The organism is Bartonella tribocorum CIP 105476 (assembly GCF_000196435.1).
Taxonomy (GTDB): domain Bacteria; phylum Pseudomonadota; class Alphaproteobacteria; order Rhizobiales; family Rhizobiaceae; genus Bartonella; species Bartonella tribocorum.
Genome location: NC_010161.1, coordinates 922,744 through 980,414 on the forward strand (window position 1 = coordinate 922,744; position 57,671 = coordinate 980,414).

46 protein-coding genes and 4 tRNA genes (2 of these 50 only partly in view) are annotated in these 57,671 nt (G+C 38.7%); 41 read left to right on the forward strand and 9 right to left on the reverse strand.

All coding sequences use genetic code 11. The features are described 5' to 3' along the window. The 3 genes from lpdA to BTR_RS04110 form a co-directional block, all read left to right on the forward strand. Positions 1 to 631, forward strand: partial view of a dihydrolipoyl dehydrogenase gene (gene lpdA, locus BTR_RS04100; RefSeq protein WP_012231418.1) — the 3' end only. 830 nt of this gene lie to the left of the window's left edge; only the last 631 of its 1,461 coding nucleotides appear in the window; its start codon lies beyond the left edge, outside the window; the stop codon is at positions 629 to 631. A gap of 69 nt (positions 632 to 700) precedes the next feature. Beyond that, positions 701 to 1,663, forward strand: coding sequence for a lipoyl synthase (gene lipA, locus BTR_RS04105; protein WP_012231419.1), 963 nt, complete (start codon positions 701 to 703; stop codon positions 1,661 to 1,663). A 2-nt stretch (positions 1,664 to 1,665) separates the two neighbouring features. Next, a complete protein-coding gene (locus tag BTR_RS04110; RefSeq protein WP_012231420.1) occupies positions 1,666 to 2,127 on the forward strand; it encodes a type II toxin-antitoxin system RatA family toxin in 462 nt (153 codons plus the stop codon). Between the two features lie 756 nt (positions 2,128 to 2,883). Here BTR_RS04110 and BTR_RS04115 read toward each other — a convergent pair. Genes BTR_RS04115 through rirA form a run of 3 tightly spaced genes read right to left on the reverse strand, consistent with a single transcriptional unit; the run spans position 2,884 to position 5,023 of the window. Further along, on the reverse strand, positions 2,884 to 3,372 hold the full coding sequence (locus tag BTR_RS04115) for a CinA family protein (RefSeq protein WP_012231422.1): 489 nt from the start codon (positions 3,370 to 3,372) through the stop codon (positions 2,884 to 2,886). Beyond that, the gene (locus BTR_RS04120) at positions 3,369 to 4,565 is read right to left on the reverse strand and encodes a bifunctional 2-C-methyl-D-erythritol 4-phosphate cytidylyltransferase/2-C-methyl-D-erythritol 2,4-cyclodiphosphate synthase (protein WP_012231424.1); all 1,197 of its coding nucleotides are present in this window, start codon (positions 4,563 to 4,565) and stop codon (positions 3,369 to 3,371) included. The genes BTR_RS04115 and BTR_RS04120 overlap by 4 nt, the downstream gene beginning before the upstream one ends. A 23-nt stretch (positions 4,566 to 4,588) precedes the next feature. Continuing rightward, a complete protein-coding gene (gene rirA / locus BTR_RS04125) occupies positions 4,589 to 5,023 on the reverse strand; it encodes an iron-responsive transcriptional regulator RirA (RefSeq protein WP_012231426.1) in 435 nt (144 codons plus the stop codon). A gap of 168 nt (positions 5,024 to 5,191) precedes the next feature. On the opposite strand from rirA, the gene BTR_RS04130 reads away from it, so the two are divergent. The 8 genes from BTR_RS04130 to BTR_RS04165 all read left to right on the forward strand — a co-directional run bounded on the left by BTR_RS04130 (position 5,192) and on the right by BTR_RS04165 (position 16,377). After that, positions 5,192 to 7,456, forward strand: coding sequence for a sensor histidine kinase NtrY-like (locus tag BTR_RS04130; protein ID WP_038473457.1), 2,265 nt, complete (start codon positions 5,192 to 5,194; stop codon positions 7,454 to 7,456). 1 nt (position 7,457) lies between these two features. After that, positions 7,458 to 8,816, forward strand: coding sequence for a nitrogen assimilation response regulator NtrX (ntrX, locus tag BTR_RS04135; RefSeq protein WP_012231430.1), 1,359 nt, complete (start codon positions 7,458 to 7,460; stop codon positions 8,814 to 8,816). Between the two features lie 4 nt (positions 8,817 to 8,820). Further along, positions 8,821 to 10,197, forward strand: coding sequence for a Trk system potassium transporter TrkA (trkA, locus tag BTR_RS04140; protein WP_012231433.1), 1,377 nt, complete (start codon positions 8,821 to 8,823; stop codon positions 10,195 to 10,197). A gap of 10 nt (positions 10,198 to 10,207) precedes the next feature. After that, the gene (locus tag BTR_RS04145; RefSeq protein WP_012231434.1) at positions 10,208 to 11,017 is read left to right on the forward strand and encodes a glycosyltransferase family 32 protein; all 810 of its coding nucleotides are present in this window, start codon (positions 10,208 to 10,210) and stop codon (positions 11,015 to 11,017) included. A 147-nt stretch (positions 11,018 to 11,164) separates the two neighbouring features. Continuing rightward, positions 11,165 to 11,797 carry an ATP-dependent Clp endopeptidase proteolytic subunit ClpP gene (clpP, locus tag BTR_RS04150; RefSeq protein WP_012231436.1) on the forward strand — a complete coding sequence of 211 codons (633 nt, stop codon included), beginning with the start codon at positions 11,165 to 11,167 and terminating at the stop codon, positions 11,795 to 11,797. A 184-nt stretch (positions 11,798 to 11,981) separates the two neighbouring features. After that, entirely contained in the window at positions 11,982 to 13,256 is a 1,275-nt protein-coding gene (clpX, locus tag BTR_RS04155) for an ATP-dependent Clp protease ATP-binding subunit ClpX (protein ID WP_012231439.1), read from the forward strand. Between the two features lie 184 nt (positions 13,257 to 13,440). After that, on the forward strand, positions 13,441 to 15,867 hold the full coding sequence (gene lon / locus BTR_RS04160) for an endopeptidase La (protein ID WP_012231441.1): 2,427 nt from the start codon (positions 13,441 to 13,443) through the stop codon (positions 15,865 to 15,867). A gap of 231 nt (positions 15,868 to 16,098) precedes the next feature. Next, on the forward strand, positions 16,099 to 16,377 hold the full coding sequence (locus BTR_RS04165) for an HU family DNA-binding protein (protein WP_012231443.1): 279 nt from the start codon (positions 16,099 to 16,101) through the stop codon (positions 16,375 to 16,377). Positions 16,378 to 17,375: 998 nt separating this feature from the next. On the opposite strand, the gene trmFO is transcribed toward BTR_RS04165, so the two are convergent. Beyond that, positions 17,376 to 18,800, reverse strand: a complete 1,425-nt coding sequence (gene trmFO, locus BTR_RS04170) for a methylenetetrahydrofolate--tRNA-(uracil(54)-C(5))-methyltransferase (FADH(2)-oxidizing) TrmFO (protein ID WP_012231445.1) — start codon at positions 18,798 to 18,800, stop codon at positions 17,376 to 17,378. A gap of 168 nt (positions 18,801 to 18,968) precedes the next feature. Between trmFO and BTR_RS04175 the strand changes: the two genes are divergently transcribed. The 6 genes from BTR_RS04175 to BTR_RS04200 all read left to right on the forward strand — a co-directional run bounded on the left by BTR_RS04175 (position 18,969) and on the right by BTR_RS04200 (position 25,275). Continuing rightward, positions 18,969 to 19,051, forward strand: a tRNA-Leu gene (locus tag BTR_RS04175). Positions 19,052 to 19,185: 134 nt separating this feature from the next. Next, complete coding sequence (gene tig / locus BTR_RS04180) at positions 19,186 to 20,613, forward strand: trigger factor (RefSeq protein WP_012231446.1); 1,428 nt, start codon at positions 19,186 to 19,188, stop codon at positions 20,611 to 20,613. 125 nt (positions 20,614 to 20,738) lie between these two features. Beyond that, a complete protein-coding gene (gene gatB, locus BTR_RS04185) occupies positions 20,739 to 22,238 on the forward strand; it encodes an Asp-tRNA(Asn)/Glu-tRNA(Gln) amidotransferase subunit GatB (RefSeq protein WP_012231448.1) in 1,500 nt (499 codons plus the stop codon). A gap of 180 nt (positions 22,239 to 22,418) precedes the next feature. Beyond that, complete coding sequence (locus BTR_RS04190; protein WP_012231450.1) at positions 22,419 to 22,817, forward strand: NADH:ubiquinone oxidoreductase subunit NDUFA12; 399 nt, start codon at positions 22,419 to 22,421, stop codon at positions 22,815 to 22,817. An 85-nt stretch (positions 22,818 to 22,902) separates the two neighbouring features. Continuing rightward, the gene (locus BTR_RS04195; RefSeq protein ID WP_012231452.1) at positions 22,903 to 23,319 is read left to right on the forward strand and encodes a DUF2155 domain-containing protein; all 417 of its coding nucleotides are present in this window, start codon (positions 22,903 to 22,905) and stop codon (positions 23,317 to 23,319) included. Positions 23,320 to 24,543: 1,224 nt separating this feature from the next. Further along, positions 24,544 to 25,275 carry a rhomboid family intramembrane serine protease gene (locus BTR_RS04200; RefSeq protein WP_012231454.1) on the forward strand — a complete coding sequence of 244 codons (732 nt, stop codon included), beginning with the start codon at positions 24,544 to 24,546 and terminating at the stop codon, positions 25,273 to 25,275. Here BTR_RS04200 and BTR_RS04205 read toward each other — a convergent pair. Beyond that, positions 25,272 to 26,102 carry a TrmH family RNA methyltransferase gene (locus BTR_RS04205; protein ID WP_012231456.1) on the reverse strand — a complete coding sequence of 277 codons (831 nt, stop codon included), beginning with the start codon at positions 26,100 to 26,102 and terminating at the stop codon, positions 25,272 to 25,274. The two genes, BTR_RS04200 and BTR_RS04205, sit on opposite strands and share 4 nt — an antisense overlap. Positions 26,103 to 26,307: 205 nt before the next feature. Here BTR_RS04205 and BTR_RS04210 point away from each other — a divergent pair. The 15 genes from BTR_RS04210 (at position 26,308) to BTR_RS04280 (ending at position 44,007) form a co-directional block, all read left to right on the forward strand. Then, positions 26,308 to 26,391 (forward strand) — tRNA-Tyr (locus BTR_RS04210). Positions 26,392 to 26,422: 31 nt separating this feature from the next. Further along, positions 26,423 to 26,496, forward strand: a tRNA-Gly gene (locus tag BTR_RS04215). Positions 26,497 to 26,677: 181 nt separating this feature from the next. After that, positions 26,678 to 27,853: an elongation factor Tu gene (gene tuf / locus BTR_RS04220; RefSeq protein WP_012231465.1), complete on the forward strand. Its 1,176-nt coding sequence runs from the start codon at positions 26,678 to 26,680 to the stop codon at positions 27,851 to 27,853. A gap of 47 nt (positions 27,854 to 27,900) precedes the next feature. Beyond that, positions 27,901 to 27,976: transfer RNA gene (locus tag BTR_RS04225), tRNA-Trp, on the forward strand. 233 nt (positions 27,977 to 28,209) lie between these two features. After that, positions 28,210 to 28,422, forward strand: coding sequence for a preprotein translocase subunit SecE (gene secE, locus BTR_RS04230; protein WP_012231467.1), 213 nt, complete (start codon positions 28,210 to 28,212; stop codon positions 28,420 to 28,422). Positions 28,423 to 28,442: 20 nt separating this feature from the next. Beyond that, positions 28,443 to 28,973: a transcription termination/antitermination protein NusG gene (nusG, locus tag BTR_RS04235; protein WP_012231469.1), complete on the forward strand. Its 531-nt coding sequence runs from the start codon at positions 28,443 to 28,445 to the stop codon at positions 28,971 to 28,973. A 149-nt stretch (positions 28,974 to 29,122) separates the two neighbouring features. Next, the gene (gene rplK, locus BTR_RS04240) at positions 29,123 to 29,551 is read left to right on the forward strand and encodes a 50S ribosomal protein L11 (RefSeq protein ID WP_012231471.1); all 429 of its coding nucleotides are present in this window, start codon (positions 29,123 to 29,125) and stop codon (positions 29,549 to 29,551) included. Positions 29,552 to 29,555: 4 nt separating this feature from the next. Continuing rightward, a complete protein-coding gene (gene rplA / locus BTR_RS04245; protein WP_012231473.1) occupies positions 29,556 to 30,260 on the forward strand; it encodes a 50S ribosomal protein L1 in 705 nt (234 codons plus the stop codon). A gap of 357 nt (positions 30,261 to 30,617) precedes the next feature. Further along, a complete protein-coding gene (rplJ, locus tag BTR_RS04250) occupies positions 30,618 to 31,136 on the forward strand; it encodes a 50S ribosomal protein L10 (protein WP_012231475.1) in 519 nt (172 codons plus the stop codon). 101 nt (positions 31,137 to 31,237) lie between these two features. Then, positions 31,238 to 31,609 (forward strand): 50S ribosomal protein L7/L12, encoded by a 372-nt coding sequence (rplL, locus tag BTR_RS04255; protein WP_012231477.1) that lies wholly within the window; start codon positions 31,238 to 31,240, stop codon positions 31,607 to 31,609. 286 nt (positions 31,610 to 31,895) lie between these two features. Next, the gene (gene rpoB, locus BTR_RS04260) at positions 31,896 to 36,047 is read left to right on the forward strand and encodes a DNA-directed RNA polymerase subunit beta (protein ID WP_012231479.1); all 4,152 of its coding nucleotides are present in this window, start codon (positions 31,896 to 31,898) and stop codon (positions 36,045 to 36,047) included. 170 nt (positions 36,048 to 36,217) lie between these two features. Continuing rightward, a complete protein-coding gene (rpoC, locus tag BTR_RS04265) occupies positions 36,218 to 40,429 on the forward strand; it encodes a DNA-directed RNA polymerase subunit beta' (RefSeq protein WP_012231481.1) in 4,212 nt (1,403 codons plus the stop codon). A 584-nt stretch (positions 40,430 to 41,013) separates the two neighbouring features. Beyond that, entirely contained in the window at positions 41,014 to 41,232 is a 219-nt protein-coding gene (locus BTR_RS04270) for a MerR family transcriptional regulator (protein WP_012231483.1), read from the forward strand. Between the two features lie 355 nt (positions 41,233 to 41,587). Further along, positions 41,588 to 42,277 (forward strand): nitroreductase, encoded by a 690-nt coding sequence (locus BTR_RS04275; RefSeq protein ID WP_012231485.1) that lies wholly within the window; start codon positions 41,588 to 41,590, stop codon positions 42,275 to 42,277. 338 nt (positions 42,278 to 42,615) lie between these two features. Beyond that, a complete protein-coding gene (locus tag BTR_RS04280) occupies positions 42,616 to 44,007 on the forward strand; it encodes an L-serine ammonia-lyase (RefSeq protein WP_012231486.1) in 1,392 nt (463 codons plus the stop codon). A 1,879-nt stretch (positions 44,008 to 45,886) separates the two neighbouring features. Here BTR_RS04280 and BTR_RS04285 read toward each other — a convergent pair. Further along, on the reverse strand, positions 45,887 to 46,165 hold the full coding sequence (locus tag BTR_RS04285) for a hypothetical protein (protein ID WP_012231487.1): 279 nt from the start codon (positions 46,163 to 46,165) through the stop codon (positions 45,887 to 45,889). Positions 46,166 to 46,197: 32 nt separating this feature from the next. Further along, on the reverse strand, positions 46,198 to 47,547 hold the full coding sequence (locus tag BTR_RS04290; protein WP_012231488.1) for a D-alanyl-D-alanine carboxypeptidase: 1,350 nt from the start codon (positions 47,545 to 47,547) through the stop codon (positions 46,198 to 46,200). Positions 47,548 to 47,780: 233 nt separating this feature from the next. On the opposite strand from BTR_RS04290, the gene clpS reads away from it, so the two are divergent. Both clpS and clpA read left to right on the forward strand, forming a co-directional pair. Continuing rightward, on the forward strand, positions 47,781 to 48,152 hold the full coding sequence (gene clpS, locus BTR_RS04295; RefSeq protein WP_012231489.1) for an ATP-dependent Clp protease adapter ClpS: 372 nt from the start codon (positions 47,781 to 47,783) through the stop codon (positions 48,150 to 48,152). A gap of 6 nt (positions 48,153 to 48,158) precedes the next feature. Continuing rightward, a complete protein-coding gene (gene clpA / locus BTR_RS04300; protein WP_012231491.1) occupies positions 48,159 to 50,510 on the forward strand; it encodes an ATP-dependent Clp protease ATP-binding subunit ClpA in 2,352 nt (783 codons plus the stop codon). Positions 50,511 to 50,535: 25 nt separating this feature from the next. Here the strand turns inward: clpA and BTR_RS04305 are convergent, their stop codons facing one another. Then, positions 50,536 to 50,958 (reverse strand): HIT family protein, encoded by a 423-nt coding sequence (locus BTR_RS04305; RefSeq protein WP_012231492.1) that lies wholly within the window; start codon positions 50,956 to 50,958, stop codon positions 50,536 to 50,538. A 133-nt stretch (positions 50,959 to 51,091) separates the two neighbouring features. Further along, positions 51,092 to 51,553, reverse strand: a complete 462-nt coding sequence (locus BTR_RS04310; protein WP_012231493.1) for a RidA family protein — start codon at positions 51,551 to 51,553, stop codon at positions 51,092 to 51,094. A 142-nt stretch (positions 51,554 to 51,695) separates the two neighbouring features. Between BTR_RS04310 and BTR_RS04315 the strand changes: the two genes are divergently transcribed. The 7 genes from BTR_RS04315 to rseP all read left to right on the forward strand — a co-directional run. Continuing rightward, positions 51,696 to 52,532 (forward strand): cell envelope integrity EipB family protein, encoded by an 837-nt coding sequence (locus BTR_RS04315; RefSeq protein WP_012231494.1) that lies wholly within the window; start codon positions 51,696 to 51,698, stop codon positions 52,530 to 52,532. Positions 52,533 to 52,700: 168 nt separating this feature from the next. Next, entirely contained in the window at positions 52,701 to 53,501 is an 801-nt protein-coding gene (rpsB, locus tag BTR_RS04320; protein WP_038473465.1) for a 30S ribosomal protein S2, read from the forward strand. 103 nt (positions 53,502 to 53,604) lie between these two features. Continuing rightward, complete coding sequence (tsf, locus tag BTR_RS04325; protein ID WP_012231496.1) at positions 53,605 to 54,528, forward strand: translation elongation factor Ts; 924 nt, start codon at positions 53,605 to 53,607, stop codon at positions 54,526 to 54,528. A gap of 156 nt (positions 54,529 to 54,684) precedes the next feature. Beyond that, on the forward strand, positions 54,685 to 55,404 hold the full coding sequence (gene pyrH / locus BTR_RS04330) for a UMP kinase (protein WP_012231497.1): 720 nt from the start codon (positions 54,685 to 54,687) through the stop codon (positions 55,402 to 55,404). Positions 55,405 to 55,441: 37 nt separating this feature from the next. Continuing rightward, a complete protein-coding gene (gene frr / locus BTR_RS04335; RefSeq protein WP_012231499.1) occupies positions 55,442 to 56,002 on the forward strand; it encodes a ribosome recycling factor in 561 nt (186 codons plus the stop codon). Between the two features lie 726 nt (positions 56,003 to 56,728). Further along, the gene (locus tag BTR_RS04340; protein ID WP_012231501.1) at positions 56,729 to 57,544 is read left to right on the forward strand and encodes a phosphatidate cytidylyltransferase; all 816 of its coding nucleotides are present in this window, start codon (positions 56,729 to 56,731) and stop codon (positions 57,542 to 57,544) included. A gap of 15 nt (positions 57,545 to 57,559) precedes the next feature. Continuing rightward, a protein-coding gene (gene rseP / locus BTR_RS04345; protein ID WP_038473468.1) for an RIP metalloprotease RseP crosses the window boundary here: on the forward strand, positions 57,560 to 57,671 show its beginning. It continues 1,037 nt past the right edge of the window; 112 of the gene's 1,149 nt are visible here — the first part of the coding sequence; the start codon lies at positions 57,560 to 57,562; the stop codon falls past the right edge of the window.

The window sequence follows — 57,671 nt, forward strand, 5'->3', positions numbered from 1 at the left end:
AACAGAAACAATGACTGTTGATCGTGTGATTTCCGCTGTTGGGGTGCAGGGTAATATTGAGAATATCGGCTTAGAAGCGTTGGGTATAAAGACCGATCGTGGGTGTATTGTAACCGATGAATGGAGTTGGACAGGGATTACAGGTATTTATGCTATCGGTGATGTGGCTGGTCCTCCTATGTTAGCCCATAAAGCAGAAGAAGAAGGCGTGATATGCATTGAACACCTTGCAGGTTTGAAAAATACGCATCCACTTGATAAAAGAAAAATTCCAGGGTGCACCTATTGCACACCGCAAGTTGCTTCTGTAGGTCTTTCAGAAGCAGCAGCAAAGGAAGCGGGTCATGATATACGTGTTGGTCGTTATTCTTTTTCCGCAAATGGCAAGGCAATTGCTTTGGGTGAAGATCAGGGGTTAGTAAAAACGATTTTTGATAAAAAAACAGGACAGCTTCTTGGCGCCCATATGGTAGGGGCGGAGGTAACAGAACTGATACAGGGTTTTGTTATTGCCATGAATCTGGAAACAACAGAGGAAGAATTAATGCATACTGTCTTTCCACATCCGACCTTATCGGAAATGATGAAAGAAAGTGTATTGGATGCTTATGGTCAAGTTTTAAACGCTTGATGATTTGGTTTTGAGTGAAAAATCTTATATTTTTCATTGCGACTTCGTATTTATAAGGCAAAGGCTTAAATGGTTACGGTTGTTGATAGAGTTACGAATAGACGTTTGCGTCATCCTGAAAAGGCACATCGTCCGGATACAAGCGTTCAGAAAAAGCCGGATTGGATTCGTGTAAAAGCACCGACATCACCAGTTTATAAAGAAACGCATGGTATTGTCCGCACACATAAGTTAGTGACTGTCTGTGAAGAAGCAGGTTGTCCTAATATTGGTGAATGTTGGAGCCAGCGGCATGCCAGCTTTATGATTTTAGGTGAGATATGTACACGTGCGTGTGCTTTTTGTAATGTTGCAACAGGTATTCCGCTTGCCGTTGATGATGATGAGCCAGAACGTGTAGCTGATGCTGTTGCACGGATGGAATTAAAGCATGTTGTCATTACATCTGTTGATCGTGATGATCTTGCTGATGGTGGCGCTGAGCATTTTGCAAAAGTTATTTATGCGATTCGTCGAAAAGCGCCTAAAACGACAATTGAAGTTTTGACACCTGACTTTCGTCATAAGGATGGTGCTTTAGAAGTTGTCGTTGCTGCTAAGCCTGATGTTTTTAATCATAACTTAGAAACAGTTCCTTCTAAATATTTGAAGGTTCGTCCAGGAGCGCGTTATTTCCATTCAATTCGACTGTTACAACGCGTTAAAGAACTTGATCCAACAATTTTCACAAAATCAGGAATTATGGTTGGCCTTGGAGAGGAACGAAATGAAATTCTGCAATTGATGGATGATTTACGTACTGCTGATGTGGACTTTATGACAATTGGACAATATTTGCAGCCTACGCGAAAACATCATCCAGTTATTCGTTTTGTGCCTCCTGAAGAGTTTGAATCTTTTGCCAAAATTGGTAAAGTAAAAGGGTTTTTACATATGGCTTCCAATCCTCTGACGCGTTCATCTCATCATGCAGGAGATGATTTTGCCATTTTGCAAAAAGCGCGTGATGAAAAATTTGCCTTACAGAGATAATTATGCCAACTTTTTCAACACATCGGCAAGTTGCCCATAGTGCTCGTGAGATGTTTGATCTTGTGTCAGATATTGAATGTTATCCTGAGTTTTTACCCATGTGTGAGGCTTTAAGAATACGTTCTCGCAAAGAATGTGAGGAAAAGACATTGCTTCTTGCAGATATGACCGTTGGTTATAAGGTTATTCGAGAGACATTTACGACCCAAGTTTTTCTTCAGCCCCAAAAAGGTTTGATAGAGGTTAACTATATTGACGGTCCATTTAAATATCTTGAAAATCGTTGGATTTTTCATAATATTAAAAATACTCATGCATGTAATGTAGAATTTTTCATTGATTATGAATTTAAAAGTAAAATACTTGGACGTGTAATGGGCTCAATGTTTGATATTGCGTTTCGTAAATTTACCGATGCTTTTGAAAAGCGTGCTCATCAGATTTATGGTTCTGCAATAACATAATCTATTCTGTTATTTTTTAACAAGACACATTGTTTATAAAGGCGTAAAGATGAAAACCGATTTCCATCTTTATAATTTCTTTCTTTTTTAGGGCACATCCTTTAAACAGAACATCACAATAGAATTAGAAAAGATGTTGATTTATAATGATAATCTAGCGTTATTGATGTTGAATTAAAACTCTTAATACCGTTTCTCTCGTTCCAAGTCTGTTTTTATGTTGAATCAATCAAAACCACTTTCTTGCACGTTACAAGTGGGGAGAGCCGTGTGGATAAAAAACTATTAAAGAAAGGAATGTTATGCCTTTTATGAACGGTCTCAAGTGCCTAGGGTTATCGTCATATTGGGAGCTGACAAAGTGTGTGATGATGTTGGCTTGTGTTACATATTCATGGGCTTTGCTTTAAAGAAATATCTCTCAGCACAAGTTATACCCATTTCACGGCAGCGCTTATAAATAGTATAAAACCCCTGTAAAAGTGTATAAAATCTATTGTGCACTCCATTGACACTTATGAAGAAGTGAGTCTGCACTAAATTGGTTATCTCTTAGATGTTGCAACAGTTTTCCCTGCTTGTAACGTGCAAGAGACGAGTGGTTTTGTTTGTTTCAACATAAACAGGACAGGAGATAATCTTATGATATTTAGATCTTTCATTTCTAAGTTGGGAGATAATAAATTATTTTTTTCAAGATACTGATGATTATGGACTCCTCTGAGGAACAGAGAGTTTTGAAATTGATATGGAAATTCAGTGAAGTCGTTCCAGAATCATTTGAAAAGCATTTTCAACAGTTGCATGGCGGATAGCCTTGCGATCAAGATGACCAAAGTGCATTTCTTTGTGCACGGGGGAGTGATTTTTGTAAGCAACTGCGCAATGCACAAGTCCTACAGGTTTGTTCAGACTTGCACCTCCTGGACCAGCAATTCCTGTTACAGAAACTGCAATGTCAGCTTGTGAATGTTTTAATCCGCCCTCAGCCATTGCAAGAGCAACTTCTTTTGAAACGGCACCATAGGTTTTTATAAGTTCAGCACACACGCTAACAAGGCGCATTTTGGATTCATTGGAATAAACAACAAATCCACAATCGAGGACATCTGACGATCCTGCAATATTTGTGAGGCTTGCAGCAATGAGTCCTCCTGTACAAGACTCGACAGTTGTTAACAATAAACTCTTTTGGCGACAGGCATTAAGAACTTCACGCGCTTGTTTTTCATAAAAATATGTCATTGGGGAATTTCTCCTGGATAAAGAACACTTGCTGTTGCCAAAGCTGCAATGCCTTCGCCACGACCAATAAATCCGAGCCTTTCATTTGTTGTTGCTTTGATAGAGATTCGGTCCGGTGTTATTGCAAGTATTGTCATAAGATTTTCTATCATAGCATGACGATAGGGACCAATTTTAGGGTTTTCTGCGATAACTGTGATATCAACATTGGCAATACGCCCTCCTGCTTGTTTTAGAAGGCTAAGAGCATGACGGAGAAAAATTTCTGATGAGACATTTTTCCATTGGGGATCAGAAGGAGGAAAATGTGTACCGATATCTCCTGCACCTCTGGTTGCAAGAAGAGCGTCTGTTAATGCATGAAGAGCGACATCCGCATCAGAGTGTCCATTTAATTTTTTATGAAAAGGGATTCTTATACCACATAATATAAGAAAATCCCCTTCTTCGAAAGAATGAACATCATAACCATTGCCAACACGGATATCAGGGAACATTTGCATTTTTTTCTGGAGATATAAATGGGCGGTATCAAAATCTTTGTGCCATGTGATTTTTATATTATGAGGATCACCTGGAATGGTGCGCATAGGGAGACCAAACCATTCGGCAATTGCACAATCATCAGTGAAATCTTCTTTACAAACTCTTTTTGCTTGTTTATGGGCCGCTAAGATAGGTTCAAAGGGAAAACACTGTGGCGTTTGTGCACTATAAAGATGGGTACGGGGAATTGTTTCTAAAACATACTGGTGATTGACGCGTTTAAGGGTATCAGAGATGGGCAGAACAGGAAGAACGCCTTCTTGAGGTGTGAGAGTGTTATGAATATTATCAAGGAGCTCATTTTCGATAAAGGGACGTGCACCATCATGAATATGCACATATTGGGGATTGAATTTTTTAAGTGCCTGAAGCCCATGTAAGGTAGAGATTTGACGCGTACTGCCTCCTTCAACGATAATAAAGCGCTCTTTAAATTCGGCGAGTGCTTGTTCACAGATTTGGCGATCTTCTGGATGAATAACAAGGATAATTGTTGTGATAGCGGGATGCCGCAAAAAACGGCACACGGTATGATAAATAATCGGCTTTTTTCCTAGAAGCCGATATTGTTTTGGAATTTTATGAGGAGATCCTGCTCTTTCACCACGTCCAGCGGCTAATATTATTGCTGCAATAGAAATACTCAATCTCCTTATTTTATAACTTTAGTTTATTGTTTATTAACTTTAAAATGATTGTGAAAGGACGGTCGTTGTAGATCAGCAAGGGATATCACGGATAACACATCAAAAAAAGCACTTAATGCTTTTTGAAGTGCGATATTTAAACTACAAAAATCGATCAATGGGCAAGTAGGTTCTGCATTATCGAAACATTCTGCGAGAGAAAAGTTATCTTCTGTTACTTTCAAAACATCAGCAACAGAAATCTCTGTTGCCGGTTTAGCCAATTTAACACCACCATTGCGTCCACGCACTGTTTGTATAAAGCCTGCTTGAACAAGCGGTTGAAGGATTTTAAATAAAAAAAGCTCTGAAACAGCATACGCTTTAGCAATTTCTGAAACACGACTGAGTGATCCCTGATTATCTGCGCAATACATGAGCATTCGAAGAGCATAATTTGTTTGTTTTGTTAATCGCATCGCATTTCCTTTGTAAAGTATCGTCGAGCGCAGTTTATTTTAAAGATATTTTGCGAAATGAAGAAGTCCTTTATTTATTTGCTCTATTTTAAATGGAGTATTATTATTGTCAATTTTTGTCACAAAAGGTTATATGAGAATAATGGGATAAGGATCTGTAAGCTTATGATGAATGCAACATCTGTGATGAAGCCTCAAGATAGTGATAAAAATACTTATAACGATGAGTTATATCGTTTAAGTAAGGTATATATCTTTTTAGGGATTGCAATTATTGTATTAGCTTTACTTACAGCTTCTGTTTCGTTTATTATTCTTATTGGATTAACCCCTGTTGTTCCTAGTAGAACAGTAACCCTTATTCTTATAGGGATTAATAGTTTTTGGGTTTTAGGGCTTGTTGTCATCGTTTTTTATGAGATGATCCCCATCATCCGTGCTTGGCGTTCAAGGCGTGCTGGCTCGCGTCTTCATGTGCGCCTTATTTCATTGTTTGCACTTGTTGCAACCATGCCAGCTGTTGCTGTCGCTCTTGTATCGGGTCCAGCACTCAATTTAGGACTTGACCGATGGTTTGATACAACAACGCGGCAAATTGTAGGTTCTTCTATTGATTTAGCAAATGCTTATGCAGATGAAATGCTTCAAAATTTAAAAAATTTATCCTACGCTATGGCATTTGCGCTTGATAACAAAAAACTTTTAGAACGTAATCCAGCTGAATATCGGATGCAATTGACGCGTCATGCTCTAGGACGCAATTTGCGTGGTGCATTTTTGTTAAGTTCTAGCGGAACTATTTTTGTATCGAGCGCTCTTGGTGATGAGGATAAACTCCCAATTCCTCCGTCCAATCTTATTGAACGTGCAACCAGTGCGCGGCCTTTTTCTTTTCAACCAGGCATTCATGATTATTTTGGTATTATTTTAAAATTTAACAATATTCCAAACACATTTTTATATTTGGTGCGTGACGTTGATAAAGGCGTTTTATCGGCTTTGCGTTTGACAGAAGTTAATACAGATCGTTATCGTGATTTAAATGAAAATCGCCTACTGACACAAATTGCATTTGGTATGCTTTATTTATGTCTTTTTTTTAGTTTATTCTTATCCGCTATTTGGGCAGCTATTGCGGTTGCTGATCGCTTAGTTCGTCCTATTCGTCTTCTCATTAGTGCTGCTGATGATGTTGCTTCTGGAAATATGGAAATTTTTGTGCCAGTACGAGCAAAAGATGGAGATATTGGGCAATTATCCAAAACTTTTAATTACATGGTCAGTGAATTGAAAAGTCGGCGCAATGAGTTGATTGCAGTGCGTGATCAAATTGATGAGAGGCGGCGTTTTTCTGAAGCTGTGTTATCGGGTGTAACAGCGGGAGTAGCAGGTATCGATGATAAGGGTGATATTACCATTATCAATCGGTCTATTGAAACGATGTTTGATATTCGTTCTGAACAGGTTGTTGGACAAAGTCTTTTATCTTTAAGTGCTGAAATTTGGCAGGTTTTTCAGTTTGCACGTTCATTGGGGCGTAAAAATCACCGTGAGCAAGTCACTTTAAACGTTGCAGGAAAAGAGCGCGTCTGTAATGTCCAAGTTACGATGGAAGAGGATGATGGGCAGGGACAATCTTGGGTTCTCACAATTGATGATATTACAGACCTGGTTGCAGCGCAACGTACAGCGGCATGGGCGGATATTGCACGGCGTATTGCACACGAAATTAAAAATCCCCTCACACCTATTCAATTATCCGCTGAACGTATTCGTAAACGTTATAACAAAGTTATAACACAAGATAGAGAGGTCTTTGAGCGGTGTATTGAAACAATTATTCGCCAAGTTGGAGATATTGGGCGTATGGTTGATGAGTTTTCTTCTTTTGCACGTATGCCCAAACCACAAATGCATGTTTTAGATATACGTGAATTGCTGCGTGAAGCATGTTTCTTGATAGAAGTGACGCGACATGATATTCAATTTGAGCAAGACTTAGGAAGTCTACCCCTTATGGGGGCATTTGATAACCGTCTCATTGTACAGGCTTTTTGCAACGTTATCAAAAATGCGAGCGAATCCATAGATTCGGTTATGCGAGAGGAAAGTATTCACGGTCATATTCTTGTCCGTTCTTACCGTCAAGAAGAATGGGTGGTTGTGGATGTTGTTGATAACGGGAAAGGACTTCCTAAAGAGCAAAGACAAAAGTTATTAGAACCCTATATAACAACGCGGGAGAAAGGGACAGGACTAGGCCTAGCCATTGTGCGCAAAGTTATTGAAGATCACGGTGGTTCCATGGAGCTTCATGATGCACCGAAGAGTTTTTATGAAGGTCGTGGTGCGATGATCCGTTTGATATTTCCCTCAGATGGGGGTAAGCAGGGTAGTATTATACAAGCCATAAATCATAAGATAGGGGAATAGTATGGTATCAGATATCTTGATTGTTGATGATGAAGCAGATATTCGGGAGCTTGTTGCTGGTATTTTAGATGATGAAGGTTATGAAACGCGTGTTGCTTGTAATTCTGATGAAGCATTAGCACAAATTAGTGAGCGTATTCCAAAGCTCATTTTTTTAGATATTTGGTTACAGGGGAGTCGCCTCGATGGTTTGGCACTGCTTGATGAAATTAAAACGCAATATCCAGCTCTTCCAGTCGTTATGATCTCAGGTCATGGTAATATTGAGACCGCTGTTTCTGCTATAAAGCGTGGGGCCTATGATTTTATTGAAAAACCTTTTAAAGCTGATAGACTTGTATTGGTTGCAGAGAGAACGCTTGAAAACTCAAATTTAAAACGTGAGCTTTTAGAATTGCGAAAACGTTCAAACGAGACATTGGAGCTGCTCGGAAAATCGACAGTTATAAGAAATTTGCGTCAAATCATAGAAAAAGTAGCGCCAACCAATAGTCGCGTCATGATAACAGGTCCTTCAGGGGCTGGAAAAGAGACTGTTGCACGAACTATTCATGCGCTCTCAACACGTTCGAATGGGCCCTTTGTTACAATAAATGCAGCAACGATTACACCGGAAAGAATGGAAATAGAGTTGTTTGGTAGCGAAATGGAGGGAAGAGAGCGCAAGATCGGTGCCTTAGAAGAAGCCCATGGTGGGATACTCTATCTTGATGAAATTGCTGATATGCCACGTGAGACTCAAGGTAAGATTCTTCGGGTGTTAACGGGACAGACATTTGAGAGAGTTGGCGGTACAAAACGTGTTAAGGTGGATGTTCGTATTATTTCTTCAACCGCGCAAAATCTTGAAAACCTCATTTCTGACGGGCGCTTTAGAGAAGATCTTTTCCACCGCCTTTCCGTTGTTCCTATTGCTGTTCCGCCTCTTTCAGCCCGCCGTGAAGATATTCCAGAACTTGTCCATCATTTTGTAAAAACAATATCACAGCAGGTTGGAATTAAACCGCGTGAAATCAGTGATGATGTGATCGCTATTTTGCAAACGCATGCTTGGCCGGGTAATGTACGGCAATTACGGAATAATATCGAGCGCCTTCTTATTCTTGTACGGGATGGTGATGGCCCTATAACAGCGGACTTTCTTCCCAGTGAAGTGAGTGATTCTTTACCGCGTCTTCAAATGGATTCGGATGAGAGTATAATGGATTTACCATTGCGTGAAGCACGGGAATTGTTTGAAAAGAGATATTTAGTGGCGCAGATTGGGCGTTTGGGGGGGAATATATCGCGTACTGCTGAATTTATAGGCATGGAGCGTTCAGCTTTGCACCGTAAACTTAAAGCGCTTGGAGTTTCTTAAAACAATGCGTGTTATTATTTGTGGTGCAGGACAGGTTGGTTATGGAATAGCAGAGCGTCTTGCTGCTGAAAATCATGATGTTACTGTTATTGATATTGAAACCAGATTAATTGAAAAAATTCGCGATACATTGGATGTGAGAGGTTTTGTTGGTCACGGTTCTCGTCCTGAAGTTCTTTTGGCTGCAGGTGCAGACAAGGCTGATATGTTGATTGCTGTTACTTTGTTTGATGAAGTGAATATGGTTACTTGTCAGGTCGCCCATTCGTTATTTGATGTTCCTACAAAAATTGCTCGTATTCGCTCACAATCTTATTTAGAACCACGCTATAAGACGCTTTTTTCCAGAGAAAATATTCCCATTGATGTGGTTATTTCACCAGAAGTTGAAGTCGGGGAAATGGTTTTACGTCGTATTGCTCTGCCTGGTGCAATAGATGTTCTTTATTTTTGTAATGATGATATTGTTGCGCTAGCCTTGGAATGTATGGAAGATTGTCCCGTTATTAATACACCTTTGCGTCAATTAACAGAGCTTTTTCCAGATCTTCAAACAACCGTTACCGCTATTAAACGTGGCACGGAATTATTGATTGCACATTCAGAAACGCAATTACGCGTTGGTGATATAACCTATCTTGTTGTTGCTCGTGAGCAGATGCGTCGTGCTGTCGGGCTTTTTGGTCATAAAGAACAAGATGCCCACCGCATGATTATTGCAGGGGGTGGTCACATTGGTCTTTATGTTGCTCAGGCTATTGAAAAGCGTCTCCATAAATTAAAATTGAAGATTATAGAAGCGCATAGAGAAAGAGCCCTCACAATTGCTGATCAGCTTGAAAAAACAACCGTTTTATATGGTAACGTGTTAGATCCAGTGATTCTTCAAGATGCGGGAATTGATCAGGCCGATTTAATGATTACATTGACCAATCAGGATCAGGTTAATCTTTTAAGCGCTATTATTGCTAAAAGATTAGGCTGCAAAGCTAATATGGTGTTGATTAATAATGTCGCTTACCAAGAATTTAGCCGTGCAGTTGGTGTGGATGCCTATCTGAATCCCCATAGCGTTACAATATCGAGAATTTTACAACAAATGCGCCGTGGGCGTATTCGTTCTGTTCATTCAGTTTTTAATGGTCGAGCAGAAATTATTGAAGCTGAAGTGATGCAAACATCTTCATTGGTTGGCAAGTCATTATCAGAGCTTAATTTATCAGATGGTTTGAGAATTGGGGCAATTTATCGTAATAAGACAATCATACAGCTTTCAGCAGAGGCGCGTATTTTGTCTGGTGATAGAATAGTGATTTTTGCCCTTGCTGATAGAGTTCGTGATGTTGAACAACTTTTTCGCGTAAGTTTGGAATATTTTTGATATATTATTTATGGATATTTGTACTTTTTGGTATAGTGGACAGTTAAGATTGGTGGATAGGCTTTGTTTGTCCTCAATGGTTAGAACGGGACAGCGCGTTAAGCTTTTTAGTTATGATAAAAAAATAGACAATTTACCTGTTGGTGTTGAGTTGCATGAAGCCGAATCAATTTTACCACGTTCAGCAATTTATCGCCTTGATCCCAATTTTTCTGATGATAAACCAGGATTTACAATTGTTCAGTTCTCGGATTTTTTTCGTGTTATGCTGATGAAATATCAACAAGGTGTTTGGTTAGATACAGATGTTTACCTCGTTAAACAATTTCATCCAGATGCGAATAAGGTTTGGTTGGCAAGAGAAAATAATATAAGGGTAGGCGTTTCTGCCCTTTATTTTCCTTCAGATAACCCTATTATAAAAGTGTTTGAAGATTATTGGGCAGGCACAGAAATGATTCCTCATTGGCTTGGATTTAAGCGTCGTGTTTGGAGACCATTCTGGTTAAAGAGAAAAAAAATGCCAATTTTACCGGGAAATCTTGGCGTTACAATATTTGGTAATGACGGTATTTCACGATTAGCAAAACAATATGGTTTTTTTCATGAGGCAAAGGAAAAGGAAACTTTTTATTATTGGACTGGGCGAAAAACTGAGTACATCTTTGAACCAGCTTTTGGCCTAAAACCGCTTACAGATTTACGCTTGATAGGATTCCATATTCACAGAAAGATCAAAACGACGCAAAGACCTCAGGAGGGAAGTTTTTACCATTGGGCAGTCTCTCGCATTCCTGAAATTCATGATTTGTTTAGGTAGAGTTATTATTGCTATTTTAATCATTGAGATTTTAATCTATCTGGGACAGCTCTTGATTGTCGCTTGCACAAGAGAGTAATGTTAACCTATGGATAAAAATATTGAATGTGTAAAGAGTGATTGTTATATGACAAGGAAAGTAAAAATATGAGTGATCCAATGAAAACAGCATTAAGCCTTGTTCCTATGGTTATTGAACAAACCAATCGTGGTGAACGGGCCTATGATATTTTTTCTCGTCTTTTAAAGGAGCGGATTATTTTTATTAATGGTCCTGTTGAAGATGGTATGGCGATGCTTGTTTGTGCACAATTACTTTTCTTGGAAGCGGAAAATCCTAAAAAAGAAATTAGTCTTTATATTAATTCTCCAGGTGGTGTCGTGACATCTGGTATGGCTATTTATGATACTATGCAGTTCATTCGTCCTCCTGTTTCTACACTTTGCATGGGACAGGCGGCATCTATGGGATCATTATTGCTAACAGCTGGAGCAAAAGGTCATCGTTTTGCATTGCCAAATGCACGTATTATGGTGCATCAACCATCGGGCGGTTTTCAAGGTCAGGCTTCAGATATTGAGCGACATGCACAAGATATTATAAAGATGAAAAGGCGTTTAAATGAAATTTATGTTCAACATACAGGTCAAGGTTACGAGGTTATTGAGAGAACGCTCGATCGCGATCATTTTATGACAGCAGAAGAAGCTAAAGCGTTTGGCTTAGTTGATGATGTTATACACTATCGTGCAGAAACTGAAAAAGAAGAAAAAGATTAAGAATTTTTATAGAAAAGACATCTACTTTAAATAAAGAGTTTTATAAAAGATATAGCAAAAATTAAGAAAAACACCTAAAAATATTGAGACATTCATGGTTTTCTATATGTCTTTTAGTTTTCATGATGAAAAGCTTTCTTTGAAAAGGCGAAGTATTCATATATCGTGGTGAAAGGAAAGAAAAATGAGCAAAATTAGCAATAGCGGGAACGAATCAAAAAATACTCTCTATTGCTCGTTCTGCGGCAAGAGTCAGCATGAGGTGCGTAAGCTTATTGCAGGGCCTACTGTATTTATCTGTGATGAATGTGTAGAGCTTTGCATGGATATTATTCGGGAGGAAAATAAGTCTTCTGGGGTTAAGGTGCGTGATGGTGTTCCTACTCCACAGGAAATTATAGCAGTTCTTGATGATTATGTTATTGGTCAGCAGCATGCAAAGCGTGTTCTTTCTGTTGCAGTGCATAATCATTATAAACGGTTAGCGCATCAGTCTAAAAGCAATGATATTGAGTTGGCTAAATCAAATATTCTTCTTGTTGGTCCAACAGGCTGTGGTAAAACTTATCTCGCACAAACATTGGCACGTATTATTGATGTCCCTTTTACGATGGCGGATGCCACCACTTTGACTGAAGCCGGTTATGTAGGGGAAGATGTTGAAAATATTATTTTAAAGCTTCTGCAAGCGGCAGATTATAATGTTGAACGTGCGCAGCGTGGTATTGTTTATATCGATGAGGTTGATAAGATTTCTCGTAAAGCTGACAATCCTTCTATTACAAGAGATGTTTCTGGAGAAGGGGTTCAGCAAGCATTATTAAAAATTATGGAAGGAACGATTGCTTCTGTTCCTCCACAAGGTGGACGCAAACATCCGCAACAGGAGTTTCTTCAGGTTGATACCACAAATATTCTATTCATTTGTGGGGGAGCTTTTGCAGGTTTAGAGCGGATTATTTCAGGGCGTGGTGAAAAAACTTCTATTGGTTTTTCTGCGACTGTTAAGGCCCCTGATGAACGTTGTGTTGGTGAAATTTTTCGTGATTTAGAACCTGAAGACCTTATAAAGTTTGGTTTAATACCAGAATTTATTGGGCGTCTTCCTATAGTGGCTACCTTAGAGGATTTAGACGTTAACGCTCTCATGCAAATTTTATCACAACCTAAAAATGCATTAGTAAAGCAATATCAGCGTCTTTTTGAAATGGAAAATGTTGAGTTAGCATTTCATGAAGATGCTTTACGTGCTATTGCGAAGAAAGCCATTGAACGTAAAACTGGTGCACGTGGTTTACGTTCTATTATGGAGAAGATTCTTCTTGAGACGATGTTTGAACTACCGGCTCTTGAAGGTGTTCAAAAAGTGGTTATTTCGAGCGATGTCGTTGATGAAAAAGCGCGTCCTCTTTATATTTACTCAGAACGTGCAGAAGATAAAGAAAATGTATCAGCATGACATTGTGCGATATACAATATAAAAAGTTGTTCATGAACGGTATTTAATGGGCGTTTCTAATAATATCGTTATAATGCTTGATTTATGTGTTAGCAATTACCACTTCATTTATTGTGGAGAGCTGAGGTTTTCTAAGGGTGGGTTTGGTGTTGTAGATAGCTCATAGGCTCCAGAAAGGAGAGTTATGCAATATATTGATGAAAAGACAGATGAAGTAAGAGATGGGGTTTATGCTGTTTTGCCTCTTCGTGATATTGTTGTCTTCCCCCATATGATTGTTCCACTTTTTGTGGGGCGTGAAAAATCGATTCGTGCTCTTGAAGAAACGATGGCGGTTGATAAGCAAATACTCTTGGTGACACAAAAAAACGCTTCTGATGATGATCCAAAATCAGAAGATATTTATCATATTGGTACATTTGCGAATATTCTCCAGCTTTTAAAACTTCCTGATGGCACTGTAAAGGTTTTGGTTGAAGGGACTGCACGTGCAAAAATTAGTCAATTTTCTTTAAGTGAAGATTATCATCAGGCTTTTGCGACTGTTACAGAAGAACTTAGAGAGAGTGATGTTGAGATTGAAGCTCTTTCAAGGTCGGTGATTGCTTATTTTGAAAATTATGTAAAGCTTAATAAAAAAATCTCTCCTGAAGTTGTCAATGCGATTAGCCAGATTGATAATCCTTCTAAGCTTGCTGATACAATTGCCTCTCATTTGATGATTAAACTTTCAGAAAAACAGGAAATATTAGAGCTCTTACCTGTACGTGCCCGTCTTGAACGTGTTCTTTCTTTCATGGAAGGAGAAATTTCTGTTTTGCAGGTTGAAAAACGCATTCGTTCCCATGTTAAACGGCAAATGGAAAAAAACCAACGGGAATATTATCTCAATGAGCAGATGAAGGCTATTCAAAAAGAGTTAGGATCAGGAGATGATAGTCGCGATGAGCTCTCTGAACTAGAAGACCGTATTAAGAGTACAAAACTTTCCAAGGAAGCACAGGAAAAAGCTGGAGCAGAATTGAGAAAATTACGGAATATGTCTCCTATGTCTGCAGAAGCGACAGTTGTGCGGAACTATCTTGATTGGTTATTAGCAATGCCTTGGGGTAAAAAATCTAAGATTAAAAATAATTTAGATTTTGCTGAAAAGATCATGAATAATGAACATTTCGGTCTTGAAAAAGTTAAGGAGAGAATTATTGAATATTTGGCGGTGCAAAGTCGCGCATCAAAGATAAAAGGTCCCATTATTTGTTTGTTAGGTCCTCCTGGTGTTGGAAAAACATCATTAGCGCGCTCTATTGCCAAGGCGACGGGGCGTGAATATGTTCGTATCTCGTTGGGAGGTGTACGGGATGAAGCAGAAATTCGCGGACATCGCCGAACATATATTGGTTCGATGCCTGGAAAAATTATTCAGTCTATGAAAAAAGCAAAAAAGTCTAATCCACTTTTTTTGCTTGATGAAATTGATAAAATGGGACAAGATTTTCGTGGAGATCCTTCCTCTGCTTTATTAGAAGTTCTTGATCCTGAACAAAATGGTACATTCATTGACCACTATTTGGAAGTTGAATATGATCTTTCTGATGTCATGTTTATCACAACTGCCAATACGCTTAATATTCCAAGTCCGTTAATGGATCGAATGGAAATTATTCGTATTGCTGGTTATACTGAATGTGAAAAAATGGAAATTGTTAAGCAGCATCTTTTACCAAAGGCACTCAAAGATCACTGTTTATCTAAAAAAGAACTTAGCATTTCTGATGGAGCACTAAGGTCGATTATTCAGTTTTACACACGTGAAGCAGGGGTTCGTAATCTTGAGCGTGAACTCATGAAAATTGCCCGTAAATCTGTTACAAAAATTCTCAAAACGCACCAAAAATCTGTAAAAGTCACAGAAAATAATCTCAATGATTTCTTGGGTGTTAAACGTTATCATTATAATCAGATTGAAGGAGAAAATCATATTGGTGTTGTGACAGGTCTTGCTTGGACAGAAGTTGGTGGAGAGCTATTGACTATTGAAGGTGTGATGATGCCCGGCAAAGGCAAGATGACTGTAACGGGAAATTTGCGCGATATTATGAAAGAGTCTATTTCCGCGGCAGCATCTTATGTACGTTCGCGTGCTGTTGATTTTGGTATTGAACCTCCACTTTTTGAAAAACGCGATATCCATGTTCATGTTCCAGAGGGGGCGACACCGAAAGATGGTCCATCTGCTGGAATTGCAATGGTGACAGCAATTGTTTCAGTTCTTACAGGGATAGCTGTGCATAAAGATATTGCAATGACGGGTGAAATTACTTTACGTGGACGTGTTTTACCAATTGGTGGATTAAAAGAAAAACTTCTAGCTGCTCTTCGAGGAGGAATAAAAAAAGTCCTTATTCCGGAAGAAAACGCAAAAGATTTGGTTGATATTCCTGATGATGTCAAAAATAACATGGAAATTATTCCGGTAAATCATGTGAGTGAAGTTTTGAAACACGCTTTGGTTCATTCTCCTGACACTATTGAGTGGAAAGAACCTTCTACAGTAGCTGTTCCTATCCGGTCAGAGAGCAGTGATAGTGAAGGAATACAGATTGCGCACTGATTCACTCATCTCATTTATTATCGGCATTTTTAGAGAGGAGAGGATGTTGTCGTGATTATTATTTTATTTTTTGTTGAAAAAAGTGAAAAATTCCGTGAATAACTGTGATTATTGCTAAAAAAACAATGTTTTGGATAAAAATAAGACTTCTGTTTGCTGTACTTTTCAATAAACTAACCAATAACATGATTAGGTCATGTTGTCAGGTAATATAGGAAAAGGAAATATTTCATGAATAAAAGTGAATTGGTTAGTTCCGTTGCTGAAAAGGCAGGTGTTTCGAAAGCGCAAGCTGGTGCTGTTGTTGACGCTTTTATGGCTTCTGTAACAGAAGCTTTAGCTTCAGGGGGCGATGTTCGTCTTCCAGGTTTTGGCTCTTTTGAAGTTTCTCATCGTGCTGCGACAAAGGGGCGTAATCCTTCAACTGGTGCTGAAATCGATATTCCAGCACGTTCTGTACCTAAATTTTCAGCAGGAAAAAGCCTTAAAGAAGCAGTTAATAAAAAATAATTTAAACAACATTAAAAAAAACCCGGTTTATTTATAAGCGGGTTTTTTTACAGGTATTTTTTAGACAGATATACAGACATTTTGTATACGTTTTTCATATAAAAAATTTTGAGTCTTTGTACTCTTTTTCTCAGTTCATGAATTGCTAATGCTTTTGCAAATGATTGTAAAAATTGCTTAAAATATCATAAGCTTGAAATGTATAATTTTTAGCCTTTTCAATAAATATTTCACTTTAATAATGGTGAGGCATTGTATGGTTTATAAAGTGCTGCATTAACTTTTATTATGCGGAAGAGCTAAAGTGTCTGTTCAGAACAGTATCTACCTATAAATGGTGTAAGGAAAAAACTCTGCGAAAAAATAAAATCTACATAAATCACCATTTTCTCGCTTAATAGAGGTGAACGTTGACACCATCATACTATTCTTCTTAGTTTCTATAATGCTGCGACTAACTTTCGTCATTTGAGGTAGAGCATCAAAAGAGATAAATTATTATTATAAATCAATGTATTGTAAGTTTACAAAGTGGTATCATCATTTCAATATTGTGATTTTTCTTAACACTTGAGTGGGAAAAGATATATTCAGCTCTGTCTTAAATATTTTGGGGTCCTATTTTTAGTCTCTTTGTGCTATGCAAGCGAATATTTTTTCTTCATTACACAAAAGTTAAAATCAGAGAGTCTTATTAATATTAAGAAATGAAATAAAAAGAGATAAAAATCCCTATTGAAATAATATATAGAGTATAAAAATATTAATAGTAATAAAAATACAGTATTATTTGTTTACTTTTGCCATTTATTTTTTAATATATTGAGATAATTATTTTATACATCTGAATTATATTTAAATTATTTCATATCTTTTACATTATTGAATAAATGATGAAATGTAGAACAGCGTCTATTGATTGAGATAGTAGTTTACAAGGTTTTAGAATGATTTTTTCACGAAAGTGATAGGAATCTATTCAGTAGATGAGAGGCGAATCATGTGTTTTTTGATAAACAGGAGCTCTTGGATTCTTTATCTGCTAACCACTGAATACAATCATTGAGAGCTCTCGCTGTTATAGCTTGTTTTTTTGCTAATTTTTTTTCTTTACTTGGCAAGCGCTTTCCCGAATATCTAATAGGAGAAATAGGGGGAAAGAGTCCAAAATTGATATTCATTGGTTGAAAAGACGGTCTTTCTGCTTCTTCATCTATAATATGCCCTCCTGTAATATGATTCAACAGAGCTCCGAATGCTGTGGTTTGTGGGGGGAGGCAAGGACAGTTATGATGATATTCGGCAGCGGCAAAACGTCCAGCAAGAAGCCCTATAGCCGCTGATTCTACATAACCTTCACATCCGGTAATTTGTCCTGCAAAGCGTAGTTGTTTTTTTTGTTTTAAACGAAGAGTCTGATCAAGAATGATTGGAGAGTTGAGATAGGTATTGCGGTGAAGTCCGCCAAGACGTGCAAATTCTGCTTTTTCAAGACCGGGAATCATTCTAAAAATGCGGACTTGTTCACCATATTTCAGTTTTGTTTGAAAGCCGACCATATTGTAAAGCGTTCCGAGTTTATTATCTTGGCGTAATTGAACAACAGCATAGGGTTTTACGGTGGGGTTATAGGCATTGGTTAAGCCCATAGGTTTCATCGGTCCATGTCTTAAAGTTTCAAGTCCGCGCTCAGCCATAATTTCAATGGGGAGGCATCCATCAAAATAGGGCGTTTTTTCAAAGTCACGAAACTCTGTTTTTTCTGCGTTTTTTAGTGCTTCAACGAATGTTTCATATTGTTCTTTGTTGAGAGGACAATTAAGATAATCTTTCCCTGTTCCCTCAGGACCAATTTTATCGTAGCGAGACTGATACCAACAAATATTCATATCAATACTATCAGTGTGGATAATAGGTGCAATAGCATCAAAAAAAGAAAGAGCTTTTATACCGGTTATTGCTTTTAATTCTTGAGCAAATGCAGGTGAGGTAAGGGGGCCCGTTGCAACGATAACATGTTTCCAATCTTTAGAAATCTCTTGAACTTCTTCGCGTTTAATCGTTATAAGCGAATGGTTTTCAAGTGCGGATGTCACGGTTTTTGAAAATCCATCACGATCAACAGCAAGAGCACTCCCAGCCGGAACTTTATTAGCATCAGCAGCTTTCATAATTAACGATTTTGCTAATCGCATTTCAGCATGTAAAAGTCCTACGGCATTTGTTGATGAATCATCACAGCGAAAGGAGTTTGAACAAACCAATTCTGCCAATTTATCGGTTTTATGGGCGTCTGATTTTTTTTGGGGACGCATTTCATGCAAAATAACAGGAATTCCTGATTGAGCGATTTGCCAGCTTGCTTCACACCCTGCAAGACCGCCACCGATAATATGAATTGGAGTATCAAATGTTTTTAACATAGTTGTCTTATTAGCGTAAGCCGCTGTGTATGAAAAGCATAGATTTTGTTTTTGTTCTTTGTAAGAATGACGTGTATTGCGTTTTTTTAATATATTTGTTTGCTTTTTTTCTATAATTAATGGTATAGAAACACCGCTTGTATAAGGTTATTAGCTTACTAAGTTTGAGCGGATGTGGCGAAATTGGTAGACGCACCAGATTTAGGTTCTGGCGGGAGACCGTGGGGGTTCGAGTCCCTCCATCCGCACCAAAGCAATCCCTTAAGTGCTACGGATTTCTACGTGTCTGGAATTCCGCTTCATGGTAATGTAACACTTGAAGTGTTAGAATGTAATGATGATTAGAGTGGGGTTATCCCTCTCCTTAGAAAAATGAAGGTGTTTAATGCAGGTTACCGAGACGCTTAATGAAGGACTGAAGCGCGAAATTAAGATCGTGGTTCCAGCGAAAGATTTAGAAGAAAAGTTGAATGAACGATTGGATGATACCAAGGGTAAGGTCAGACTTAATGGTTTTCGTCCCGGTAAAGTGCCGGGTGGGCATTTGCGAAAAATGTATGGTAAATCTTTTATGGCAGAGATTCTCAATGAGATACTTAATGATGCGCCACGTTCTATTTTAGCGGACCGGAATGAACGTCCAGCGATGCAGCCGAAAATTGATATCGATGAAGATGAAAAAATTCTAGATGGAAAAGCCGATTTTACTTTTAGTTTAAAGTATGAGGTCTTACCAAAAATTGAAATTAAAGCTTTTGAACATATTGAAGTTATTCGTGAAATTGCAGCTATTCCTGAAAAGGATATTGATGAGCAAGTCAATCGTGTTCTTTCTTCTACGCGTAATTATTCCCTAAAAGAGGGATCTTCTGAAGAAGGTGATCGTGTTACCATAGATTATCTGGGTAAGCTTGAGGGGGTTCCATTTGAAGGTGGGGCCGATAATGATGCGCAACTGATTCTTGGATCAAAACAATTTATTCCTGGTTTTGAAGAGCAATTGGTTGGTGTAAAAGCGGGAGATGCAAAAACGATTTCTGTTAAATTTCCTGATAATTATAGTGCGGTACATTTGGCAGGGCGGGAAGCAGAGTTTGACATTACTGTCAAAGCTGTCTTTAGACCAGATGAATTGAAAATTGATGATGAGGCGGCGAAAAAAGTCGGTTTAGAATCTCTAGATCGCTTGCGTGAGGTTGTTCGTGGGCAGATTGAAAGCCAATATGGTTCAATGACACGTCAAAAAGTTAAGCGTCAAATTCTTGATGCTTTAGATGCTGATTATAATTTTGAGATTCCTGAGGGACTTTTAGAAATTGAGTTCAATAATATATGGGCTCAGGTTAATGATGATTTGAAAAAGGCTGGACGTAGTTTTGAGGACGAGGGTGTTACAGAAGAAAAGGCACGGGAGGAATATCATGTCCTTGCGCAACGTCGTGTTCGTCTTGGTTTGGTGCTTTCTGAAATTGGAATGAAGGTTGGTGTTAAAGTTAATGAAGATGAGCTAAAAGCAGCCGTTTTTGAGCAAGTTCGTCAGTATCCTGGACAAGAAAAAGAGATTATGGATTTTTTCCGGAAGACACCGGAAGCTGTTGAAAATCTACGTGCTCCGATTTTTGAAGAAAAGGTCATTGATTATTTGTTAGCACAGATAAAAGTCACAGATAAAGAAGTGACGATTGAAGAGTTGATGAAAGAATATGACGAAACAGATGTCCCTGAAGAAAAGCCTGCAAAGAAAAAATCTGCAGTGAAAGAAAAGTCTGCAGAGAAAACATCAGCTAAGAAAAAGGCTCCTAAAAAAGCTTAATCTTTACACAAATAGAACAAGCCTGATTCTATCGGGCTTGTTGTGAGATTTATACCTTAGGCTTGCCGTGTGAATGGTTTTAGATAAACCATGAGTATATTTGAAATTTTTGTAGTGGATTGGCAATGAGCATCATTGATACGCGTACTCCTGATTCTAAGCATTTTATTTCTGGCGTTACAGGTGATTGGGAAGTCATCATTGGCATGGAGGTTCATGCGCAAATCATATCAAATTCGAAACTTTTTTCAGGAGCATCAGCCAAATTCGGTGCAGAACCGAACAATCATGTATCACTTATTGATGCGGCTATGCCAGGGATGTTGCCCGTTCTGAATGAAGAATGTGTTCGTCAAGCAGTTCGAACAGGTTTGGGATTAAAAGCGCGTATTAATTTAAAATCTGTTTTTGATCGTAAAAATTATTTTTATCCAGATTTACCGCAGGGATATCAAATTTCTCAGTTTCACTATCCCATTGTAGGAGAGGGGAAGATTATCATATCTGTTGGTCCAGATTCGAATGGTCAATTTGAAGATATCGAAGTAGGAATTGAAAGATTACATCTTGAACAAGATGCTGGAAAATCGATGCATGATCAACATCCAACAATGTCTTTCGTGGATCTTAATCGCTCTGGTGTTGCTCTTATGGAAATTGTTTCCAAACCTGATATGCGCTCATCAGATGAAGCCAAAGCTTACATGACAAAATTGCGTACGATTGTTCGTTATTTAGGGACCTGCGATGGCAATATGGATGAAGGTTCTATGCGTGCAGATGTCAATGTGTCTGTTCGTCGTCCTGGCGAAGATTTTGGAACGCGTTGTGAAATCAAAAATGTTAATTCTATTCGTTTTATTGGTCAAGCGATTGAATATGAAGCGCGCCGTCAGATTGCAATTTTAGAAGATGGCGGCGTCATAGAGCAAGAAACTCGGCTTTTTGATGCCACTAAAGGAGAAACCCGCTCTATGCGCTCAAAGGAGGAAGCGCATGACTATCGTTATTTCCCTGATCCTGATCTTTTACCATTAGAATTTGATCAAGCATTTGTGGATTCTTTGGCGGCGGATTTACCAGAATTGCCTGATGCGATAAAAGCACGTTTTGTTAAGGAAATGGGATTGACAGTGTATGATGCTTCCATTCTTGTGACAGAAAAAGCTATTGCTGATTATTTTGAAGAAGTAGCGTATGGGCGTGATGGAAAAATAGTTGCCAATTGGGTGATTAATGATCTCTTAGGGGCTTTAAATAAAGATAATCGTGAAATTGAAGAGTCACCAGTCTCTCCAAATCAGTTGGGAAGCATTATTGATCTTATAAAAGAGGGAACAATTTCTGGAAAAATTGCCAAAGATCTTTTTGAGATTGTTTGGAATGAGGGGGGAGATCCGCGTCAAATTGTAGAAGAGCGCAGTATGAAACAGGTAACAGATACAAAGGCTATTGAAAGAGCTGTTGATGAGATTGTTGCCAATAATGCTGATAAAGTTGCGCAGGCAAAGCAAAAACCTGCTTTAGCAGGTTGGTTTGTTGGGCAGGTCATGAAAGCAACAGGTGGTAAAGCAAATCCTCAAACTGTTAATGAATTAGTTAAGATGAAACTTGGCATAGATTAAACTTTATGGGGTGGAGAACAATCCATAAATATGATATTTTCTTGAAATTAAGAGGGAGCAAGTTATCCTATAAATTGGATTTGTAGATGAGTTTACCAGTTGCTTTTTCTGTATTTTACGCATTAACAATTGTATACCGACGATTGGTTTCATCAACATACTGAAGAAATGGAATAGAGAATGGCGCGTTTTTTAAAGCAAATCTTTACTTGGTGGAGTGGTAATACTATCGGTACACGTTTTTTTACATGGCGCAAAGGTAAGCGAATAGGGGAAGATCAATTTGGAAATATATATTATGAGGGGGGGCTTCATAAGGATGGTTATCCGCACCGTTGGGTTATTTATAAAGATTATTCTGAAGCATCTACTATTCCACCAGGTTGGCATGGCTGGATTCATCATCGTTTTGAGTGTCCACCAACCCAGGAAGATTATCATCCCTATGAATGGGAAAAGCCTCATGTCGCAAATATGACAGGAACAAGTAAGGCTTATCGACCAAAGGGGGCTATTCCTTACAATGATGAGCCTCCTTGTGTGCATGAAGATTATGATGCGTGGTCACCTAAAAAATAAAATGTTTTAATGGGCGCGTGTATTTTTGTTTTGTTTGGCTCTACGTTGTAACAAAAGTTATTTTTAAGGTGCGATTGGTTTTGATATGGTGAGGTTTTTTTTATTGTTAAGGATACATATTTTTTTAATAGGAATTTTAGTGTTTTTATCCTTAAATAGTGGGGGGCGGGCAGAGCGTATTAGCAATGGAATTGCTGTTTTTGCAGGTCTTGATAAAATTACGGGGCGGACGACACGTTTTGAGGTTTCTCTTGGTGAAGTTTATCAGTACGGTGCATTACAGGTAACACCCCGTGCTTGTTATACGAGCTCTAAAGATGAACCAACGCGTACAACAGGTTTTGTTGAAGTCAACGAAGTAACATTAGATAAAAAAATACGGCGTATTTTTACAGGATGGATGTTTGCAGATAGTCCTGGTTTGAACGCTGTTGAGCATCCTATTTATGATGTGTGGTTAAAAGATTGCAAGCAGAATTCTCAAAATCTACCTCTTCAGTAATAGTGTGTTATTATTTGTAATACATCGATTTATAATGAGGATTTATCATTTTATAATTTGAATGAGAGGTTCGGATTTCTATGATTTTTTCATTTCAAACCTTCTTATATTGAAAGATTAAAACTATTTTCTTGCACGTTACAAATGGAGGACGTGTGGATATTACTGTTTAAGAAAGGAATGAAAGTTTCTCTCATGAGCCGTTTAAATCCAAGGATGCACTATGCAAATCAACGTATTATTTTTTTCGAGTGTTCCATAGGAGACAATTCTTAAGTATATCTGTTAGAGGTAGAAATGAAAGGCATATTTACGGGTGTATTTTAAAGAGGTCTCTCTTAGGACTCATTATATTCATTCCGCAATGATGCCCAAGAATGGTATAATGATAAATCCATTGAGTATTCTCTACCTTTACACTTGTGAAGGAGGAAGCAAACACCAGCACATACTCTGCCAACTCCCAATATTGCTAACCTGTCCTGAGCACTTAAAAACTTTTCATAAGAGACATTCTTATTCCTCTTTTGTGCAGCTTTTCTCGTTCGTAGCGTACAAGTGAATGGTTTTGATTGCTTCAATATAAATAGGCTTGAGATGAGAGAATCTTACGATATTTAAAGCTCTAACGCAGTAGGAATAAAACTAAGTTACCATTATAAATCAAAAAATTGACTTTATGAGAAAACAGAATGTCAAATACATAATTTATGAAAACCAATGATGATATCAAGAGCAAACAAATGTCTTGAGCGGACCTTTATTCTCATGGAGTTTTTTTTATTCAAAAAGTAGAAGAAATTCAAACTCTGTTTTTGAAAAAACTGATATCTAAGATTATTTAAAGTTTCAATTGAAGTGTAGCGTGATTAAAAAAATGCAAAAATTGGTATATCTCTGACAAAAAGCAACATTTATGTATTTTACATTTTTGTGATAGAGTACTTTATAAGTGAGTTTGTTTATTCATAAGCTCTTGTATATTACATTGAAAAACTTCACATTTCAATAAGCAGGGGATCATTTATTTTGTAAATCATATTTTTGATTATCCATGCTTTTCAAAATCTTTTGTATAAGAGACACATGTTTTTACGGTGAGCTATTGAAGATTTAAAAAGGTGGCGTCGAAGAGGCGTTAAAAGATTCCATATCATTGGGTATGGTATCTTTATTTTGCGTAAAGAAGAACCAATTATCCTAAAAAATAAGAGATTTTATATAATGAAAGTTTCTCGTCATCAATATAAGAATATTTCGCAAATGCCGAGACAACCTAAAGAACCTTTATTGAATGTTCCACTTATCATTGTTGTTTTGATCGCATTTTGTTTTTGTCTTTATTGCATTCCGCAGTATTTTTTTTCTCATCAGCTTTATATTAAAAGCCTTGAGTTTTTTTCATTTACACCAGCATTGTTTAAGACGGATCCTATTGCATTTTTTTATACCATGGTGAGTTATTCATTTATGCATGGTAGTTTTAAACATGTTGCTCTTAATATGATTTGGCTTTTGGTTTTTGGCTCTCCTTTAGTAAGACATTTTGGTGTTTTATGTTTTTTAGTTTTTTGGGTGTTAACGGCAATTATTTCTGTTTTGACTTATTTTACATTTCATCAAGAAAGTATCATATCACTTGTTGGGGCATCAGGTTCCGTATCTGGAATGATGGGAGCTATTGCACGTTACGGTTTTCCTAGCAGCTATTTAGGTGTCAATGCGCAGAACGAAAAACCTTTGGGGACTTTATTATCCATCAAAAAAGCCCTTTGTTCCAAGGCCGTACTTATTTATATAAGTGTATGGCTGGCGGCTGATTTTATCATAGGTATTTCTTCCGTTCTGTTTGAAGAAAATGGTCTCTCAATAGCATGGGAAGCGCATATTGGTGGGTTTTTAGCGGGTTTTTTGTTGGTTGGCTTTTTTGATGTTTCACAAAAAATTAAAAACTAGAATCTAAGATATTTATGCGCCACATAAAGCGCTATTGTTGCTGCGTTTGAAACATTTAATGATTTAATATTTCCAGGCATGTCAAGGCGTGCTAGAGCGCAAACGGTTTCACGTGTTTTTTTTCGTAAGCCTTTACCTTCTGCTCCTAAAACAAGAGCAATTTTACTCCCTGTTAATGTTGTTTCTAGAGGTTGATCCCCTTCTGAATCGAGTCCAAAGCTTGTAAAACCTGTTTGGTGGATTTCTTGAAGAGTTTCAGCGAGGTTTCGTACGGTAATATAATGAATCATTTCCAGAGCTCCTGATGCTGCTTTCGCAAGAACGCCACTTTCGTGGGGCGAGTGACGGCAAGTGGTAATAAGTGCCTTAGCTTTAAATGCAACGGCAGAGCGCATAATAGCACCAACATTATGTGGATCAGTAATTTGATCCATGACAATGACCAGATCAGTATTGGTGAGTTCCGATAGTTTGCATGGTTTGAGAGGAGAAGTTTCCAAAACAATTCCTTGATGAACTGCCTCACTTCCAACCAGCGAATCAAGATATTTGGGGGTGCATAATGTAACAGGGCAAGGATAATCTGATTCGGACATATTTAATCGTTTTAAGGCATTTTGTGTAACGTAAAGACATTTAAAAATTCTTTTTGGGTTTTTTAAAGCAGCCTGAACGGAATGAATGCCATAAAGATGGATTATCCCTTGCTGTAAAGAAGCGGTTTTCTTCTTCATGTTTTTAGAAGATCGAGAGGAGGAAGCTTTTGTATCGCGATACCGGCGACGTAAACGAGCATAATGAGAATTTTGTGATGTTTTTTCTTTCATAACCTCTTTATAGCGTTTTAATAATAAAAAGTGCTAGAAAAAATCTATGATTTAAAGATATGAGCAGGAAATTTGTACAGAATTGTATTTATTCTGTTGACAGATACAATCGTAATCGTCATAACCACTTCGCAATCAGATTGAATTGAATGGGTATTCGAGATGATTGTCGTGATGCCTCATCGCGCGACTTTGCCGGTGTAATGGAGGGGTGCCCGAGTGGTTAAAGGGGGCGGACTGTAAATCCGTTGCGTATGCTACGTTGGTTCGAATCCAACCCCCTCCACCATTCATCGAAGGAGAGTTAGTAAGTGAGTCATGCGGGTATAGCTCAATGGTAGAGCAGCAGCCTTCCAAGCTGAATATGCGGGTTCGATTCCCGCTACCCGCTCCAAATGGTTGTTGATGATTAGGCAAATAGGTATGATGGAAGATATTCCATTATTCAAAGTGGGCGGGATTTCTCGTCTAAGGGTTGTGGTGATTGGGCTTGGTGTACGGTCCAGTTGGATTCAGTTCTGCAGATCTTTTTTAGGTGCTAACAAAGATAGAGAAAAAACAAGAGATTAATAGCGATGGCGAAGAGCAAATTTGAACGTACAAAACCGCATGTTAATATAGGTACGATTGGTCACGTTGATCATGGAAAGACTTCGTTGACAGCAGCGATTACGAAATTTTTTGGTGAGTTTAAAGCATATGATCAAATTGATGCAGCACCAGAAGAGCGTGCACGTGGGATTACCATTTCTACAGCCCACGTTGAGTATGAAACGGAAAATCGTCACTATGCCCACGTTGATTGTCCAGGACACGCCGATTATGTGAAAAACATGATCACTGGAGCCGCGCAGATGGATGGTGCCATTCTGGTTGTTTCTGCGGCTGATGGTCCAATGCCTCAGACACGTGAGCATATTTTGCTTGCTCGTCAGGTTGGTGTTCCTGCGATCGTTGTTTTTCTTAATAAAGTTGATCAGGTTGATGATAGCGAACTTTTGGATCTTGTAGAGCTTGAGGTTCGGGAACTTTTATCCAAATATGATTTTCCAGGTGATGATGTGCCAATTGTTAAAGGTTCAGCGTTGGCTGCTCTTGAGGACAAGGATAAAAGCATTGGTGAAGATGCGGTTCGTCTGTTAATGAGTGAAGTTGATAAGTATATTCCAACCCCTGAGCGTCCTGTTGATCAGCCATTTTTGATGCCGATAGAAGATGTTTTTTCGATTTCAGGTCGTGGGACGGTTGTTACAGGTCGTGTTGAGCGTGGTGTTATTAAAGTTGGGGAAGAAATCGAGATTATCGGTATTCGTCCAACGTCTAAGACAACAGTCACGGGTGTTGAAATGTTCCGCAAGCTTTTAGATCAAGGGCAAGCGGGTGATAATATCGGTGCTCTTCTTCGTGGTGTTGATCGTGAAGGGATTGAGCGAGGTCAAGTATTGGCGAAGCCCGGATCTGTTACACCTCATACACGATTTAAGGCAGAGGCTTACATTTTGACGAAGGATGAAGGCGGTCGTCATACACCGTTTTTCACGAATTATCGTCCACAGTTTTACTTCCGTACGACGGATGTTACGGGTATTGTCACGCTTCCAGAAGGAACGGAGATGGTTATGCCAGGGGATAATGTTGCAATGGATGTGTCTCTGATTGTTCCAATAGCGATGGAAGAGAAACTTCGTTTTGCTATTCGTGAAGGTGGTCGTACTGTTGGTGCCGGTATCGTCTCTAAAATCATTGAATAAATAATGCTTGCTGAAAGGTTACTAAAGGTGTTTTAGTTTTGAGAGTTAGGGGTATAGCTCAGTTGGTAGAGCGGCGGTCTCCAAAACCGCAGGTCGCGGGTTCAAGTCCTGCTGCCCCTGCCAAAGGGGATGGGGTTTTAGATATGGGGGTGGGTTTTGCTGCCTTTTTGCTTTTTTTTATAGGGGGCTTGTTTTTTTGTGTGTGAAACGCTATTGAATTAAGAATTAGAAAATTGCATCAGTTTGGAAATTGGCTTTTGTGTTTTTTCGTATTTGTTTTGTTGGATAAAACACAACCTAAAACACAGTGAGACTAGAAGAGAGTATATTAGGGCTAGAGAGAGTATAGTGTGACGATGGCATCTAAAACCAATCCAATTGCCTTTTTGAAGCAGGTTTATGCAGAAACAGTTAAAGTGAAGTGGCCTACGCGTCGCGAGACGGTTATTTCTACTATTATGGTTTTGTTGGTAACGGCGTTGGCTTCAGCTTTCTTTTTTATTGTGGATCAGGTTATGCATTTTGGTGTTTGGCGGGTTATTGATCTTCTGAAATATCTTTTTGGTTGAGAATGTAAGGAAGTGTGACTGTGGCGGCTCGTTGGTATATTGTTCAGGCATATTCGAATTTTGAAAAGAAAGTAGCGGAAGCTATTGATAAGGAGGCGAAGCAAAAAGGACTTGATCATCTGTTTGAAAAGATTTTTGTTCCAACGGAACGTGTTGTAGAGGTTCGTCGTGGACGCAAAGTTGATACTGAACGAAAGTTTTTTCCTGGTTATGTTCTTGTTCGTGCTGAATTAACAGATGAGGTTTATCATCTTATTAAGAATACGCCTAAGGTGACAGGTTTTTTAGGGTCGGATGCCCGTCCTGTCCCCATTTCTGATCGAGAGGTTGATCAAATTCTCAAACAAGTTCAGGAAGGGGTTGAATCTCCAAAGTCTTCTGTGTTGTTTGAGGTTGGAGAACAAGTTCGCGTTGCTGATGGTCCTTTTGTTTCGTTTAATGGAGTTGTTCAAGAGGTTGAGGAAGAGCGCTCTCGTCTTAAGGTTGAAGTGCTCATTTTTGGGCGTCCTACGCCTGTTGATTTGGAATTTGGTCAGGTTGAGAAACTCTGATTAAACTTAGGGTAGTTTTGATTACTTTAAGGAAGGAGTGGGAGGTGATTTACGGCTTTTGTCGGCTTAATGATCCGAACCACATGACTGCAGCGGGTAGCGAGTAAGATAAATTGTTAGCATACCAGTGAAATTGAAGGCAGATTATTATGGCAAAGAAAAGTATAGGTCAGCTCAAGTTGCAGGTTCCTGCAGGGGCTGCTACTCCGTCTCCACCGATTGGTCCGGCTCTTGGACAACGTGGTATTAATATCATGGAATTTTGTAAGGCGTTTAATGCAGCGACACAAGAAATGGAAAAGGGGGCACCGATTCCAGTTGTTATTACGTATTACCAAGATAAGTCTTTCACATTTTCTCTCAAGACACCTCCTGTATCATTCTTTTTAAAGAAAGAAGCACAACTGAAATCTGGTTCAAAAGAGCCTGGTAAAGTGTCCGTAGGAAGTATCTCTCGCGATAAAATTCGTTCGATTGCGGAATCAAAGATGAAAGATCTTAATGCAAATGACATTGAGGCAGCAATGCGTATGGTTGAAGGTTCTGCGCGCTCGATGGGCTTGGAAGTGGTGGGCTAATGTTATGGCAAAAGTAGCAAAGAGAATAAAAAATATCCGCAAAGATGTTGATTTTAATCAACTTTACGCTTTGAATGATGCCGTTTCAATGGTTAAGGAGCGTGCCGTAGCTAAGTTTGATGAAACAATTGAAATTTCAATGAACTTGGGTGTTGATCCTCGTCATGCTGATCAGATGGTTCGAGGTGTTGCGCATTTGCCTAATGGAACGGGGCGAAATATTCGTGTTGCCGTTTTTGCTCGTGGTGATAAGGCTGAGGAAGCTAAGGCAGCAGGAGCTGATATTGTGGGTGCTGAAGATTTGTTTGAAAGTATTAATGGGGGAGTGATTGACTTTGATCGTTGTATTGCAACACCAGACATGATGCCTCTTGTTGGTCGTCTTGGTAAGATTCTTGGTCCACGGAGTTTGATGCCAAATCCGAAAGTTGGTACTGTAACACTTGATGTTGCCGGTGCAGTCAAAGCTTCTAAAGGGGGAGCTGTCGAGTTTCGTGTTGAAAAAGCTGGTATTGTGCATGCTGGTATCGGGAAGGCTTCTTTTGGCGTTGAAAAAATCGTGGAAAATATTAAAGCCTTTGCAAGTGCAGTTATTAAAGCAAAACCGCAAGGTGCAAAGGGTGAGTATATTAAGCGCGTTGCTGTTTCTTCAACTATGGGAGTTGGTGTTAAAGTTGATCCAGCAACGGTTCGTTCAGAGTCAGTATAAGCTGATTTATAATTTTTTTTTGAGGTAAGTGACGAACAAAATTATATTTTAAATGCCGGTTTTGACTGGCATTTAGCTATCTAAGCTTTATAGAGCTTAGGTTGTACCGGGAGAAATTCCGGAATATCCTGTCCGAGATTGTAGGTGATGCTTTAGGTATCTTAATCAAAAAAAACCTGCATGAGACTGGTGTAAAAACTGAGAGTTAAAAGACTTAAAGGGTTTGAACCAAGGTTGCCTTTGAACGCTGTGCGTGAAAAAGGGGACAGGATCCTCATCGGTGACATGAAGTATTTTATGTTATCAAAGGTAACCAACAGGTTTGTTTTAAGCAAATCTGTTAAATGGAGAGAGACAGTGAATAGAGCGGAAAAACGCGAATTTGTTACATGGCTTAACGAGGCTTTTCAAAAGTCTGGTTCTGTTGTTGTTGCACATTATTCCGGTCTGACAGTTTCACAGATGAACGATTTGCGTTCGAAAATGGGTGAAGCTGGCGGTGCCGTTAAAGTCGCCAAAAACCGTCTTGCTAAAATCGCTCTTCAGGGCACGGAATCTGAATCAATAGCGGGTTTGTTTACAGGACAAACCCTTATTGCTTATTCAGAAGATCCAATCACAGCACCAAAAGTTGCTGTTGATTTTGCAAAAAGCAATGACAAATTTGTCATCCTTGGCGGTTCAATGGGTGCAACAAGTTTAACTGTAGATGCTGTGAAGTCATTGGCTTCATTGCCTTCATTAAACGAGTTGCGGGCAAAACTTGTGGGTATGATTTCTACCCCTGCGACCCGTATTGCACAGGTTGTTAATGCACCTGCAGGTCAGGTTGCACGTGTCATTGGAGCATATGCTCAGGAGGATAAGGCGGCTTAAGGCTGTTTGTATTCACGTTGATGGAAGAGCTTTAAAGCTTTTCTGTTTTTTTGAATAAGTTTTAATAATGGTTCAAATCTTTTAATTAAAGGAATTTAAAAATGGCTGATCTAGCGAAGATCGTAGAAGACCTTTCTAATCTAACCCTTTTGGAAGCTGCTGAGCTTTCTAAGTTACTTGAAGAAAAGTGGGGCGTTTCGGCTGCTGCTCCTGTCGCTGTTGCTGCTGTTGCTGGTGCTGCTGCTCCAGCTGCTGAAGAAAAAACAGAATTTGATGTTATTCTTGTTGAAGGTGGCGCACAAAAAATTAATGTTATTAAAGAAGTTCGTGCTCTTACGGGACTTGGTCTTAAAGAAGCAAAAGATCTGGTTGAAGGAGCACCTAAGCCTATTAAAGAAGGCGCTTCTAAAGAAGAGGCGGAAAAAATTAAATCTCAACTTGAAGCAGCTGGTGCTAAAGTTGAACTTAAATAAATTTAATTTTATCGGCGAACATTGATGTTCGCCGATTTTCTTTCTTTAAAAAGAGAGAAAGTAAAGAGTAAAAAAACTTTTACCAACGGTTTAATTACAGTAGTGGGTATAGGGTTGGATTACTCATCTCTCATCATAGAGCCAAGTCAAAAAAAGGCTTGTGTTGGTGAGGAAAGTTAACGATGCTCATTATTGGGTGTCAAGTGAACTGATCTGCATATGCAGGTTAATGATATAAGGCTTTCAAGGTTGGTCTACCTTGAAGAGTAAGGATCAAGGAGCGACGATGGCTCAGACTCACGCAATGATGTCTCAATTCAATGGTCGTAAGCGGGTGCGCAAATTTTTTGGTAAGATTCCTGAAGTAGCAGAGATGCCGAATCTTATTGAGGTTCAAAAAGCGTCATATGATCAGTTTCTCATGATTGAGGAACCAAAAGGTGGACGACCAGATGAAGGTTTGCAAGCTGTTTTTAAATCGGTATTTCCTATTTCCGATTTTTCCGGTACAGCGATGCTTGAGTTTGTTGGTTATGAATTTGATTTACCAAAATTTGATGTTGAAGAATGTCGTCAACGTGATTTAACTTATGCTGCCCCATTAAAGGTCATATTGCGTTTGATTGTTTTTGATATTGATGAGGATACTGGCTCCAAAGATATCAAAGACATTAAAGAGCAGGGCGTTTATATGGGCGATATGCCTTTAATGACGACCAATGGTACCTTTATTGTTAATGGTACGGAACGAGTTATTGTTTCTCAGATGCATCGTTCTCCTGGTGTCTTTTTTGACCACGATAAAGGGAAGTCCCATTCATCGGGAAAACTGCTTTTTGCTGCTCGTGTTATTCCGTATCGTGGCTCTTGGCTGGATATTGAGTTTGATGCTAAGGACATCATTTATGCGCGTATTGACCGGCGGCGCAAGATCCCTGTTACCAGTCTTTTAATGGCCCTAGGTATGGATGGGTCGGATATTTTGTCAACGTTTTATGATAAGGTAACTTATGAGCGTGATGGAGAAGGATGGCGTGTTCCTTATTCTGTTGATCGTTTTAAAGGAATGAAGCTCATTTCCGACCTTATAGATGCAGATAGTGGTGAAGTTGTTGCAGAAGCCGGTAAAAAGCTAACAGTTCGCACCGCAAAATCTTTAGCAGAAAAGGGACTTAAGGCGGTTAAAGTTAGTGAAGATGATTTATTAGGGTGTTATCTTGCCGAGGATATTGTCAATTACGAGACAGGTGAGATTTACCTTGAAGCTGGTGATGAAATTGACGAAAAAGTATTAAAAATTTTGCTTGATGTTCGTGCTGATCAAATCAATATCCTTGATATTGATCACATGAATATTGGCGCCTATATCCGCAATACTTTAAAGGTGGATAAAAATGAAAGTCGACAGGATGCATTGTTTGATATTTACCGAGTAATGCGCCCAGGTGAGCCTCCAACAATCGATACAGCAGAAGCAATGTTCCATTCATTGTTTTTTGATCCAGAGCGTTATGATCTTTCGGCCGTTGGACGTGTTAAGATGAATTTGCGTATGGATCTTGATTGTCCAGATACCGTTCGCGTTTTACGTCAAGAGGATATTCTTGCTGTTGTTAAGATGTTGGTTGAGTTGCGTGATGGCCGTGGTGAAATTGATGATATTGATAATCTTGGCAATCGTCGTGTTCGTTCCGTTGGGGAGTTGATGGAAAATCAATATCGCATTGGTTTGCTGCGTATGGAGCGTGCGATAAAAGAGCGTATGTCATCGGTTGAAATTGATACAGTTATGCCGCAGGATTTGATCAATGCAAAGCCTGCTGCAGCAGCAGTTCGTGAGTTTTTTGGATCTTCACAATTGTCGCAGTTTATGGATCAAACCAATCCATTGTCGGAAATCACCCATAAGCGTCGTCTTTCTGCTCTTGGCCCAGGGGGGTTGACTCGTGAACGTGCGGGCTTTGAAGTTCGTGACGTCCATCCTACCCATTATGGTCGTATTTGTCCGATTGAAACACCAGAAGGTCCCAATATTGGTCTGATTAATTCCTTAGCAACATTTGCTCGGGTTAACAAATATGGTTTTATTGAAAGCCCGTATCGTAAAATTATTGATGGTAAAGTTACCAAAGAAGTTATTTATCTTTCAGCAATGGAAGAAGCAAAGCATTATGTTGCTCAAGCAAATTCTTCATTAGATAGTGAAGGACGTTTTACAGAAGAGTTTGTTGTTTGCCGTCATGCTGGTGAAGTTTTAATGGCGCCGCGCGATCATGTTGATTTGATGGATGTTTCACCAAAACAGTTGGTTTCAGTTGCAGCTGCGCTTATTCCCTTTTTGGAAAATGATGATGCGAATCGTGCACTGATGGGATCAAACATGCAGCGTCAGGCAGTTCCTCTTGTACGTGCTGAAGCACCATTTGTTGGTACGGGAATGGAAGCTGTTGTTGCACGAGATTCAGGAGCTGCTGTAAGTGCAAAACGCAGTGGTATTGTTGATCAAGTTGATGCGACCCGTATTGTTATCCGTGCAACAGAAGATTTAGATCCTTCAAAATCAGGTGTTGATATTTATCGCTTACAAAAATTTCAGCGTTCTAATCAATCCACTTGTATTAATCAGCGTCCTCTTGTGCATGTCGGTGATCGGGTAGAGAAGGGGGATATCATCGCAGATGGTCCATCGACGGATCTTGGTGATTTGGCTCTTGGGCGGAATGTTCTTGTCGCCTTCATGCCTTGGAATGGATATAACTACGAAGATTCCATTTTGTTATCTGAGCGCATTGTTGCGGATGATGTGTTTACTTCAATTCATATTGAGGAATTTGAAGTGGCAGCACGGGATACAAAACTTGGGCCTGAGGAAATTACGCGTGATATTCCTAATGTTGCGGAAGAGGCATTAAGGAATCTTGATGAAGCTGGCATTATTTATATTGGTGCTGAAGTTCAACCGGGTGATATTTTGGTTGGAAAGATTACACCAAAGGGTGAGAGTCCCATGACACCGGAAGAAAAACTTCTGCGTGCAATTTTTGGTGAAAAGGCATCTGATGTTCGTGATACTTCTATGCGTATGCCTCCTGGGACGTTTGGTACTGTTGTTGAGGTTCGCGTTTTTAATCGCCATGGTGTGGAAAAAGATGAGCGCGCTATGGCAATTGAGCGTGAAGAAATTGAGCGTTTAGCAAAAGACCGTGATGATGAACAGTCCATTCTTGATCGTAATGTTTATGCGCGTCTTACTGATATGTTGACCGGTAAAGTCGCTGTAGAAGGTCCGAAAGGCTTTTCGGAGAGCAAAAAGCTTGATAGTACGGTGATGGGGCGTTATCCACGTTCGCAGTGGTGGCAATTTGCTGTTGAGGATGAAAAGCTTCAAAATGAAATTGAAGCTTTGCGTAAGCAGTATGATGAATCAAAAGAAGCATTACAACGTCGCTTTATGGATAAAGTTGAAAAGGTCCAAAGAGGCGATGAAATGCCTCCTGGTGTCATGAAAATGGTAAAGGTTTTTGTGGCTGTGAAGCGTAAAATCCAACCAGGTGATAAGATGGCGGGACGTCACGGGAATAAGGGTGTTGTTTCACGTATTCTTCCCGTAGAAGATATGCCCTTTCTTGAAGATGGAACGCATGCTGATATCGTCTTAAATCCGCTTGGTGTGCCTAGCCGTATGAATGTTGGGCAAATTCTTGAGACGCATCTTGGTTGGGCATGTGCGGGGATGGGCAAAAAGATTGGTGATTTGTTGGAGTTATATCAAGAGACTGGTGATATACTTCCTTTACGTCAGCGTATTGAAAATCTTATGCCTGATGATAATCATAATGAACCTGTTCGTCAGTATGATAACGAAAGCCTTTATAAATTGGCACTTCAGATGAAGAAAGGGGTTTCAATTGCAACGCCTGTTTTTGATGGAGCACATGAATCTGATATCAACATGATGCTGGAAGATGCGGGGCTAGATAGTTCAGGGCAGGTTACGCTTTATGATGGTCGCACAGGAGAACCTTTTGATCGTCCAGTAACGGTGGGGTATATTTACATGTTGAAATTGCATCACCTTGTTGATGATAAGATTCATGCACGTTCTATTGGTCCTTATTCACTTGTTACCCAGCAGCCATTGGGAGGAAAGGCACAGTTTGGTGGACAACGTTTTGGTGAAATGGAGGTGTGGGCACTTGAAGCTTATGGTGCTGCATACACTTTGCAGGAGATGTTGACAGTAAAATCGGATGATGTTGCTGGTCGGACGAAAGTTTATGAAGCGATTGTGCGTGGTGATGATACATTTGAAGCCGGTATCCCTGAGAGCTTTAATGTGTTGGTAAAAGAAATGCGTTCACTCGCTCTTAATGTAGAGCTTGATGATGCGCGTGAACTTATTGCACAGCGTGTTTTATCTGATAGGGTAGAACAATAATTCAAGGAGCGCACTAGAAACGAGTGCGCTCTGATTACTTTAAGAGGCTCAATAACCTTATTCGGATCATATAGGTCATTTTTAAAAGTCAATGTATTTTAAAGAAGATCTGTTATAAAATGAAAAAGAGATATTACAACAGGTTCTAAGAATCTTTGAAGGAGAACAGCATGAACCACGAGGTCATGAATCTTTTCAATCCTCAAGCGCCAGCGCAAACATTTGACTCTATTCGTATTTCCATTGCGAGTCCTGAGAAGATTTTATCTTGGTCGTATGGTGAGATTAAGAAGCCTGAGACTATTAATTATCGAACTTTTAAACCAGAGCGGGATGGTCTTTTTTGTGCGCGTATATTTGGCCCTATTAAGGACTATGAATGTCTATGCGGCAAATATAAACGCATGAAATATAAGGGCATTATTTGTGAAAAATGTGGTGTGGAAGTTACTCTTTCGCGCGTACGTCGTGAGCGTATGGGGCATATTGAGCTTGCCGCACCTGTTGCACACATATGGTTTCTTAAATCGTTGCCAGGTCGTATTTCTACACTTTTAGATTTAACTTTAAAAGATATCGAGCGGGTTCTTTATTTTGAGAATTATATTGTAACCGAGCCAGGGTTGACATCTCTTAAACTCCACCAGCTTCTTTCTGAAGAAGAATATATGCTTGCTATTGATGAGTTTGGAGAAGATCAATTTACAGCTATGATTGGTGCTGAGGCTATTTATGAGCTTTTAGCGGGGATGGAGTTGGATAAAATTGCCAATGATTTGCGTCTCGAATTAGCGGAAACAACTTCAGAGTTAAAACAGAAAAAATTAATTAAACGGCTTAAGATCGTTGAAAATTTTCTTGAATCTGGGAATAAACCAGAGTGGATGATTATGAAAACAATTCCGGTTATTCCACCGGATTTGCGTCCATTGGTTCCACTTGATGGTGGACGTTTTGCGACATCAGATCTAAATGATCTTTATCGACGTGTTATCAATCGTAATAACCGCTTGAAACGGCTGATTGAATTGCGTGCTCCTGGGATTATCGTGCGTAATGAAAAGCGTATGGTGCAAGAAGCTGTTGACGCATTGTTTGATAACGGACGGCGTGGGCGTGTGATTACGGGAGCCAATAAACGTCCGTTAAAATCTCTTTCAGATATGTTAAAGGGGAAGCAAGGCCGTTTTCGTCAAAACCTGCTTGGAAAGCGTGTTGATTATTCGGGGCGCTCTGTTATCGTGACAGGTCCTGAATTAAAATTACATCAATGTGGTCTTCCCAAAAAAATGGCCCTTGAATTATTTAAGCCTTTTATTTATGCACGGCTTGATGCGAAAGGGTATTCCTCAACTGTAAAACAAGCAAAAAAGCTTGTTGAGAAAGAGCATCCAGAAGTTTGGGATATCTTAGATGAGGTTATTCGTGAACATCCTGTTTTACTCAATCGTGCGCCAACATTGCACCGTTTGGGGATTCAGGCTTTTGAACCTATCTTAATTGAAGGAAAGGCTATCCAACTTCATCCATTGGTATGTACCGCTTTTAATGCGGATTTTGATGGAGATCAGATGGCTGTTCACGTTCCACTTTCTCTTGAAGCACAGCTTGAAGCCCGTGTTTTGATGATGTCGACCAATAATATTCTTCATCCAGCTAATGGTGCCCCCATTATTGTTCCATCACAGGATATGGTTCTTGGACTTTATTATCTCTCGATTGTTTCTGAAAAAGAACCCGGTGAGGGAATGGCTTTTTCTGATATAGGTGAGCTTCATTATGCCTTAGAAAATAAGGTCGTAACGCTTCATACGAAGATTAAGGGCCGTGTTAAGAATATGGGCAAGGATGGAAAAGAAGTTGCTAAACTTTATGATACAACACCTGGTCGTTTGATTATCGGTGAGCTTTTGCCCAGAAATCCGAATATCTCATTTGATATTGTCAATCAAGAAATGACAAAAAAGAATATTTCTAAAATGATTGATTATGTTTATCGCCACTGTGGACAAAAGGAGACGGTTATTTTTTGTGACCGTATTATGCAGCTTGGTTTTTCTTATGCTTGTCGTGCAGGAATTTCATTCGGTAAGGATGATATGGTTATCCCTGATAGCAAGTCACGTTTGGTTGCAGAAACAGAAGCTTTGGCTAAAGAATACGAACAGCAATACAATGATGGTTTGATTACACAAGGTGAAAAATACAATAAGGTTGTAGACGCTTGGGGTAAATGTACAGACCGTGTTGCGGATGAAATGATGAAACGAATTCAAGCCGTCGATTTTGATCCTAAAACCGGTCGTCAACGGCCTATGAATTCGATTTATATGATGTCGCACTCTGGTGCTCGTGGCTCTGCTAACCAGATGAGACAATTGGCTGGTATGCGTGGATTAATGGCAAAACCATCGGGTGAAATTATTGAAACACCTATTATTTCCAATTTTAAGGAAGGTCTAACTGTTAACGAATACTTTAACTCTACACATGGTGCGCGTAAAGGGCTTGCTGATACTGCGTTAAAAACGGCGAACTCTGGTTATCTCACACGGCGTCTTGTTGATGTTGCACAGGATGCTATTATTTCAGCCGTTGATTGTGGTACGGCAAAAGGGCTTACCATGCAGCCAATTGTTGATGCAGGACAAATTGTTGCCTCCCTTGGGCAAAGAATTCTTGGTCGTACAGCCCTTGTTGATATTTTACATCCTGTCTCTGGAGAGGTTATTCTTGAAGGTGGAGCGATGATTGAGGAGGCTGATGTCGCAAAGATTGAAGAAGCCGGAATTCAATCTGTTCAAATTCGTTCTGCTTTAACCTGTGAAACACGTCTTGGTGTTTGTGCAAAATGCTATGGTCGTGATTTGGCGCGTGGTACACCGGTTAATCAGGGAGAAGCGGTTGGTGTTATTGCTGCTCAGTCAATTGGTGAGCCGGGAACACAGCTAACTATGCGTACTTTCCACTTAGGAGGAACTGCGCAGGTTGTTGATTCATCGTATTTAGAAGCCTCTTATGAAGGTACGGTAGAGATTCGTAATCGTAATGTGGCGCGTAACTCTGAAGGCCATTTGGTTGTTATGGGGCGTAATATGGCTATTCTTATCAAGGATGAGTTAGGAAAAGAGCGCGTTGTGCATCGTATTAGCTATGGAGCACATATTTTTGTTGATGATGGTGATGTGGTTAAACGTGGCCAACGTATAGCGGAATGGGATCCTTATACACGTCCAATTTTGACGGAAGTTGAAGGCTATGTGGGTTTTGAAGATATGGTTGATGGTTTATCGGTCACTGAAACAGCTGATGAATCGACGGGGATTACAAAGCGTTTGGTGATTGATTGGCGCGCTAATCCACGTGGTGCAGAGCTCAAACCAGCTATTATTATCCACGCGGATAAAGAAGGTAAATCCATTGCTAAATTGTATAAAGGAGGTGAAGCCCGTTATATGATGTCGGTGGAAACTATTCTTTCTGTCGAACTTGGTGCTCATGTTAAAGCGGGTGATGTTATTGCTCGTTTGCCAATGGAAAGTGCCAAGACGAAAGATATTACGGGCGGTCTACCACGGGTGGCAGAGCTTTTTGAAGCGCGTCGTCCAAAAGATCATGCGATTATTGCTGAAGTCAGTGGTACAATTCGATTTGGCCGCGGTTATAAGAATAAACGCCGTATTATTATTGAACCAAATGATGAAACTCTTGAGCCAGTAGAATATTTGATTCCAAAAGGTAAGTTGTTTCACTTCCAAGAAGGCGATCAAATTGAAAAGGGTGATTATATCCTTGATGGTAATCCAGCCCCTCATGATATTTTGGCGATTAAGGGTGTTGAAGCTTTGGCATCTTACCTTGTTAATGAAATTCAGGAGGTTTATCGTTTGCAGGGTGTTCTTATCAATGACAAGCACATTGAAGTGATTGTTCGCCAAATGTTGCAAAAAGTTGAAATTACTGAATCAGGAGATTCTGGTTATATTCCAGGTGATAATGTTGATCGTATTGAACTTGATGAAATCAATGATAATTTAATTGCAGAAGGGAAGAAACCCGCATCTGGTAATCCCATTCTTCTTGGAATTACAAAAGCTTCTCTTCAAACGCCTTCTTTCATTTCTGCGGCATCGTTTCAGGAAACAACGCGTGTTCTGACCGAAGCAGCGGTTTCTGGTAAAATTGATACTTTGCAAGGACTTAAAGAAAACGTTATTGTTGGCCGTCTTATTCCTGCTGGTACAGGGGGCACGATTTCTCAAATCCGTCGTATTGCAGCAGTTCGTGATGATTTGATTGTAGATGAGCAACGTAAGTCTAGTAATAACGAAGTGGCCAAAGCTATGTTGACAAATATGACAGCTGAATCCGTTTCTAAATAATTTAAAGACAATATCACATGATATAAGAACGTCTGAATAAGGAAGTTCAGACGTTTTTTATTTCAAAATATGGAAGTTGCATATTTCCCTGAAAAATATATTAATAAAAAATTATATGCTGATAGTGTTTCAAATATTCTTAGTCATTTATTATTTGGTAATGATGCTTATCTTTTTTGTTGCTTCATTTTAAAGTTTTCTTATGTCTGAAGACAGTATAGAAATTTTTTCCAAGACATATGAAGTCTAGAAGCCATATTTCAAGAAAAAGAGAGGATTCTCTACAAGTGAGATAATGACTAATTTCAAATTTTAAGAAAGTTTTTGATTGATATCTTCTATAAAGATTTAAAAGGTCTTATAATGAAAGACAAATAGTCTTTTCTGTAATCTAAAAAATAATTGTTTTTTTCTATTATAATATTTCTATGATAAGCATGTGAGCCTTTATATTTAGAGTGCGGGAAAGTAGAGGATAGAATGCTTAACTAAATTTTTATAAAAAAATAGAAATATTTCTCATAACAATGTGGTCTATGAAGACAGAATGATAAAACGTACGAATATTATTCAATTGGAGAATTGTGACGTGTGAGTTTTCAATAACAGCTCGAACTCTGCGTTATTATGAAGAAGAGGGGCTTCTTATTCCTTTCAGACGTGGAAGTACACGACTTTATACACAAACGGATCGTCATAAGTTAAAACAAATACTGCGTGCTAAAAGAGTTAAATTTTCATTGTCTGGAATATCTGATATGTTGGCTATAGTTGGAAAACCACCTGATGATGAAAAAAGCTGAAGAAATTAATTGCAGGAATTCACAAAAAAACGAGCTGATTTAAAGAAGATGCAGCATGATATTGATGATCTTCTACAGGATTTAGGATGAATTGAGGAGATTTTTTTTGAGAGCTTAGCGGAGTTGGGGGGTAATCGTTGATTATGAAATTCATTTCATCTACTTTTAGACAATTTTCTTGCTATTAAAAGAGATAGGTCGTGCACTCCTAGTGGGGGGTGAGGGCTTTAACGCTGCATGAGATGTGTAAGACATTTGAAGAAATAGAGCGTGTGAAAAAAAAGCAAAAAAGATATTTTCGCAATATATTGTTCTTGGTAGATAAGAAATATTTTTCATAAAGAAAGTAAAGACAATGGCAGTTTCCCCCATGAGTATTTTTCAATCTATTTTGTCGCGAAAGTCAATTCGCGCTTTTACTGATCAGCCAGTGAGTCTGGAAACAATCAAAGAAATCTTAAAATTTGCAGCCCGTGCACCATCTGGAACAAATATTCAGCCATGGCAAGTGATTGTGCTCACGGGAAGTGTATTGCAGAAAGTAGGGCAAGAGCTTTCACAACTTGTGCTTTCAGGTGTAAAAGGAGAGCGTGAATATCAGTATTATCCACGTCAGTGGCGTGAGCCTTATCTTTCAAGGCGTCGCAAAGTTGGTTTGGATCTTTATCAGAGTCTTGGAATTCAAAAAGGTGATGAAGAAAAAATGCTTCATCAAAAGGCGCGAAATTTTTTATTTTTCGATGCACCTGTAGGATTCTTGTTTACAATGGATCACGACATGGAAATGGGGAGTTGGCTTGATTTGGGCATGTTTATGCAGACTATCATGTTAGCAGCACGTGGATTCGGATTAGATACTTGCCCCCAAGCAGCTTTTGCTGATTATCATAAACAGATTCGTATACTTTTATCGATTCCTTCTGATCGTCATATTATCTGTGGTATGGCACTTGGTTATCGCGATATGAATGCTCCAGAAAACAATTTCAAGACAGAACGAGAACCGTTAGAAAACTTTGTGCGTTTCATTGAAACATACCCATAAAATATTTTACATAATTAAGCATGTATTTTGAAGAACTTGCTGTATTATGAAAAATCTTTCCGGTAAGAATTCCACATTCTTATTGAATTCAGTATTGCATATTAACACTTATTTTACTACGCTTAGAAAATTAAGAGAGTGATGACTCTAGGGGCATTGTCCATTTTGAAGGTTGACTATGGAAAGCACTATAGAAAGAAAGTGTTGGGTGGTAGCAAGACGAGCGACATTCGTGTTTATTGCGGTTATTTTTTTAGTTTATCTCGCAATTTGATTTTAAACGGGACAAACGTTATGAAAGCGTATGCTCAAACCATACTAGAGTTTTGAGGTGATGCGTGTTTTTATCTGTTTTTGAACTTTTTAAAATTGGAATTGGTCCTTCTAGCTCACATACGATGGGGCCGATGACGGCTGCTAATATGTTTTTGCAAAAGATACGAGATTTTTCTCAATCATCCGATATTCAAGTTTCTCATGTACGTGTTTATCTTTACGGTTCTTTAGCTTTCACGGGTATTGGTCATGCGACAGATAGGGCTATTATATTAGGGCTTTTAGGAGAAAAGGCTTCTACTGTTGATCCTGATAATATGGAATTTCTGTTAGAAAAAGTTATCCGTGAAAAAAAAGTGCAACCAGAAGGCCATCCAGCTTATCAGTTTGATTTGCAATGTGATCTTATTTTTGAACGAAAAGAAATTTTACCTGGACATACGAATGGACTCGCATTTGAAGGACTTGATACGGATGGGAATGTTCTGTTGCGGCAGATTTATTATTCTATCGGTGGTGGCTTTGTTGTTACTGAGGATGAGTTAAGCCATATGAATGCTGATATGGTACCAGAAGCATTTGAGGTACCGTATCCCTTTGATTCTGCGCGTGCAATGTTATCAATGGCAGAAAAATCCGGACTTTCAATTGCTGAAATGAAGCGCTTAAATGAAGAAACAAAGATAGAGCGTTCTTCTTTGGATGCAGGGCTTGATGAAATTTTTTCAGCGATGACAAATTGCATTGATAGAGGTCTTTCACAAGAAGGTGAGTTGCCTGGTGGATTGCGTGTTCTAAGGCGTGCTAAAAAGCTGCATGAAACGCTTTTGGAGAATCAAAAGAAAAATTGCAATTATCCACTTTGGGCAAACGATTGGCTGTCAGTCTATGCTATGGCAGTCAATGAAGAAAATGCAGCAGGTGGTCGTGTTGTTACAGCACCAACAAATGGGGCTGCTGGTGTTGTCCCCGCAGTCTTGCGTTACTATCTTCAGTTTAATGATGATTCGGATCAAAAGGGAATACATAATTTTCTATTGACGGCAGCAGCTATCGGCGGTGTTATCAAACATAATGCCTCTATTTCTGGTGCAGAAGTTGGGTGCCAAGGTGAAGTTGGAGCGGCATCTTCAATGGCTGCAGCGGGCTTGACTGCAGCGTTAGGTGGAACACCGGCTCAAATTGAAAATGCAGCGGAAATTGCGCTTGAACATCATTTGGGAATGACGTGTGATCCGGTTGCAGGTCTTGTACAAGTTCCTTGTATTGAGCGTAATGCAATGGGGGCGGTTAAGGCAGTAACGGCTTCTTCTCTTGCATTACATGGTAATGGAAAACATTTTGTTTCTCTTGATGCTTGTATAGAGACAATGCGTCAGACGGGTCATGATATGAGTGAACGCTATAAAGAAACAAGTAAAGGTGGTCTTGCAGTGAACGCAATATCTTGTTAAGAGTGTGATCTCTTGTTAAGAACTAGAGTATTTTTTTTATCCATAACTGGACTCTTTGGGGAGGGCTCACGTTTTTCTTCCTAAGAAAGCTTGTATTTTTTTGTTGCTTATAAATCAAAATTCAAATTTAATTCAGCAGCATGCTTGAGATAAATTTGAAATGGGTTTGTGCTTTCTGAACGAGTAATAGCTTTTGCCTGCAAGATTGAGAAGAGAGTATTGCTTATATCTGCTTGATTTGTCTCAGAAATGGAAAAACAGTCTCATTGGGAAAAAGTAAAAAAAGCGTAAGGTAAAATGAGTGATCAATCTTTCATTACTCTCTAGCTGGATTTTATGGCTTTTAAAAGTTTTCGGAGCAATATCGTTTAAGGAATGAGGATTATACTCTAGTATCCAAGGCAAATTTGTTTTAAATTTAAACGATTGTGATGAGTTGTGAGAGAGCTTTAAAAGTTAAAAGTAAAGATCTTTGGACAGCTGATATGATAAAAAAATACCTTGAAAAGAAACTCTAATTTGCAATAATTAAGAGCTATCTCAGAAAATCTTATTCTCCAACTTTATTTATAAATCCTGTACTGTCCAAAAAAATTAAAATAAATAAAAATGTATACGCTAAAAAATATTTGTCAAAATTCTCATGAATGAGCAATCCAGTGGTTCTTTATCGTATGTGAAAGTTGTGACAGCATTAGAGAATGCGATAAATAAAAGCATGAGATAACGCATAATCTCCCTTATTTAAAGAATATTTCTTTAGATACTTTTGAAAGCCGTAAAGCTGAATTAAAAGGAGATGGCAAGGTTAGAGGATTTTAAAATTTCATATTCTTCCAACATTAGGTTTTCTGCTTGTTTTAGAGATTATACAAACAGAGATATGCAATATCGCTCTCATTTGGCATACCAAAAGCTGAAACAGCAGAAAAAGCACTAAGTCATCTGATATTTATCTCAAACATGCGGCTGCTTTGGGATTGAATATGATTTACAGGCAATAGAAAAAAAGCATGGGCTCTCTTAGGATTACAACTCCATACAACACAAAATTTATCAGCAATAGATTGAAGAGAAGAGCCTGCTTTTTATAAAAAACTTTGCGAAACAACAACCATACCATATTTGTCTTTGCGTTTGTTTATTATTACAGGCATTCGTACGCATACATTGCGTTATTGTGACAGTCAAATTGGGGATGAAATATTGGATAATTTCTGATGAAGGAATAAAAGTCAATGAGATGCTAAAGAAGAATTTTTTGTATCTTTATCATTAGAAGCAATGAAAATAATTAAAAAAGCTTGTTGCATCCCTAAAAGTGATTTTATTTTCATCGCTTCATCATTGTCCTATTTCACTTGCTGCTATGTTAAGGCATATGCAAAAAATAAATTATCATTATAAATTAAAATCGTATCATGATATTTAATTTGATAATTTATTTTACGTTTTTTTACCGCTAGCATTTGTATTTTAAAATTTTCTTTGTTAGTTGAAAGAAATAAAAGTAAAAGGACTTAAATTATTTTTTTACTAGAGTATTGATATTGTGGGGAGAATTGTCATCAAGGGGATTCTCTTTATTGTACTTTTACCATAACCTCTAAAGTGAAAAGCTTTGATCCCATGTAGAGGGCATTTTTTCAGAAAAATATCAAGGACACTTTTTGATATTAAATAAAAAATTGAGAAACATCTCGTATTTTTGTGTTCTAAAAAACAATTTGCTTGGAAGCTTGAAATATCATTAGGATCCTTGAAAAAGCTGTCAGTACAATTCCTACGATTTAAGAAAAAGGTATGTCTATTAAAGGACTTTCTGAGACTGTAGATAATGGTGCAATAATAAAATAATTTTTTAGAAAGGTTTGTAGAGTTAAATATTTGTTGCTCCTAGACGGATTTTAATAGGAACATTACCAGTTTGACTCGCAACACGTAAATGAATGCGTACAGGAGGCATCATGAGTCGACGGTTGCGCATTGTTTGACAAATGAGAAGATTAACAAGAGATTGTGTATCTAATGCAGTTGAATTATATTTTAAATCAGCAAGTTTTGCTGCAGCGGCATGAAGAGAACGTAATGAAAGGAAGGATGATTGCTTCAATAAATTTTCTTTTTCATGGAATGAAGCAAAAGCATTATCTGTCATAATACTATCCTTAACGCAAAATTCAAAAACTTTTAGTAGGCTACAGTATAGCAGTTAAAATTTGCTTTCTTTAATGTAGAACATGCATCAAATGCAGCTTTTTTTGATTGAAATCCTGTAAATCGAGCTCGATAATAACGCTGCCCATTCTTTTCAAACAGTTGCATATGTGAAGAGGTGTTCTTTAAAGTAGAAAAAGCTGTATTTTTTGCTTTTAAAAGCAGAGTATTTGCTTGTTCTTTACTAGGAAGAGAACCAATTTGGATAGCCCATCCGGCATTTGTAGATAAAGAAACATTTACAATTTTATGTGTCTCAACAGGTATAGTTTTTTGAGGATTAGGTATCGGTACAATGACCCTATTTACAGCCATTATTGCGATATTGGAGTTTTTAGGTTGTTCTGCAAATGCTGTCAACATAGTTGAAATTTCATCATCAACATTGCTTGAATCAGCTTTAATAGCCGGTATAGGAGTCTTTGCGCCAGTGGGTAATTGATAGTGTACAGAGGCCATTAAACGTTCCCCACTTTTCATTTGGTTTGCTTTGGGCAAATATTGATTCAATAAGCTCGCCATGTGCTCATCACGTGCAGTAGATGATTTACCTCCCATAACAACAGCGACGACAGAGCGCCCCTCAAGACGCATCGAAGTTGCTAAATTAGAACCTGACATTTGTGTGTAACCTGTTTTAATTCCATCGACACCTTTCATTACTTTGACGAGTTTATTGTGGCTATTAATCGTATGTCCACGGAAATTAAAACTTTTTGTTTTGAATAGTTTATATTGTTTTGGAAAATGTTGACGTAAGGCTAATGACAAAGTGGCTATATCTCGTGCCGTAGAATAATTTTGCACATCCGGAAGTCCTGAAGCATTGGCAAAATGTGTATGTTTCATGCCAAGTTTACGCGCTTTTGCTGTCATCATTCGAGCGAAATTTTTTTCACTTCCTCCAAGATACTCTGCAATGGCTGTAGCAACATCATTTGCAGATCTTGTAATGAGTGCTTTAGCGGCTGCTTCTGCAGAAATTGTTTGTCCTGCTTTAAATCCGATTTTTGTTGGTGGGCGCATTGCTGCATAATGCGAAACAGGAATTGGAGTATTAGGTGTCACACGGCGCATCTGCATAGCTTCAAACAGTAGGTACAATGTCATCATTTTTGTTAAGGAAGCAGGATAACGTTTCAGCGTTGCATTGGCTTGAAAAAGAGTTTTTCCCGTAGTGGCATCTATAACAATAGCTGCATACTTATCAGGATAGGCTCCTTGAGGTGTTGCAAATGCCCAACAGTAAGAAGAAACTAACATAATGAAAGAAATTGCTATCTTTTTATAGCAGCGCATAATTTTTTGATTGTTAATATACACTTGTCGTATCCTATTTCTCCATTTCCCCTGAAAAATATCTATACAGCTTCCTTTTCTGTAATGTGTTAATTTAGTCTAGACGAATGGTATTACTAATTTGTTTACAGAAGTTATTTTATGAATGATTTAAATCTTAATCATGGGAGGAAAGTCTTTTCTGATGCGAAAGAGGTATTGCAATAGTTTTGAAACAACTTAAAATTAATAAAAAATTTGCTCTATGGAAAACGATAATGGGACAAACACTCATAATAAACTCTATACCTCATATTATGCATAATGAAAAAGGCAAGAATTGGGATGAAGGTAGGCATAGTGCGGTTATAATACCTAAGGCGAGAGCAAAACTCCAAAAACCTAAATTATATCGCGTTCTTTTACTTAATGATGATTATACACCTATGGATTTTGTTGTTTTCGTTTTGAAGAACTTTTTTAAAAAAAGTTTCGAAGAGGCAACGCGGATTATGTTAAATGTTCATCACAATGGGATAGGCGAATGCGGAACTTATACTTATGAAGTTGCTGAAATGAAAATCGTACAAGTGAGGGAGTGTGCACGTCAAAATGAACATCCATTACAATGTGTAATGGAATGGAAGTGAGGAATTATGCCATCTTTTACACCTAGTCTTGAAGAAGTTTTGCATCGTGCGTTAACAATCGCCACTCAAGCGCGGCATGAATATGCAACATTAGAGCATCTTCTCCTTGCGCTGTTAGATGATGCCGATGCAAATTCTGTTATTCAGGCATGCCAAGTAGATGTGGAAGAATTGCGCGAACGCTTAACCAACTATCTTCGCTCAGAGCTAGATGAACAGATTGGAGCTGATGAGGATACAAAGCCCACAGCTTTCTTCCAGCGTGTTATCCAACGTGCGGTGATTCATGCGCAATCTGCGGGAAAAGATGAAGTGTCAGGGGCAAATGTTCTTGTTGCAATTTTTTCTGAACGTGAAAGCCATGCTGCCTATTTTCTTCAGGAGATGGGAATGACACGCTATGATGCTGTACGTTTTATTTCACATAGTATTACGCGTGATGATGGATTATCCATGTTACTTGAAGGTCTTGAAGAGCAATTAGATCAACAGATTTCAGACAATGGTGAAAGAATAACAAGTGCTTTAACAAGTTATTGTGTTGATCTCAATTGTAAAGCACGGAATGGGAAAATTGATTTATTAATTGGTCGTGAAAGAGAAATTTCACGCATGATTCAGATTTTATGTCGACGATCAAAAAATAATCCGCTTTTGGTTGGTGATCCTGGAGTAGGAAAAACCGCGATTATTGAGGGATTGGCAAAGCGTATTGTTGATGGGCAAGTGCCTGAGGTTTTATCAAATGCAACGATATTTTCTCTTGATATGGGGGGACTCGTTGCTGGTACACGTTATCGCGGCGATTTTGAAGAACGATTAAAGCAAGTTATTAAAGAGTTTGAGCTATATCCAGATGCTATTTTATTTATTGATGAAATTCATACCTTAATCGGTGCAGGGGCAACATTAGGGGGAAATATGGATGCAGCAAATCTTTTAAAACCTGCATTATCTTCTGGAGCTATGCGGTGTATTGGGGCGACGACTTACAGAGAATATCGAAAATTCTTTGAACAAGACCGTGCTTTAGAGCGCCGTTTTCAGAAGATTGATATTAATGAACCTTCTGTTTCTGATGCGATTAAGATTTTGCAGGGGATGAAGCCTTACTTTGAAGATTTTCATCAGATCAAATATACAGATCAGGCGATGAAGGCATCCGTAGAATTATCTTCACGCTATATGGTTGATCGTAGATTACCTGATAAAGCAATTGATATTATTGATGAAAGTGGTGCAGCGCAAAAGATTTTGCCACAAAAACAGCGTAAAAAAACGATAGGTGTTAAAGAAATTGAAGCAACTATCGCTACAATTGCAAGGATTCCATCCAAAACAGTTTCGCGGAATGATCAGAAGATATTGAGTAAGCTTGAGAGAGAGCTCAAGCACGTTGTTTATGGGCAAGATCAGGCAATTTCTGTCTTAGTTTCATCCATAAAATTGGCACGAGCAGGTTTACGCGAACCAGATAAACCAATAGGCAGTTATTTATTTTCAGGACCAACAGGTGTTGGAAAAACTGAAGTTGCAAAACAGCTTGCATCATCTTTAGGCATTGAACTATTACGTTTTGATATGTCAGAATATATGGAGCGTCATACGGTAGCGCGCTTAATCGGTGCCCCTCCAGGCTACATAGGTTTTGATCAAGGAGGTCTCCTTACAGATGCAGTTGATCAGAAGCCTCACGCAGTCCTATTGCTCGATGAGATTGAAAAAGCCCATCCAGAGTTATTTAATATTTTATTGCAGGTCATGGATTATGGTCGATTAACAGACCATAATGGCAAGAAAATTGATTTCCGCAATATTATTTTGATTCTGACAACCAATGCTGGTGCTTCAGATATGGCAAAATCAGCTATTGGATTTGGGAAAGTCCATCGTGATGGTGAGGATATAGAAGCAATCAACCGGTTATTTACACCAGAATTTCGTAATCGGTTAGATGCAATTATTCCGTTTGCGCCTTTATCTCACTTAAGCATCAATCAGATCGTGCAAAAATTTATTTTTCAGCTTGAAGCACAATTAGCTGATCGGGAGATCTGTTTTGAATTAAGCCCTTCTGCAACTTTATGGCTTTCCAATAAAGGATATGATTCTCAGATGGGAGCACGCCCATTAGGCCGTGTTATACAAGAATATATTAAAAAGCCATTAGCGGATGAAATTTTATTTGGAAAGTTACGCAATGGTGGCATCGTTCGCGTATTGACGCAAAAATCAAATGGTGAAAAAGAAAGATTACAGTTAGAAATTTCTTCTTCCGATCTATCTGTTGGCTCAAAGAAAAGTAAAATAAAAAATTTTACAAAAAAACATGCAGGAAAGAAAAGCACAACATCTTAAGAACATGTTACGAGTTAAGAACATGTTACAAGGCGGCACGAATTTTTTTTGCATTTTCTTCAAGTATTTCTGTAGGCGTTATCACCCCGTTGTGAGGGGTAAGTTCTATTCCTTCCATACGTGGTATAATATGAAAATGGAGATGATAAACGGTTTGTTGACTAGCCGCTTCATTGAATTGCATGATCGTTATACCATCTGCTTGAAAGGCTTTTTTGACGGCATTGGCAATTTTTTGAACAGCTTTAATAACAGGAAATAATATTTCAGTATCGGCATCAAGTAAGTTTCTAGAACCTTTTTTGGGAATGACCAACGTATGACCTGGTGCTTGTGGCATGATATCCATGAAGCCAATAACATCATCATCTTCGTAAACACGAACAGAAGGGATTTCATTACGAATTAATTTAGCAAAAATATTGTTATTGTCATAAGTTTGTTTCATACAAATATTTCCTTTATGGATAAGTTTAGAATTCTAATTTCAAAACGGAAAAATGCAAGGTTTATCAGAGTGTAAGACAAAAAAATATTTTGACTTCAGTTATCTTTAAGAGACGCACTATTTTAATGAAGATTTAGATTTCTATGATGGCTTCAACTTCTACAGGAACATCCATAGGAAGAGAGGCAACGCCAATAGCAGAACGGGCATGTTTCCCAATTTCACCAAGAATGTCGACGAATAAATCAGAAGCTCCATTAGCGACAAAAGGGATATCAGTAAAATGAGAATCGACAGCCACAAAAACAGTAATTTTTACCACGCGTTTTATTCTATTGAGATCACCCAGCGTTGCTTTGAGTTGAGCGAGAATATTGAGAGCACAAGCTTCAGATGCTTTTTGGGCTTGTTCAGCATTCACAGTTGCACCAACTTTACCGATGGCTATAGGTTTTCCATTGATAAGAGGGAGCTGCCCAGAAATAAAGAGTTGATTGCCACTTTGTGAAGTGCTGATGTAATTAGCAAGGGGTTGCGTTGCTGCCGGAAGGGTGATTCCCAATTTTTCTAAGTTTCTTTCAATCCCATTGGTCATAATTTAAACTCCATAGCTGTTCTATATATTCATTGCATAACCTATTTTTTAATTTAAGGAAATGTGTGGTTAATGGAGAAATTAGCCTTTTTTGCCTTATTGTATGATGTTATGCAACGGGGATAAAGTTTGGAAGTTGGGAATGATTAGAGCATTATTTATAATAATTTTATATATTGTTTTTTTCTGTACAGTGAGAGCTGAAGAGCCTATTTTTATTGCACCTCATCGAGCAATTTATGATTTTCATCTCGATAGTGTTTCTCATGAAATGACAATTTCTGGGATGTCAGGGCGAATGGTTTACGAGCTTACTGGTTCGGCATGCCAAGGCTATAGCACACGTTTTCGTTTCATTAGCCGTCTTCATGTTGAAGATATGCCGGTACGTTTAACGGATCAACAGACGACGAGTTATGAAACAGGAGATAGTCGTACATTTCGTTTTAATATTACCGATCAAGAGGGAGAAGAGGTTGCACATCGTGCCGAAGGGGTCGCGGAGCGAACGGAAGATGGTATTACGGTTACCTTAAAGACGCCAAAGGAAAAAGAATATAAGCTCGCGATGGCAGAATTTCCAATGATGCAACTAAAGAATATTATCCGCCATGCAAAAGCGGGGGATCATTTTTATAACGCTACTGTATTTGATGGGACAAATAAAGCAGATAAAGTTATAAAAGAAAGTATCGCCATAGGGGAAAAGAAGGCGCTTTTATCTGACAGTGAGACGGAAAAAATGAGAAAATTGGATGAAGAAGAATATTGGCCTGTTACAATCTCTTATTTTGATGATAGTGAAAATAAAGATGGCTTGCCGGTTTATCGAAGCAGTTTTCTCTTACATGAGAATGGTGTCATGCGTGATCTTCATATAGATTATGGAACTTTTTCAGTACGTGCAAAATTGAACAGCCTTGAATTCCTCGAACTTGGGAAAGATCTTGGTCAATGTGAAAATGCAAATATTAAATGATTGAAGAAAATGACTTGAAAAAGAATCAAAGTTTAGTATGTTTGCGCTATTCCACACGCGGAGTTTGGGTGCTTATAGATGATCTCGAGAGAAAAGTCTAGCAAGCATCCGCCGGTAGCAGGTTTTCCTGCTTTTTCCGCGGAGGTTGAACCGGAAAGGATAAAATTTATGGCACTACCCGATTTTACTATGCACCAGCTTTTAGAAGCAGGTGTACATTTTGGTCACCAGACTCATCGCTGGAATCCCAAAATGACTCCCTATATTTATGGTCAGCGTAATAATATTCATATTATTGATCTTGCTCAGACCGTTCCGCTTTTACATCAAGCGCTTAAACTTGTTTCAGATACTGTTGCGCGTGGTGGTCGTATTCTCTTTGTTGGAACAAAACGGCAAGCGTCTGAAATTATTGCTGATGCAGCGAATCGTTCCGCCCAATATTATGTTAATGCGCGTTGGCTTGGCGGTATGCTGACGAACTGGAAAACAATTTCCAATTCAATACATCGTTTGCGGAAGCTTGATAAAATTCTTGCTGCTGAAGCGCAAGGCTTTACCAAAAAGGAACGTTTAAATCTTGAACGTGATCGTGAAAAGCTTAATCGTGCGCTTGGTGGTATTAAAGATATGGGCTCTGTTCCAGATCTTATCTTTGTCATCGATACAAATAAAGAAAATATTGCACTCCAAGAAGCAAAACGTTTAGGTATTCCGGTGATTGCTATTATTGATACCAATTGTGATCCCGACGACGTAACACATCCCATACCAGGTAATGACGATGCTTCACGTGCAATTTCTCTTTATTGCGATCTTTTTGCTCGTGCTGCTCTTGATGGTATTGCTCGTCAGCAAGGTGCAATGGGTATCGATTTAGGAGCTCAAGTTGATGCACCTGTGGAGCCTGTTTTGGAAGAAGTGGAGCCTGTTTTGGAAGAAAGTGCGGTTTTGGCAGTTTCTGAGTAATTATAAAACGCCTAGTTAAGGTACTTTTATTATCTAAAGAAAAAGTTATAGGCGTGCAGAGGAAATTTGCACGCTTTCACTGTTACAGAATGAAGAGGCAAATATGAGCGTTACTGCTGCACAAGTAAAAGAACTTCGAGAATTATCTGGCGCCGGTATGATGGACTGTAAAGCAGCTCTAGCAGAAACCAATGGTGATATGGACGCTGCTGTTGATTGGCTTCGTAAAAAAGGGATAGCTAAAGCAGATAAAAAGGCAGGTCGTACAGCAGCTGAGGGATTAATCGGAGTTGTATCAAAAGATTCACATGCAGTTTTGGTTGAGATTAATTCTGAAACAGATTTTGTTGCACGCAATGATGGATTTCAAGACATTGTGCGTAATGTAGCAACGGCTGCTTTAGATACGCCAGGTGATGTTGAATCTGTTTCTGTTTCTCTTTATCCAGGCTCTGAGAAGACTGTAGAGCTTACAATTAAAGATGCAATTGGTACGATTGGCGAAAATATGACGTTTCGTCGTTCCGCTAAATTATCTGTTGAGAATGGTGTTGTTGCGACTTATATACACAATAGTGTGTCTGATGGGCTTGGGAAACTTGGTGTTTTGGTTGCAATTGAAACAACGGGAAATAAAGAAGCTGCTCTTGCTTTTGGTCGGCAGGTCGCGATGCATATTGCGGCAACCAATCCATTAGCGCTTACCGCACAGGATGTTGATGCTGGTGCTGTTGAACGTGAAAAAGCAATTTTTTCAGATCAAGCACGTCAGTCTGGAAAACCTGAAAATATCATTGAAAAAATGGTAGAAGGGCGTATGCGTAAGTTTTTTGAAGAGGTTGTTTTGCTTTCTCAAGCTTTTGTTATGAATCCTGATATGACTGTTGAGGCTGCTTTAAAGGACGCTGAGAAATCAATAGGTGCTCCAGCAAAAATCACAGGCTTTATTCGTTTTGCACTCGGGGAAGGTGTAGAAAAAGAGGAGACTGATTTTGCTGCAGAGGTTGCAGCAGCTGTAAAAGGCTAGTTATTGCAAACTCTTGATCAGAGATTTAAAATCATTATTGGTTTTAGAAACTCTGATGGAGACAATGTGAGTGTTGTGAGGGCGTCACGTGAAAAAAAGTGGTGCCCTTCGTGGTGTCGAAAGCAAAAAGTAAATGTGCTTTTGGGGAGATTATTGATGGCATTAGCACGTCCATATAAACGTATTCTTTTAAAGGCTTCTGGTGAAGCTCTTATGGGGGGGCAGAGCTTTGGCATTGATGTTTCTGTTGTCGACCGTATTGCAGCTGATATTGCAGAAGTGCGCGCAATGGGGATAGAAGTTGCGGTTGTTATCGGTGGGGGGAATATTTTTCGTGGTGTTGCTGTTGCTTCGCATGGTGGGGATCGCGTGACAGGCGATCATATGGGAATGCTTGCAACGGCTATTAACTCTTTAGCGTTGCGAACATCATTGACAAAGCTAGGGGTTGAAACGGTCGTGCTCTCTGCGATTGCGATGCCACAAATTTGTGAAAGTTTCTCGCAACGTAAAGCAATAGCTTATATGAATCAGGGAAAAGTTGTTATTTTTGCGGGTGGTACAGGAAATCCCTTTTTTACCACTGATTCTGCTGCGACTTTACGTGCAGCAGAAATTGGTGCAGATGTCCTTCTTAAAGGAACACAAGTCGATGGTATTTATTCAGCAGATCCAAAGATAGACCCTACAGCTAAGCGTTTTGATCAATTGACACATGTTGAAATTTTGCAATGGGGATTATCGGTTATGGATTCAACGGCGGTCACTTTAGCCCGTGAGAACAATGTACCGATTATTGTATATTCCATTCATGAAAAAGGCGGTTTAGCTAAGGTCTTGAATGGAACAGGGCGCTTTACAATGGTATCGGAATAAGGATAAGCTTCAAAGGACAATTGAAGGAGACAGAAATATGAATGTTGCATCAATTATGGATGATCTGAAACGTCGCATGGATGGCGCTATTGTGGCTTTTAAACATGAATTAGGTGGCTTGCGGACGGGACGGGCATCGGCGAGTTTATTAGAACCATTAACCGTTGAATCTTATGGTTCTGTTGTACACATCAATCAGGTTGCTAATATTTCTGTTCCCGAACCTCGGATGCTTTTCGTTTCTGTATGGGATAAAACGATGGTAGGAGCTGTTGAGCGTGCTATTCGCGATTCTGGTCTTGGTTTGAATCCTATAACTGATGGTACGAATTTACGTATTCCTTTGCCTGAGTTGAATGAAGAGCGCCGTAAGGAACTTGTGAAAATTGCGCATCACTATGCAGAGCAAGCGCGTGTTGCGACACGTCATGTTCGTCGTGATGGTATGGACAATTTGAAAAAGTTAGAAAAAGATGGCGAAATTGGACAAGATGAAGCCCATAGTTTATCCGAGAAAGTTCAAAAACTCACAGATGAAACTATTGCTGATATCGATAAAATTTTAGCCGTAAAAGAATCTGAAATTATGCACGTTTAAGGCGGTTTTTTCGCTAGAAAAAATATTCTACTCCCAGCGTGTAAATTATTTTTATTGGATAAGAGCAGGGAGTAATGTGCACTGTGATCGCAAGGTGTGATGCAGGAAGTTATTTTATCGTTTTATCATCTTGATTAAGAGAAAGATTGATTTGAGGGTGATGCTTTTATTCTTTAATTTGTGAGTGAATTCTGCCCTTTATTGGAGGACACTGTTTAACAGCATGATGAGAAATATTATGAGGGATTATTCAAATATTCTAAGATGGATTTGGGGAAATAATAATATAGCGCAAAAAATAATGCTTTAATCTTTCTCTTACCACCCATTATAAAACATGCACGTAGGATGGGGAAAGCGGATGTTGTGGGGCGTCATTCGTTTTTAATGATGAAGAGTTGATAGAGAAGCTTTTTATACAGAAACCTATATAGTTGATTAATGTGGGGCGTAGATAGCTGCTTTTTTATTTTACGTTTGAGAAAATATTTGAAAATGAGAAAATATTTGAAAACTTATTTTAGGATTAACTCTTGATAAGAAAGATTTTTGAAGCTGTTTTCATTGATTATTCGTCTTATAAGCGCTATCTTGGTAGACGAGATCATTTATGGTAAATTATAAGAGAAACTTGTACGAGTATGAAATAAAAATACGAGGTAGGGAAGTTTTTATTGCATCAATTTTAGAGCTTGTATTTTCTATTTTTATTGTTTGGATGTTGTTTTGTCTAATTTGGTTTATCGTGTTTTAACAGCTTTTGTGTTTGGCATTATCGCTTTGTATCTGACATGGTTGGGAGGAACCACTTTTTTTCTGTTTGCGTGGTGTATTGGCGGTTTTATTCTTTATGAGTGGATGAGGATTACTGAAGAGAAGTGGTGTTTTTTACAAAAGATATTAGCAGGTATTTTTTATTTTCTCTTTGGCTTTTTTTTGGTGTTGAATGTCTCTGCTGTGCTGGTTTTTTGTGTTTTAATCGTATTGGCTGCGGTGTTGGCTATTATATCTATAAAAAACAGTGGTTGGGTTTTTTGTGGTTTTTTATATGCATCTTTTCCTGTTGTAGCTTTATGCTTTTTACGGGATCATGAGATATTGGGGTTCCAAGTTGTTATTTTCTTATTTACGATAGTTTGGGGAACCGACATTGGTGGATATTTTATCGGACGTGCATTGGGGGGGCCTAAATTAGCACCACAATTTTCTCCAAATAAAACATGGTCAGGAGCACTTGGTGGTACATTTGTCGGTGTTTTTGGTGGTATATGGGTTGCTTTTGTATTTTTTGATATAAATTTAGCAAGTTTTTTTGTACCATTCCTTACACTTGTTTTGTCCGTTGTTTCGCAATTGAGTGATTTAGGACAATCATGGTTTAAAAGACGGTTTTCTGTTAAAGACTCCAGTTCTTTATTGCCTGGACATGGTGGTTTTATGGATCGTATGGATGGATTGGTAGGGGCAACTTGTCTTCTTTATTTAATTGGTTCATTGATGTTTGATATGGATACACCTTTTAATCTTTTTAGTATGATTTAATAGGGAGAAGATATTTTGGGACTTTTAAATCATATGGTCGCGATGGGTGATTTTCTTTTAAGAAGTTTGAGTATTCTTTTCATCATTATACTTATCATTTTTGTGCACGAACTTGGGCATTATCTCA

What these genes read in the sequence shown, in the direction of transcription:
- frr (WP_012231499.1), top strand. Translation starts at nt 55,442, where the DNA reads ATGAATGTTGCATCAATTATGGATGATCTGAAACGTCGCATGGATGGC.
- BTR_RS04190 (WP_012231450.1), top strand. Translation starts at nt 22,419, where the DNA reads ATGGCGCGTTTTTTAAAGCAAATCTTTACTTGGTGGAGTGGTAATACT.
- ntrX (WP_012231430.1), top strand. Translation starts at nt 7,458, where the DNA reads ATGGTATCAGATATCTTGATTGTTGATGATGAAGCAGATATTCGGGAG.
- rpoB (WP_012231479.1), top strand. Translation starts at nt 31,896, where the DNA reads ATGGCTCAGACTCACGCAATGATGTCTCAATTCAATGGTCGTAAGCGG.
- BTR_RS04145 (WP_012231434.1), top strand. Translation starts at nt 10,208, where the DNA reads ATGGATATTTGTACTTTTTGGTATAGTGGACAGTTAAGATTGGTGGAT.
- trmFO (WP_012231445.1), bottom strand. Translation starts at nt 18,800, where the DNA reads ATGTTAAAAACATTTGATACTCCAATTCATATTATCGGTGGCGGTCTT.
- clpX (WP_012231439.1), top strand. Translation starts at nt 11,982, where the DNA reads ATGAGCAAAATTAGCAATAGCGGGAACGAATCAAAAAATACTCTCTAT.
- rplA (WP_012231473.1), top strand. Translation starts at nt 29,556, where the DNA reads ATGGCAAAAGTAGCAAAGAGAATAAAAAATATCCGCAAAGATGTTGAT.
- tsf (WP_012231496.1), top strand. Translation starts at nt 53,605, where the DNA reads ATGAGCGTTACTGCTGCACAAGTAAAAGAACTTCGAGAATTATCTGGC.
- BTR_RS04305 (WP_012231492.1), bottom strand. Translation starts at nt 50,958, where the DNA reads ATGAAACAAACTTATGACAATAACAATATTTTTGCTAAATTAATTCGT.
- lon (WP_012231441.1), top strand. Translation starts at nt 13,441, where the DNA reads ATGCAATATATTGATGAAAAGACAGATGAAGTAAGAGATGGGGTTTAT.
- trkA (WP_012231433.1), top strand. Translation starts at nt 8,821, where the DNA reads ATGCGTGTTATTATTTGTGGTGCAGGACAGGTTGGTTATGGAATAGCA.
- BTR_RS04205 (WP_012231456.1), bottom strand. Translation starts at nt 26,102, where the DNA reads ATGAAAGAAAAAACATCACAAAATTCTCATTATGCTCGTTTACGTCGC.
- rplL (WP_012231477.1), top strand. Translation starts at nt 31,238, where the DNA reads ATGGCTGATCTAGCGAAGATCGTAGAAGACCTTTCTAATCTAACCCTT.
- tig (WP_012231446.1), top strand. Translation starts at nt 19,186, where the DNA reads ATGCAGGTTACCGAGACGCTTAATGAAGGACTGAAGCGCGAAATTAAG.
- rirA (WP_012231426.1), bottom strand. Translation starts at nt 5,023, where the DNA reads ATGCGATTAACAAAACAAACAAATTATGCTCTTCGAATGCTCATGTAT.
- BTR_RS04285 (WP_012231487.1), bottom strand. Translation starts at nt 46,165, where the DNA reads ATGACAGATAATGCTTTTGCTTCATTCCATGAAAAAGAAAATTTATTG.
- tuf (WP_012231465.1), top strand. Translation starts at nt 26,678, where the DNA reads ATGGCGAAGAGCAAATTTGAACGTACAAAACCGCATGTTAATATAGGT.
- rplK (WP_012231471.1), top strand. Translation starts at nt 29,123, where the DNA reads ATGGCAAAGAAAAGTATAGGTCAGCTCAAGTTGCAGGTTCCTGCAGGG.
- BTR_RS04115 (WP_012231422.1), bottom strand. Translation starts at nt 3,372, where the DNA reads ATGACATATTTTTATGAAAAACAAGCGCGTGAAGTTCTTAATGCCTGT.
- BTR_RS04310 (WP_012231493.1), bottom strand. Translation starts at nt 51,553, where the DNA reads ATGACCAATGGGATTGAAAGAAACTTAGAAAAATTGGGAATCACCCTT.
- clpS (WP_012231489.1), top strand. Translation starts at nt 47,781, where the DNA reads ATGGGACAAACACTCATAATAAACTCTATACCTCATATTATGCATAAT.
- BTR_RS04165 (WP_012231443.1), top strand. Translation starts at nt 16,099, where the DNA reads ATGAATAAAAGTGAATTGGTTAGTTCCGTTGCTGAAAAGGCAGGTGTT.
- gatB (WP_012231448.1), top strand. Translation starts at nt 20,739, where the DNA reads ATGAGCATCATTGATACGCGTACTCCTGATTCTAAGCATTTTATTTCT.
- BTR_RS04315 (WP_012231494.1), top strand. Translation starts at nt 51,696, where the DNA reads ATGATTAGAGCATTATTTATAATAATTTTATATATTGTTTTTTTCTGT.
- BTR_RS04275 (WP_012231485.1), top strand. Translation starts at nt 41,588, where the DNA reads ATGGCAGTTTCCCCCATGAGTATTTTTCAATCTATTTTGTCGCGAAAG.
- rpoC (WP_012231481.1), top strand. Translation starts at nt 36,218, where the DNA reads ATGAACCACGAGGTCATGAATCTTTTCAATCCTCAAGCGCCAGCGCAA.
- clpP (WP_012231436.1), top strand. Translation starts at nt 11,165, where the DNA reads ATGAGTGATCCAATGAAAACAGCATTAAGCCTTGTTCCTATGGTTATT.
- BTR_RS04130 (WP_038473457.1), top strand. Translation starts at nt 5,192, where the DNA reads ATGAATGCAACATCTGTGATGAAGCCTCAAGATAGTGATAAAAATACT.
- rpsB (WP_038473465.1), top strand. Translation starts at nt 52,701, where the DNA reads ATGGCACTACCCGATTTTACTATGCACCAGCTTTTAGAAGCAGGTGTA.
- pyrH (WP_012231497.1), top strand. Translation starts at nt 54,685, where the DNA reads ATGGCATTAGCACGTCCATATAAACGTATTCTTTTAAAGGCTTCTGGT.
- BTR_RS04110 (WP_012231420.1), top strand. Translation starts at nt 1,666, where the DNA reads ATGCCAACTTTTTCAACACATCGGCAAGTTGCCCATAGTGCTCGTGAG.
- secE (WP_012231467.1), top strand. Translation starts at nt 28,210, where the DNA reads ATGGCATCTAAAACCAATCCAATTGCCTTTTTGAAGCAGGTTTATGCA.
- clpA (WP_012231491.1), top strand. Translation starts at nt 48,159, where the DNA reads ATGCCATCTTTTACACCTAGTCTTGAAGAAGTTTTGCATCGTGCGTTA.
- BTR_RS04200 (WP_012231454.1), top strand. Translation starts at nt 24,544, where the DNA reads ATGAAAGTTTCTCGTCATCAATATAAGAATATTTCGCAAATGCCGAGA.
- BTR_RS04195 (WP_012231452.1), top strand. Translation starts at nt 22,903, where the DNA reads ATGGTGAGGTTTTTTTTATTGTTAAGGATACATATTTTTTTAATAGGA.
- lipA (WP_012231419.1), top strand. Translation starts at nt 701, where the DNA reads ATGGTTACGGTTGTTGATAGAGTTACGAATAGACGTTTGCGTCATCCT.